A 57,526-nucleotide genomic window follows, 5' to 3' on the forward strand; every position below is an offset into this window, starting at 1 on the left:
TTTTTGGCCCTTTTAGGGGCCAATTTTGGGCTGAAAGTACCCGTGGCCCATTCGTGGGCCTTTTAGGGGCCATTTTTGGCCCATTTCGGGGCCAATTTTGGGCCAAAAAAAGAAGCAGCCCCAGCCAAGTTCTGGCCGGGACTGCTCTGCGTGTTAGCTTTGAATCAGGAACCTGTTGGCCTGGTAGCTGCCCTCCTTGGAGACCGCTGCCTCCCCGTCCAGGCTGTCCAGGTACTGCGCCCCGCCTTTGGACTTGGAAATGAAGATATGCAGCCGGGTCTGGGTGAAGCCCTGGGGACTGTAGTCCGCGTAATCCTGGCTGAGTACCAGCAGGATGCCCAGCTCTTCCGCCTTGCGCTTTGCCAGTTCTACCAGCGCCTGTGCCGCCTGTGTTTTGGCCTCCGGCCCTAGGCCGCTGATATATGGCCGTTCCAGGAATAGGGTCATCTGCTCGCGCTCCTGCTGGCCGGTTCCCCCAGCCTCCAGGTCCACAAAGGTCAGGCTGCCGCCCCCGGCGCTGGTCCTGCGGCACTTGGTCAGCCGCAGGAATACCCGGCCCACGATACGTCCGTCCAGGCGGGCATACAGCACCTTCTTATTGCTGTCAAAGGCCGAGAGCAGGCACTTTCTGTACATACCGTCCAAGTAGGACAGGCAGGTCCGCTGGGGCTGGCAGCCCAGGAGCATGGTGTCAAAGAAGCCGTCATGCTCCCCGGCCTCCATGCCGCCAACCGTCACAGCAAGATTCTCCGGCCACTGGCTCTTAACCCGGCTGGGGATATTCATGTCCAGCTCCCGCCGCAGGTCGCCCTCATGGTACTTCACTTCCCGCAGGCGGCCCATCAGCTCGGCCTTTACCACCCGCAGGTACGCTTCCTGGTGGGCTTCGTCCAAGCAGCGCATATACGCGCTGGCAATAGCCGCGCCGTCCTGACTCAAGAATCCGGCAATACTTTCTCTGTGCTGTTCTATGAAATCAGCAGTCAGGCCCATGGTCTGGGCCAATGAGCGCCAGTCACCGTCTACCTCCATAAGACGCGCCTTGAACCCGTCCATAGTCTGAAACTGCCCCAGGGCATCCAGGCTGCGCAGGGCAAGCAGGACGTCGCTGCGGCTCTCCATGCCCGGCAGCAGGTGCCGAACGCCGTCCAAGTGGACCAGCAGCCGCGCCGTGTCCGCCGGGGACAGGCCGTCAATATGGCTGAACAGTTCCTGCCTCCACACGCTTAGCGGCTTTTGGTCCAGCAGGGCGGCGAGAGCGTCTATTGAACCGGCGGCAATATCTCTAAGCGCCTCCCGCTTGCACACTTCCTTGAACACCCGCAGCCTATAGTCCTGGCTTTCCGATTTCAAGGCGTGATAAAAGTCCAAATAAGGCTTCCGGACGCCGTACAGCGCCCGCAGCTCGGGGAATGTGTAACGCCTGCCGGGGACAAGGTGCTGGATATCCAGCTTTGCCCTGCGCATCCAGGCACAGCAGGCCAGGTCTTTGGCAGAAAGTTGGTTGAGGTTGAAGTGCTCCCGGTAGAGCTGCCCTTGCAGTAGGAAGGAGTAAGCGGGCAGGTCAAGGAACGCCCCCGGGTTCCCATCTACCAGGCGGATGAAATGAGCCTTGCCGTTGGCCATGGCGTAGAGCAGGACGTCCTCCAGATGCTGGGGGAGGGCGGCGAGGTCCAGGTTCTTGAACTTTACGCCGGAAATCAGATTGACATAGCCGCTGTAGCTGCAAAGGGCCTTTTCCCAATCCATATCCCCATGCAGGGCCGTGCGCCGGACCATCTGGCCCAGGGCGTTCAGAGAGCAGCCGTCGTGCTGCCAATGGTCCAGAAACCGGGCGGCGGCAGCGGGAAGCAGCTTGTCCGTCAGGCGGGCCAACAGGCGGATGTGCTCCCCCGGAGCCTCCGCAAAGCGGGCATACTCCGGCATACCCAGGTTTTCTTTAATTTGCAGGTTGTGCAGAAGCCAGGGTATCTTCCGCAGGTCCGGGCAGCGTTCCAGCAGCTCCCACACCTCGCGAAACGGCGAACTGCGGAACAGGGTGCTGCCAGGCACGTAAGGCTCCAAAAGCTGGTCCTGCTGCTGGCGGGTAAGCTTCACGGGCACATCCCGGCATTGGCGCAGGCTGTTAATGACCGTGTCGCGCTGTTTATAGGGCAGCACCATGGAGGCAAAGTTTTCCAGGTAGACCAGCCGGGCGTTGGGTTCCAGGCCGTCATATACCAGACACTCTACCAGTTCTTTCAGGCCATAGCGGGTAACAGCAACTCCGTGTTCCTGGCAGGAGGCCAGCAGGCTGTCCAAGCGGTCAAGTTGCCCCTGCTCCAGCAGCGGCAGAAGCCGCGCCAGATACCGGGCAAAGTCCTGCCTTTGAATCAGTTCCCGCTGTATGTGCGGGCCCATGGCCGCGTCCCCGGGGAGTTCCCGCGCCACGCGGCCGCAGGCTTCCCCCAGCTGGGGAAGGCCATACTCTTTCAGCCAGTCCAGCGATAAGTGACGTTCGTTTAAGTCCAAAATGGCGGCGGCCCGCTCTTTTATCCGTTTCCCCAGGTCAGCAGGCCGGACACATTGCGCTGTCATTGTCATGCTCAAAATCCTCCTTTAATTTTTGAATCTGCTCCTGTACATCCGGCCACTCTATGGCATTGTTTTTCAAAAGCAGGGCGTAGACAGCCAGCAGGGCGGTCAGTTCCTCATGTTCCAGCTGGCCAGCAGCCAGCCGGCTGGGAAGCCCCTCGCGGGCGATGCGGCAGGCCAGAGATTGCTTACTGTGGTAGTTGCGGTAGCTCTCCAGAAATTTGAGAACGCCCTGCCAGTTTTCCGCGCTGGTATACCTATCCCGCATAGCTTGCAGTTCTTCCCGCTTTTTCCGCTCCTCTGCCTCCTGCTTCCTGGCGGCGATTGCAGCGCGGTCAGCCTGCTGTTCTTGCTCTGTCAGATACCGTGATTTGAGTTCCCGGACAACATAATCTGGGACCTGTACCCGGCTGATTGCCAGGTCGAATAGTTCCCGCTGTTCCGCCAGGGAGAGCAGCTCCGGCGCGAACCCGTCCCGCAGGATTTCCGACACAAGGCCGGCGTATTTTTCCGGCTCGTAGCAGAAGCAGTAGTCCTGCAGCCAGTCCAGCAGCTGCCGGTGGCCGTCTATGTCCAGAAAATCACGCTTCAGGTGCAGGGACTCCGAGCGGGAGTAATAGCTATAGTTAGGACGATATAGACTTTCCTTAAAATCCCTGTGCTCCCAGTTCCAGAAGCGCTTCAAGCCGGGCATACCGTACTCGGAGAAGAATTTCTCATAGAACCGGTATGCCTGCGCGGTGGATATGCCTTTCAGGTATCGCCGGATATTGCCCATAGCGTCCGGGCTTTTGACATTCCCCTCGCTGTCCAGGCTTTCCTGGAAGCAGGCCCATAGGTCAACGAGGCCGTTGTTCACCAGCAGGGAAAAACAGGAACTGTACGCTTCTCCGGTACAGGCGGTTTTGTAATCGCCGCCGGTGAGCTGGTCGTAGCGCGTTATCCGGGCTGTTAAGTCCTCCGGAGAAAGACCGCTGTGCAGGTCCCGCTCAAAAAGGCCCTTGTATTTGTCCTGGTCCATAGAACCTGCCAGGGAATCCCACTTGGAGTCCAGGATGTCGAAGCCGTCCAGGGCCGGGTGCCCTATCCCCGCCAATTTTGTGAACCAGGCGAAAGTGGCAGGCTCCTGGATTCGCGCCCCCTCTTTGAGAGCGTCTGCAAGGGTCCCGCAGCCATAGCACTTGATGCGGAACCGGCTGTACTTACGAAAGAGCCATTCAAGGGCCGGGTACACTTCCTCCGGGAGAGGGACAGGCTGGCCCAGAGCCGTCTGGAACAGCCCCACCACGATTTTCTCCGTCACCAGGGAGTCAGGGCCCAGCTTGCTCTCTGGGGCCAGCGCCGCCTGCATATTCAGGCAGGCGATTTCCAGGGGCGTGTAGCCGTGGGATTCCAGCACAATATAAGGCTTGCTCCCCGGCTTGACATTCGAGGCGGGCAGGGCACATATGGCCCGGAACAGGGCCGTGTCCTTGCCCCGCAGGGTCTTGACGTGGGGTGCGGCATGGGCAATCAGCCAGGCGAACAGGCGCATATTGCCTATGGCGGGCACAGTGCGTCCGCTCCCCAGCAAAACGGACAGCTGAGGGCGTAAGGCGCGCTCGGCCTGGGCGAAGTCCGGCAGGACGCTCATGGCGAAGAGCAGTTCCTCGGTCTTGGCGCACTGTGTACCCAGTAAAATCCTCTCCCAAAGGCCGGCGTCCTTTTCGTCCTCCAGCAGATAGCGGGCGGCGGTCAGGTAGATATCGCCCCGGAACCCCTCCCGCACTTTCCGCATGAAGTCCACCCGCTGGGGGCCGACGAACATTTCATCTGTCAGCAGGTCTTTCACATAGCCAAGGGCCAGGGCAATAGCCCGCAGGTCGGGGAGGGCCATGCCAAAGCGGGATTCGTAGCGTTCCAGCAGCTCGCCCAGGTAGAGGAAGCCGTACTTGTCCTGGAGGTCGCTGGCATTGGCGGTATTATCGTAAAACAGGCAGCGCTCTTTTACAAACTCCCTCTGGGCGTGGCTGGCCCCGGCTGTTTCCAGCACAAAGGCGATAATATCATTGAGCAGGCTGGTGTTGACCTCTCCCTCATAAATTTTCAGTTGCGTCATTCTGTCCTCCTTGTTGCAGCCGCAAACGCAGCCAGTCGTTATAGTCTTTCCCCTGCGGGGGCGGCAGGTCGTAGAGCGCGTACCGGCCCCGCAGACAGTCCATGATACATTCCGCAGCCCTGCGCCCTGGGGCGTCGTTGTCCAGGTGCAGGCCGATTTTCCGGATGCCTCTCTCGTCATGCAGAAACTGCCCGAGAGCGGGGGGCAGGCCGTTTCCCGATACCCCGCCCAAAGACAGCAGGTGGTCCCGCCGCCAGAATCTTCCGTCCAGCGTTTCCAGGGCGGCATAGGACAGCAGGTCGACAGCCCCCTCAAACACATGGAGCGCCGCGCTGTCCGCGGCCCGGACGCGGAACGCGAACCGCTTGTCGCTGCCCCTGGCCTCGCCCTTAAAGCTGGAGTTCACCCCTCTTAGGGCGGCATACCGGGGCTGCCCCCGGGCGTCAAAGCCTACGAACACGGCGTTGTGATAGGGCAGGCTCTCATAGAGCAGGCCAGTCCGCAGGCAGTAGTCAATTATGGCTTGGCCGATACCGCGTTTCAGCAGGTACGCGGCTGCACGTTCACTGGACGGGCTTGGGTTTGGCAAAGCTAACTTGCGCTCATGATTTCTGGGCGCAAAAAAAGACGGCATACCTGCCGCCTTTCCATGAAGCCGCTCCATAGCTGTCGTGAACGGCAGATTCTTAACCTTGATAAGATAGTCCAGCGCCGAGCAGCCGCCAAAGCCCTGGGAGAACCAGTACCACTTGCCGTTGCTGATACGCAGGGAATCGTGCTCTTTGGTGCAGAACACCCCCGGCGAGACCCGGCGCAGGTTGTCCGGCTCGTAACGCTGTAGATAGTCCAGCAGGCCGATTCCCCGGACATCCATAATCGCATCTTTGCCGTAGTACATCATGCCGGGATGGCGGCGGGGGCGGGCTGGATGAAGCCAGCCGCCAGCCATTGGTCGAAGTCCTTGCGGGATACCGGGACAGGCTCCTGTTCAGGCAAGTCGATAAAGCTGTACAGGATGGACTCCGCGTCGCTGCCCACAACGGCAAGCTCCCACCCGCCTTGCAGGGTGTAGCGCTTCTCTGGGACAGGCTGGAGTAACGCGGGCTTTGGAACGGCTGGGGCACGCTCTGCCTCGGCCGGCGCGGCCTGCATCCTCCGCACGGCTTTGGCAATCACGGACAGGCACATGGCGGCGGTTTCTGTCACGGCGCTGCCCAGAATCGTCAGGGTAGACGGAGTGTTGAAGTCCAGCAAGCCGTAAAAGTCCTCGCCGGTTAGATGGGGAGCAGGCTCAATCCCGCAGCGGGCCAGCAGCATATAGCCAACACTGTTCTCCATGACAGTACTGTATGCAGCCAGCAGGCTGTCCCCATCCAGCTCTTCCAACAGGCTGCCCGGCTTGTGGGCGGCCAGGTCGTCCAGGCGGTCGTCTACCGTGTACGCGGTGGCCTTCCGGGCAGCGGCAAGCAGGGTTTCGGCAAAGCCAGAGGCGTCCTCCAGCTTGCCGAGGTAAGACTCCAGAGCCTTACCTATCCCCTTTTGATTTTCCGGCCGGACGTGCCAGAGCGGGACCGGTCTGGACTCATCCGTTTCCCTGGTGTCGGCTATGTCGTAATAGTATACCAGCTTCTTCCCCCGGCCCTCCGGCACAGGGACGCCGTGGCAGCCTTTCTTAACAGGCCGCCCAAAAGCGTCCCATTCGCTGGATTTCATCAGGGCGGCAGCGTCCGGGCGCTGGGCATAGGCCAGCACCTGGGCCGGGAAGGGCAGCTTAAAGCTCCGGCTGGCAAAGGCCAGAAACTTCCGCCACTCCTGCACATCCAGCAGTTTTTTCATGGTCTGGCGGCTGAGGGCGCGGAGGGAGTCATAGGTCGCGGGCATAGCAGGGCCTCCTTTCTACATAATCTCGGATTTATACGCGGTGTAGCTGTACCCATCTTCCGGCACTTCCTCCACCCACAGCTTACAGGCGGCATCCCCGCCGAACCGCTCCCAGGCAAGCTCTTCCGCTGGCTCGGGGCCGTCTGCCATGACTACCCCGCACCTGCGGCCGATAGCGGCCCCTGTGCGCCGGGCGCAGACAGTCATGCAGAAGAAATAGGGTTTCCTGGCAGGCTCTTTCCCACCCAGCGCTTCATGGGCCCGGATAAGCAAGTCTCGTTTGGCGGCGGCAAGGCTGTCGAAGTAGTGGCCCCAGTAGTAATTGTCTCCGTCCCTGCACTCCCAGGTGGCAAACTGCTTCCCGTTGGCCTGCTCGCCCAACACGAACTCTACCTGGCCTATATGAATCGTGTCTGTAACCGTGTAGCCTGCGTTTACTCTCATGCAATGGCCTCCTTCTGCTCAATCTCTTCACGTTCCGGGCAGCGGCCCCCAGCCTCCGGCAGCTCATGGTATCGCCGGTGGCTGTATAGGTCGAATTTCTTGGTGAGCCTCGCCTGCTCCCCCCGGGCGAACAGCCACGCGGAATCCAGGGGCATAGACAGCATCGTGCCGGTGCTGCGGTTGGCCTTGAGGCCCATGTACCGGGCGGTCTCCACGTCCTGCCCGCCCAGGTACAGGCAATGGTCGCAGTTGTTGATGATGGTCATAGCCGCCGCGTGGCCGTACATACTCTCCAGCTGGGAAATGCTCTGCAAAATCACGCTGGCGGAGATATCTCGGGAACGGACAACGGACAGCATCTTGTCAAAGTCCGGGATGCGGGCGTTGGCGGCAAAATCGTCCAGGATGAAGCGTACCGGGACGTTCAGACGGTGGGCGGGATTGTGGTCCGCTTCATCGCAGAGGACGTGCAGGGCCTGGGTGTAAAACAGGTTTGCCAGCCGGTCCATGGAGCGGTCGGTATCGCTGACGCCGAGAAACACGGCGGTCTTTTCCCGGCCCAGCCGGGCAAGGCCGATTTTGTCCGGGTTGTGGAACATGGCCCTGGCCCCCGCATAGTCCAGCGGGGCCAGCTTTTCCGCCAGGAACATGAGCACGCAGGCGTTGGTACGGTCGGCCTTTTCGCCGTCCCGGCAAATAGAGTAGCGGCGCGCGGCGAAGGAGTCCGGGTCCAGGACGGCAAGCTCGTCCATCAGCTTCGAGAGCCTGCCCGTGCCAATCTCCCGGGAGAGGCGTACCACGGAGTCCATGGTGTGCTCCTCTTCCGGCAGGCTCTCCAGCACATAGCCAATGATGCTCTCCAGGTAAATCCGGGCGGAAAACTCCCAGAACGGGTCCCGGGGCGTCTCGATGGGGATAAGGGCGGCGGAGACAGCCATAATGTCCTGTTCGTTGTGGCGGTTGGTCTTGGGGTCCAGACGGATGTAGTCCAGGGGGTTGTAGCCGCTGGACGGGCCTCCGCAAAGGTCAAGGGAGAGCACCTTATAGCCATTTTGACGAAGTACGGCCTCGGTCTCGGCCCGCAGGCTGTTCTTGGTGTCAGCCACGATAAAGCTCTCGCTGCATTGCAGGATGTTGGGCAGCACGTACCCCCGGGTCTTGCCCGCTCCGCTGGGGCCGACAATCAGGTCGTTGTTGTTCAGCCCCGTGGCGTGGGAGTTATTGTCTGCGAGGCAGTCTTGGGACAGGATTCTATAGCTCATGGTTTCCACCTCACATTTCTTCCACGATGTAGTCAGCCAGGCCGAAGCCGACAGCCTCCTGGGCGTTGAAATAGGTATCTTTTGCGGTACAGGCGAAAATCTCATCCAGAGGGCGCCCGGTGTGCTTCGCCAGAATCCCGGCTGTGATTTGCCGGGTCTCCATCAGGTTCCTGCTCAAGCTGTCGATGGTTAGGGCGCTGCCATTTATACCTGTAGTCAGCGGGTCGTGAATCATGATTTTCCCGTGGGGTAAAATCCCCCGCTCTGTGCCGCTGGCAAACAGGATAGCGGCCATGCTGGCGGCAGTACCCACGCAGACGGTGCGGACGGGGCACTTGACAGCCCGCATCACGTCATAGAGCGCCAGCCCGCTGGCAACCTCGCCGCCCGGGCTGTTGATATAGACCGTGATGGGGGCCGCAGAGTCGGACTTCTGTAAGTATCTCAGCTGCAAAATGATGGAATAGGCCGACTCCTGGGTGATTTCGCCGACAAGTTCGATTTCCCGCTCTTTGAACAGTTCATCCTGCAAGCTGTGGGCTGTGGCGCCCTCGCTGGTTTCGGTCAGAATATTGGGCATGGTGTAAAATGGATTCATAGCAAAAACCTCCTTATATCATGGTGAATGGCAGGACCAGCAGGTAGTGGCGGATGCAGGCGGCCGCAGCGGCTTCCAGTTCCCCGGCCAGGTGCAGCGCCTCGCCGGTTTGGATTTTCCCCTCGTCCTCCGGCACATAATGAACGGCAATATTTTCATGGATGAAGCGGGAGAAATCCATAGGCTTGCCGCCGGTCATCCCATCCACGGCCAGGGCCATGGCCTGGGTGCGCAGGGCGAGTATGCGCCTCTTGAGATGGCTGCCGGGTGCTTTCAGGCGCTCGGACAGGGGGAGGCGCTGGTTACTGGCTGGGGCAGACGCAGGCCGGCAGTCGGCAAAGGCGCGGCCCAGCAGCGCGATGGCGTCCACGAACATACCCGAGCCGCTGCCGCCAGGGAACGGGGCCTCACACAGCTCCTGTATGGCCCGGGACATTTGCCGGTAGGTGATGACTGCCCCATCGTCTGGGTCCAGGCTGAGAATCCGCTGCATCTGCTCCCACTGTTTCCCCTCCGGGAAGAAGCCGTAGGCCGGGGCGCTGCCCCAGCTTTGGAGGATTTTAGGCAGTACGGTAGGGTCACTGCAACCCGTTTCCTCCAGGGTCTGTAGGCGGGTATCAAGGGATATGCGGCTCATGGCAGGTCACTCCTTTCAGGTGAAATTACGGCATGGCGGCTCCTGGCATCGGGACGATGCGGCTTTGGACAAAGGGGAGGATGATAACACCAGAGCCATGATATGCGGATTGGCTGTCGCATTGTCGCACCGTCGCAGCCTGCCAAAAAAACTTTTTCCCAATACTGTAACCCTACCTATTTTTCCTTACTTTTAAAAGTTTTCAAAAATAGGTGAGACAGTGCGACAAACTTCCAGCTTTCCTTTTCTGGCAATATGTTTCCATGTCCCACAACCTGTCGCACCATGGTCGCACGGTTGTCGTCCCTGCGACTGTCCTGCCCTGGGCAAATAAAACAGGAGGCAGGTCCAGTTGACCTGCCTCCCATCACTTTTCTGCTGTGCTTGTTACTCGTCCAGCATCTTCCGGTACTTTGGCCGGTCACTGGCTGGGACATTAAGCAAATCCATTGCCTTGTCCGCTGGAATATCAAGGTTCTCCATTAGAGCCTTGAGGTTGGCAAACAGTTTGCTTTCTTCCCCCTCCTGCCTGCCCTCCTGCCGGCCTTCCCACTTCATATCCTGCAATTTCATAGCCAGCGTCATATAAGTCCCCTCCATTTCTTCATCGGTTTTCACAGCCTCCACCGCCTGCTCTATTTGGGCCACATAGCCCGAGCGAACGTCCAGCGGCCTGCCTCTGTAGCCCGCGTCAATGTAGCGTAGGAAGTCCAGCACCTCAGCGCTGCTGTTGCCCTCTGTGAAGCTGGCGTTGAGGATGTAGGCATGGGAGCCGTCGTCGTAGGCAATATCCTCCGCGCCTTCTATCACGGACCTGCGCCTGTATACCGCCAGTCCGCGCTTGTAGTAATCGTCCGTGCAGATAAAGATAACAAAGCTCTGACGCAGCTCCCGGTAGCTTTCCGCTGATTTCAGGGTCCTGCGGTCAATGCTGCTCTGGTAATAGCGGATGCGCTTTTCCAGGCCATAGCTGGCCCCGGTCTGCATCTCCACGTCATACTGGGTGCGGCTCTCGTCCTCCAGGCACACGTCCAGACGCACGCCGTGAAGGGCCGCGCCGTCTGTCAGCTCTTTCTGCTTGTCTATCGCCGTGATGCTGCCAATCTTCTTGCCCAGCAGGGCCTCTAAAAAGGGCTTTGCGTTCTCCGGGCGGCGCATGACCTCCCCGAACATAAAGTCGTCCGCCAGCGTCAGCTCATGGAACGGCTTGATTGCCATGGGTATCACCTTCTTTACAAATAGTATATTCTTTTTTTCAGAGATTTGCAAGGGCTTTGGCTGTATCAGGCTGCATTTTCCTCCAGGTCGCCGGGCTCAACACGCCAAAGCTCGTCCGTCAGGTCCTTTAGTGTGCAGGCCACGCGGGGTTCTCTCCCCGGGGGTTCGGCAGGCAGGATTTCAATGCCCAGCGCCAGCACCTTTCGGTAGACATTCTCACAGCAGAAGTATCCGCCCCGGCTGTCGTTTCTCAAGTGGGACAGGAAGAAGTTATTGTGGTCCACCCCAGCGCGGCGGATGCCGAAAATCTCCACGGCATAGTAAGGCTCTGTGACAGGACGGGGTTCCAGCTGCTTGCGAACCATATCCCAGCTGATAATGAAATCGCTGGCGAAGCGCTCACAGAAGCGGCCCACGTCTTGGATAAGACGCGTGATAATGTTGGACAGGTTTAAATTGTCCAGGGTTCCGGTCTCAGTACAAAGTATGCGCTCACACTGCTCGAAGTTGCGGACGATAATCTGTGGGGTAGGTTGCAAAGGTTTTCCTCCTTTCATCAGGCCAGCAGGCTCTTGCCGGTGGGTTCCATAACGCGGTGGGGTATCTTCTTCACTTCCGTGTACTGGCCGGGGGCATAGTGCTCCAGCATGAAGACAAAGCCCTCCCGCAGCCGGTCGCAGGTCTTGTCAAAATCCTGGACCAGCTCCACCCGGCCGCGCAGGTCCTGCATATCCCAGCCGGCAAAGTCCTCGTACATGTCGATGGAGCGGCCGGGATAAAGTGAGTAAGTGCCGTCCTCGTTTGCCTCCGCCTCGTACAGCACCAGGTAGCCGCTGCTGCGGCCGTTGAAGCCGATATGGTAGCCGGTGCGCTGGTAAAAGTCCGAGACAGTACGGGCAAAGAATATGTCCCAATCGGGAGCCTCCACCTCGCCGCTAGCCACGTCATAGGCCAGGTCTTGCAGCTCGCTGGGGATATCCAGGTTCGGCACCTTGACGTCGTTGGCATAGGACGTGGAGCGGTTCCAGGAGTTCATGGTGTTATAGCGGTAGTGGCGGGCCAGGAAGCCGGTCATGGCTTCCCGGCTGCGTCGGTTGACTTTTTGATAGAACATGCTGCTCATCTCCTTTCGCTGGCCGGGGCCAGCGGCATTTCCCGCCACCCTTGGCATCGGGAGATGCAAAAAAGGAACCTGCCGCCTGGGCAGATTCCTCTTTTGGGGATGTGCTTAACTGAATTCTAAGGGTCAGCAGGATGCCACCGCAGCAGTCCGCCTGCATATTTCAGAATATGAACTTAATTCTGCTGTCCCTTGAATTGTCCCTTATCAGCCTCCATAAACATTATGGAGCACTATGGAAAGATAAGGGACGGGATGGTTCGGGCAGTTAGGAAATTCCTCGGAATTTCGCCGCTTTTTTACACTTCCACGAAACGCTATGGAAAGCTGTGGAACATGGTGAATTCTTCACTGTAAAAACGCGGAATTTCTCACGACCAGGCCCCTCAGGGTGCGCCTGGTGAAGGAATTACCATAATTTGTCAGAGAGAAGGTGTTTAGATATGAGTAATTGTCCTAACTGTGGATTTGAATACGTACCGGGTGCGGCAGTATGCCAGAGGTGCGGCGCGGCGCTGCCCCCGCCGAGGCAGGCTCCCCCTATGCCCCCGCCTCAGCCGCCCCAGTACAGGCCGTACCAGCCATACCAGCCTGCGGTGCCGCCCAGGGTCATGCTGCCGCCTCCCCAGGCGCCGCAGTTTATACGGCAGCAGAGGGAATTCTGCTGGATGGATGTGTTTACAGTGCTGGGCTTCGTGTCGTCGGTGGTGGGGTACTTCTTCGCAAGCGTCCTGCTGCTGCCACTGGGGCTTATCGCGTCCATAGTGGGCTTCCGCAGCGACAGGAACCGGGGGCTGGCTGTTGCGGGCATTGTTATCTCGGCAATCGGGCTGATGATAAAGGTCATGCTGATACTCGACCATGCGGCCCTGCTGCCCGATTGGTTTACAAACGGCATATGGTAGGCGGCATTATAGTCAGTGCCGGGCGGCGCTGATTATATGAAAAAAACTTTCAAAATTTAAACTTTTATCCCCTGTTATGCTTACATTTCCTTCAAAAATGTGTTATAATATTACTATATTAAATTACATTATGAGGGGGAGTAAGCGTGTATCAGGTAGGAGAACTGGTTTCGTATGGCAGCACAGGCGTGTGCAGGGTGAGTGAAATAATCAATCAGGCCTGCCCGGACGGAGAGGAGCGGCTGTACTATGTGATGGAGCCGCTTTATAAGGCCTGCGTAATCTCTGTGCCGGTGGACTCGGATAAGGTGTTTATCCGGCCCATCATCACCAGGGACCAGGCCAGGCGGATGATTGAGCTTATCCCCACGATGGACTGTCCGGCGTTCCACAGCCGGGTGGGCAGGGAGCTCAATGAGCACTATACCGCCCTGCTAAAGAGCTATGACTGCCGGGACTGGATGGAGATGACTATATCCATCCACGCGAAAAAGCGGACGCTTTTAAGCCAGAAGCGGAAGTTTGGGAGCGTGGACGAGCGGTATCTGAAGCAGGCGGAGGAGCTGCTGTTCGGGGAGCTCTCCGCGGCGCTGGAGATTTCCAGGGAGCAGGTGCGGGAGTACGTGGGGGCACAGATAGAAAATTTAGAAGCAAGCTGAAGGAGAGAAAAATTTATGCTACAGCAGGTTATGACCGAGCCCGGCAAGATAGAGTTCCGTGAGGTGCCCATACCTGAGGCGGGCCCGGGACAGGTATTGATAAAGATAATGGAGATAGGCGTGTGCGGGTCCGACATACATGTTTACCATGGGGAGCACCCCTTTACAAGCTACCCGGTGACCCAGGGACATGAGGTGTCCGGAGTTATAGAGAAGCTGGGGGAGGGCGTTGAGGGCCTGAAGATAGGCCAGAAGGTGACTATACAGCCCCAGGTGGTCTGCGGGGAGTGCTGGCCCTGCCGCAACGGCAAGTATAATCTTTGTGAGAGCCTGAAGGTCATGGGCTTCCAGACCACCGGCGTCGCCTCGGAGTTCTTCGCCGTGGACGCAAAGAAGGTGACTCCCCTGCCTGAGGAGATGAGCCTTGAGGAGGGTGCGATGATAGAGCCCCTGGCTGTGGCGGTGCATGCGGTGCGCCGGGCGGGGGACGTGGCAGGCAGGGATATCTGTGTGCTGGGGGCCGGGCCCATAGGCATACTGGTAGCCCAGGCGGCAAAGGGCATGGGCGCGGGCCGGGTGATGGTCACGGACGTGAGCGGGCTGCGCCTTGAGAAGGCCAGGGAGTGCGGGGCCGATATAGTGGTGAATACCAGGGAGAGGGACTTTGAGGAGGCCTTTGTGGAGTTCTTCGGGCCAGACAAGGCCGATATTATATATGACTGTGCCGGGAATGACATCACCATGGGGCAGGCCATAAAGCACGCCCGCAAGGGGAGCACTATAATCCTGGTGGCGGTCTTTGCGAAGATGGCAAATGTAGATTTGGCGGTGCTCAACGACCATGAGCTGGATTTGAACACCTCCATGATGTACAGGGGCGAGGACTATGAGAAGGCCATAGAGCTGGCTGCAAAGGGCAGGGTGAAGCTGATGCCGCTGCTCTCTAAGCGGTTCCCATTCAGGGAGTACCTGGAGGCCTATAAGTACATAGACGAGAACAGGGAGTCCACCATGAAGGTGCTTATAGACGTGCAGAAATGATAAGGGATATTTACAGCCGGGACGCGGCGTTTCAAAAATTGCAGGTGCTAAAGGGCAACAGGAACAAGCGCCACAGGTACGGGCAGTTCCTGGTGGAGGGAGTGCGGAATCTAAACCAGGCCGTAATAAACGGCTGGGAGATAAGCTCCTTCGTGTACTCCCGGGACAGGGAGCTGTCCCGCTGGGCCCTGGACATGCTGAGGGATATCAGAACAGAGGAAAACCTGCGGCTGAGCGGGGAGCTTATGGAGGAGCTCAGCGGCAAGGAGGACACCTCGGAGCTTATGGCGGTGGTTAATATGCGCAGGGGCGGGGCCGGGGAGATGAGGCTTCCGGAGGACCCGCTGCTGGTGCTGTTCGACAGGCCGTCAAATCGGGGGAACCTGGGGACCCTTCTGCGCTCCTGCGACGGGCTGGGGGCGGACGGGCTCATACTCACCGGGCATGGGGTCGATTTGTACGACCCTGAGGTGGTGACAGCCAGCATGGGCTCCTTCTTCCGGGTGCAGGCAGTACAGCTGGAGCTGAAGGAGGTCATGGAGTACATCGGGGCCCTTCGGGAGAGGTACCCGGGTTTCCGGACGGTGGGCACCACGGCACACAAACAGAGGCCGGTCTGGGGCGAGGACTTGACCGGGCCGGTGATGCTTATGCTTGGGAATGAGACGGAGGGGCTGAGCTATAGCTTCAGGCAGGGCTGTGACGTGCTCTGCACCATACCCATGGCAGAGGGCGGGTCGGCAAGCTCATTTAATGTGGCCTGTGCCGGAACTGTGCTGATGTATGAAGCGGTCAGGCAGAGGCGCCCCGGAGAGACTAAATAAAAGTATTGAAAAAAGCGGGCAGTCCCTAGGGACCGGCCCGCTTAATGTTTGTCCTCTATCGCCCTGCGGAAGGCCTCACGCATACCCCCGCTGCCCTTTGGGAGAAGGGCCTGACGCTCCAGGATATCCCTGATTTCACCGTTGGCCTGCTCCACCTCCAGTCGGAGCTCCTGGGCGGACATGCGCAGTGCGCCATGCCCGAGGATAATCAGCTGCTCGGCAAAATCGGCGCTGGCAACCAGGACGCGGCGGTGCTCTTTGGTGAGCTGGTAGCTGGCCTTTTCTATATAGGCGTCGGCAGTCTCGGCCTCTTTGGTGTAGACAATATGGATGTTATGGTATTTGGCAACAGACCCGGCTCCCCCGGGGACCTTATAGGCGTCAAAGACCAGAATAATGCGGTTTTGCCTGAAGCCCTGATAGTTGCAGAGGATGTCCGCAAGGGCTGTGCGGGCAGAGGAGAGGTCCAGCTTTGCAAGGGCGTTCAGCTCGTCCCAGGCGAAAATCATATTATAGCCGTCCACAAGTAGATACTCCGGGCCCTGAGGCGGGAGCTCTATGGGCCTGTACCGGTCCGGGCCCTCGCCTGAAGGGGGAGAGGGAGGGCGCTTGGGGCGGGGGGCAGGCTCAAAGGCCCGGGGCTTGATGGGGCCGTAGGTGCGCTCGAAGATGGCAAGCAGCTCCTTGTCGGCCTCAAGTGGCGCTAATGGGCGGGACTCCCGGGGAGAGGGGCCGGGCCCTCCGGGAGCCTCCACAAAAGGGATGCCGTCCTCATTGAGCTTCAGGGCGGGGAGGTGCATATAGCTGGACACCTTGTCCCAGGGGACAAGGAAGCTGGCCCCGTGGCCGCAGAATACCGAGCCCGGCGGGTCGTCCAAATCCTTGTCGGGGTCGTAGCCAAAGGAGCTTACTACGGCCTCCTGGTTCGGGCAGGGCTTATAGCCGGACAGGGCGCAGGATATGCGCCCGTGGCCCTTGGTATAGGCGGCAAGCTCGCTGGCATAGTCGCCAAAGGCCGCCACAGGCACGCTGGCCTCGATGACGGTATCATTGCCCACCGTCTGGGGTGCGCCGGCCTCGCCGCCCATGCGCTGGATGTCCCCGAGGGCGCGGCCGAAGCTCTCGGTGGGTATCTCAATATGCAGGGAGTACCAGGGCTCCAAAAGGATTGACTGGGCCTTCATTAGCCCCTGGCGCACGGCACGGTAGGTGGCCTGGCGGAAGTCGCCGCCCTCGGTGTGCTTTAAGTGGGCGCGGCCTGAAACAAGGGTAATGCGCACGTCCGTGAGGGCCGAGCCGGTGAGCACCCCCCGGTAGATCTTTTCCGCCAGGTGGGTGAGGATAAGGCGCTGCCAGCTGCCCGCGAAGTCGTCCTCGGAGCAGACGGTGCCCAGCTCCACGCCAGCACCGGCAGGCAGGGGCTCCAAAAGCAGGTGTACCTCGGCATAGTGGCGCAGGGGCTCGAAGTGCCCCACGCCCTCCACAGGCTTTGCGATGGTCTCCTTATAGACTACGCTGCCCTGGCTGAACTCAACGTCCAGGCCGAAGCGGTCCGAAATGACACGCTTTAGTATCTCGGCCTGAATTTTGCCCATCAGCCGCACGGTTATCTGGCCTAAAGACTGGTTCCACTCAAGGTGCAGCTGTGGGTCCTCCTCGGAGAGCTCCCGGAGCTTGGGTAGCACGGCGTTGGCCTCAGTGCCCTCGGGCAGGAGCATTCGGTAGGCGATGGCTGGCTCCAGGGCCGGTGGCGGGCCGGAGCTTTCAGCCCCGAGGGCCTGTCCCGGGAGGGTGGAGCTAAGGCCCACAAGGGCGCAGACGGTCCCGGCCTCTACGGAGCCCGGGGCGGTGAACTTCGCCCCGGAGTAGACCCTTATCTGGTCCACCTTCTCCTGGCCCCCGGGGAGGCTGAGGCTCGCCTTGACCTGGAGCGAGCCGCCGGTTATTTTCACGTGGGTGAGGCGTGTGCCCCGGTCGTCCCGGGTTATCTTATAGACCCTGGCGGCAAATTCCTCGCCCCACCTGGGGCGGGGGGCAAATTTTTCAAGGCCCTCAAGAAGCTCATCTACACCCCGGAGCTTGAGGGCGCTGCCGAAGAAGCAGGGAAAGCATTTGCGCTGTGAGATAAGGCGGCGGAGGGTGGCGGGGTCAAGGGAGCCGGTCTCCAGATATTCGGATAGGGCCCGTTCGTCCCCAAGGGCCGCGGACTCCCAGAAGCTCTCGCTGCCGTATCCGTCCATGTCCAGCATATCCGGGGAGAGGCTGCGCCGGAGCTTCTCAAGGAGACCGTCCCGGTCAACAGGCTGGTCCATCTTGTTGAGAAAGAGGAACACAGGGACGCCAGAGCGCTCCAAAAGCCGCCATAGGGTGAGGGTATGGCCCTGGGGGCCGTCCGGGGCGGAGACCACAAGGATGGCGCAGTCCAGGACCTGGAGGGTGCGCTCAGCCTCGGCGGCAAAGTCCACGTGACCCGGGGTGTCTAAAAGGGTGAGCTCCAGGCCGGGGAGGGTGAGGACGGCCTGCTTGAGGAATATGGTGATTCCCCGCTCGCGCTCAAGCTGGTCGTGGTCCAGGAAGGCGTCGGCGTGGTCTACGCGGCCGAGGGTGCGCAGGGCGCCGCCCCGGTAGAGGAGGGCTTCGGACAGGGTGGTTTTTCCGGCGTCAACATGGGCTAGTATACCGGCGGTGAGCTTGCGCATGGGGCTTGCGCTCCTTTCTGGGGGCTATTTTATATCGTACACGCTGCGGAGCCTCAGGCTTTGGAGGCTGCCGCGGAGAATCTTTATACGGCGCTCGCCGGGGAGCATGTCGAAATAGTTGTCGCTGAGTATCAGGTCTTCTGCGGCATTGCGTATCTCTACGCCCCTGGCGAAGGACTTGGAGGAGACTATAATTTCGCCGCCCTCAAGACGGCACTGAAGCTGGGGGTCCCGGAAGCTGTAGTATTTGGGCGGGACAAAAAGGGCCGTCCCGAAGCTGACAGGCACGCCCTTTTCATAGAGGGCATAGCTCACAAAGTCCCTGAAAATGTCTGCTTCAGGCAGGGGAACCCGGTCGAGCCGGGCGCTCTGCAGGGGGGGCACGGTGAGGGAGATAGTCTCCTCCCTTATGACGCGGCTGTGGCTGTTGCGCAGGGCCCACTTTATAAGCACCGTGCGGGGGGACAGGGTATCGTTGGTGACACAGAGGCGCACGCCTTTTTCCGTATCAGAGGGCCCGGCACCGGTATCCGGGCTTTGGGCGGGCATACCCGGCTCCTCACAGGAGAGCAGGAGGGGCTCAAAGAAGCGCCGGGCAAAGTAGTGCAGGGCTTTCCAGCGCCCGAAGCAGTCCATAGAGGAGCAGGAGATTTCAGGGCGGCTGTCGTTAAGCTGCCTGAACAGGGCCCCCATACAGCGGCCCCGGTGCTGCCGGTAGTGCTGGGCGGCAGAGCGGAGTATTTCGGCCTGTGCCAGCTGGGAGGCGTAGATAAGGATGTCGAAGGAGGTGGGGCAGAGGTAGTGCCGCTGGATATTTGCCATAATATGGGCCGTATGGCCCGGGGTTTCCGAGTGCTCCTCCATGGCCCGGGAGAATAGGTTGCGCTCCGATGGCTTAGTGAAGCTTTCCACTGTGGGCAGGCAGGGGCATGAGGGGGTGCCGAAGGCCGAGACGTATCGCCCGGGGCCGCTTCGGTCGGAACACTTTGGGTGGGCGTCGCCGCTGTTTAAGCTGTCCGGCTCATCGAAGCCGCCCCCTGAGGAGGGGCTTGAGGGCCAGTAAAAGGCGTCGTGGTCCAGCTCTCTAAGCTCGGTGGGTATAATGTACTCAAAGAGCCGGATATAGTCGGCCCTCTGCCGGGGCGTTGTTCCCCCTGCGGCGGCGGAGAGCTCCAGCCGGTTATTACCGCACCAGAGGACTATGGAGGGGTGGTGCTTAAGGCGGGTAACATTGTCCCGGACCTCCCTTCTGACATCAGCGGCAAGGCCCGGCGTGAGCTCATAGCCGGAGCCGGAGAATATAAAGTCCTGCCAGACCATCAGCCCCAGCTCGTCGCAGGCGTCGTAGAAGGAGTCGTCGGGGTAGCAGCCGCTGCCCCGGACCCTTATGCAGTTGAAGTTTGCAAGGGCGGCGTCCTCCAGCAGGCGGCGGGTGCTCTGAGGGGTGGGCCGGGACAGGATATTCTCCTTGGGGATATAGACCGCGCCCATGGCGAAGATTTTTACGCCGTTTATCTCATGGGCGAAGCTCTCGCCGTACTCGTCCTTATCTATGGACACTGAGGCTGTGCGCAGGCCGATTCTGCGCTCCCAGGAGTCCACGACCCTGTCCTCGATTTTTGCCTCGACGCGGACGGTGTAGAGTGGCTGCCCGCCATAGCCCCGGGGCCACCAGAGCTGGGGGTCCTCTATGGTGAGGAGCATGGGGAGGCTGGGGAACTTAGTCACAGTACCCCGGGGGTCTGTGAGGGAGGCGGCAAGCTCAAGATTGCCGGAGGAGACGGCGCTTACCCCAAGGCGGAGCTGTATGCTGCCGTCAAGGTGGGTCTGGGTTATGCTCACATCATTTATCCGCGCGCCCTCCTGGCCCAATAGTGTTACCGGCAGGGAGATATCAGGGCGGGGCTCCGGAATGCGCCCGGGATGAAGGGATATAAGCAGGGTGTTTATGCCCTTGTGCACAAGGCATGTCACTGTGAGCTCATGGGGGGCGGGTACATTCGGGTCCGTAAGCGGGGTGCCGTTAAGGGTGATACCGGCTATGCCCCCAGTGGAGCCAAATTGTAGGATAAGCTCCCCGCAGTCCAGCATACCCTCGTCCGGGGTGAAGCGGCGGGCATAGGTGATATTTTGGCCCCGGGCCCAGGGCCTGCCGCCGGGCATTTCCAGGGTCCAGCCCTCATACAGTTTCTGTTTCATCATACAGCTTTCCACTCCCCTCACTGAGCCAGGTGGAATAGAGGAACATTTCTCCAATCGCAAGGCCTGTGACCTCCCTCATGGCGTAAGCGTAAAGCTTTAGCTGCAGGATATACCGCCGCCAGAGCTCCTCCATGTCCTCCACCCGGTCTGTCTTAAAATCTATGATATTGAGCCTGCCGTTCTCTATAAATGTACAGTCCACCGAGCCCTGGAGCACCACGGGCTCGTCCCCAGCGGGAGTCCCGGGCTGGGCCATTCCGGCGGGTATCACGGCGGTGAAGCGCCGCTCCTTTTCCACCTGGGGGGAGGCCAGCACCCTTTGTCCCAGGGGGCTGCTGAAAAATGCCCGCACGCGCTTTACCTCCACTGCGCCTGCCTGCTCGGGGGTGAGGTAAAGCTGGTCCGACAGGCGCTGTATCTCGGCCTTAGGGTCCCTGGCGGCGGCGGGGAAGTCGGCGAACTGCATGAACTCGTGGAGGGCTATGCCCCGCTGGGCGGGTGTCATGCCCTGCTGTCCCGTCCAGGCGGGCCGGGAGAGGTTCAGCTCCCGGGAGCCCCCCTGCTGTGCAGCCAGCTTTGAGGCGGAGACCTTTGCGGGTACGTCCAGCACATCCGTATATGGGTACAAAAAGGCGGCCTGGGCCTTAAGGGCGGCGTAGAGCCTGGGGTCCGGCGCTGCCGCCTGCTCCTCTATGGGGGCCTCGGCGGCCTCTGCGGGCTCATATTCGGTGAGGGATATTTTCCAGGGCGCGCCGCCGCCGGAGCATAGCACGCCCTCCTCCATACCGGCAAGCTCCCGCAGCTCCCCGCCGTCCGGGTGGCGCAGGGCGCAGAGCATGAGCCACTGGGCGGCGCTCTTTGACCTGCGCACAGTGAAGGGGGACACCCTGGGCCCCCCCGCCTCCATAGCGGCCTTCTGCAGGCTCTGGGCCATGTCCGGGGCGGAGGAGACCATGATAAGCTTCTCCTGGGCCCGGGTCATGGCCACGTAGAGCACCCGCAGCTCCTCGGCGGCGTTGGAGCGGGCGGTCTCAAGGGCGATGGCCTCCCGGGCGGTGGTGGTGAACTTTGCCACGCCCCGGCGGTCCCGGAGCTTCACGCCCAGGCCCAGCTCCGGGTGCAGAAGGACCTCCTCGGCCTGGTCCCCGGCGAACTGCCTGCCGCAGCCGGCAACTATACACACAGGGAACTGCAGGCCCTTGGACTTGTGTATGCTCATAATGTTCACCGCGTCCCCGCCGCTGGGCTGGAGCTCGGCGGCCTGCAAATCCGTGCCGGAGTCCCGGAGCCGGTCCAGAAAGCGCACAAAGCCCGACAGCCCGTGGTACCCGGAGCCCTCATACTCCTGGGCGTACCTTTGCAGCAAATGCAGGTTGGCAAGCCTGCCTGAGCCCTCGTCCATGGCGAGCACCATGTCGGTATAGCCGGTGCGGGTGTAGAGCATGGTGAGAAAGCCGTCGGCTGGCATTGTGGCGGCAAGGCTCCGAAGGGCGGCAAGTTCCTCTATGGCCTTCCTGCAGCGGGGGTCACTCTCAGCCGCCCCTATAAGGGAGACGTATACAGAGGCGTCCTTATTCCCGGCCCTAAGCCTGGCGGCGTCGTCGGCAGAGAAGCCGTAAAGGGGGCTCATGAGCAGGGCCAGAAGGGGGATGTCCTGGTTGGGGTTGTCTATCACCCTCAGGAGGGAGAGCATGGTCTGTATCTCCGCGGCGGCGAAGAAGCCCCCGCTTACAGTGGCCCTTGCCGGTATCCCCAAGCGCTTTAACTCGCTGGCGTACACATGGGCGTACTTATTGGCGCTTCTCAGCAGAATACAGAAGTCCCCGAAGGCCGCGGGACGCTCCGTATCCCCTTCGCTGACGGTGAAGCCGCCGTCTATAAGTTCCCTTATTCTTTTGGCGATATATGAGGCCTCGGCGGTCTCGGCTGACGCATTGCCCCGGGAGATGAAGCAGGCTTCGGTCTCACAGCCGGGCTTGGGGCCAAAGTCCGCGCCGTAAACCAGGCGCTCCTCGCCGGTATAGTCGATATCCCCGGCGTCACGGCTCATAAGCTGGGAGAAGACGAAGTTTACGGCATCCGTGACCTCCTGCCGGGAGCGGAAGTTTCGGTCGAGGACGATATAGGCGGGGTAGCTGGGCCCGGTTCGGCTGTACTTTGCGAAGGCCCTGCGGCAGCGCAGGAATATTTCGGGCATGGCGCGCCTGAAGCCGTAAATGCTCTGCTTCACGTCGCCCACCATAAAGAGGTTTTTGCCCTCTCTGGACACCGACCGGAAGATACTGTCCTGGACCTCGTTTATATCCTGGTACTCGTCTATCATTATCTCGTCAAACCTGCCGCCAACCTCCAGGGCGGCGGGGGTGGGGGAGCCGTCCTCCCGGACAAAAAGGCGTATGGCGCAGTGCTCAAGGTCGCTGTAATCAAGAAAGCCTTTCTGCCGCTTCTTTTCCGAATAGCGGCCTGTAAAGGCCAGAGTCAGCTCCCCGAGGCTTTTCAGCAGGGGGCCGGCCTTTATGAGCTCCTCACGGCAGGAGGAACTTGGGGCGGACAGGCAGCGGCTGAGGCCGGAGAGTATCTTCTTGACCTCACCCCGCACCGCCTCAAGCCTTGGGACCAGCGGGTCGTCTCCTGCGCCCTTAGGCAGCCGCTTGCGCCTTGCAGGGGCCCAGCAGCTTTGGAGCTGTGAGGCAAGGTCCCAGCTGCCCTCCCGGGCGGCGCCGCACAGGGCAAGGCAGGCCTCCCGGTCCGCAGACAGTACAGGGGCGAAGCTCTCCTCCACAGCGCCGCTGCTCTGGCAGAGGAAGAGGGCCCGCTCCAGAAGGGCGGCGGCGTGTTCGGCGGCGCCGGCGGCATACTCCAGGATGACCCGCTCCCAGGGGGAGCTGTCCCCGGCGAAGTACATGTCTATTTTCTCGTTCAGCCACTTCTCCGGGAAGGGGTGGCTTTGCATAAAGCGGTAGAGGGTCAGCACCATGCCTGTAATCCGGCGGTCGTCCCGCTCGGCGGCGAAGGCGTCGGAGAGCCCCTGCACGGAGCCATTATCATAGGCGGCGGACAGGGCCTCCTCAAGGGACTCGTTCATGAGCTCCTGTTCCCGCTTGTCTGAGAGTATCTTGAAGTTGGGGGATATCTCTAAAAGGTGGAAGAACTCCCGCACCATCTCCGCGCAGAAGCTGTCCACCGTGCCGATATGGGCCTGGTGCAGGAGTATGCTCTGGCGGCGCAGGAGCCGGTTGCCCGGGTCCTCCCGGAGGAGCTCATAGAGCCGCCCTTCCAGCCTTGCCCGCATTTCAGCCGCCGCCGCCTTGGTGAAGGTGACTATCAGAAGGCGGTTGGCGGGAGTTGGGTCATGCTCGTCTATAAGCCGCTCAATGGCCCGCTGCACAAGCACGGCGGTCTTCCCCGAGCCCGCGGCGGCGGCAACGAGCACGGTCCCCTTTCTGGCCTCTATAGCGTCCCACTGGCTGTCAGTCCATTTCACTTGCTCACCCCCTGAATAAAAGCTTTATTATCCCTCGTCGTGCAGCACCTGCTCGCAGTACCGGCAGCGGTAGCGGTGCTGCTCCTCGTCGCAGAGGGTGAACACCTGGTCCACGTCCTCGACGCTTGTAATGCACCTGGGGTTTTTGCAGCTGACGATGTTCACAAGCTTCTTTGGGAGCTTCGGCTGCTTCTTCTCAACAAGCCTGCTGTCCCGGATTACGCAGACGGTGGCGTGGTCGTCGATAAAGCCCAGAACGTCCAGGTCTATGTCCGTCATGCCCTCTATCTTGATTATGTCCTTCTTGCCGAACTTGCTGCTGCGGGCGTTCCTGATTATTGCCACGCAGGTGTCCAGCTTCTGGAGCTCCAGAAGCTCATAGACCCGCATACCGCGCCCGGCGGTGATGTGGTCTATCACTATACCGTTTTCGATACTGTCGATGTTTAGCATGTGTTTTCCTCCTTTTTATGATTCGGCCAGCATCATGTTCATGCGCATATAAGCGTCATGGACCAGGGTTTCGGGGGACTTCTGGTTATCGGGGCCCCATATGGAGTAGGGGAGGCGGGAGATTTCCAGGTCCAGGGGGGTGCAGAACTCGGCGTGGGTGATGCTGCCGCGAAGGGCGCATAGTGTGTCGTAGTTTTCGGGAGAGAGGGACCAGGCGGTTTTATCTCCCATGGAGACGGGGTTATCATTCTGCATAAGGCCCTCCATCACAGGGATGGAGTTGCTCAGAGTGTGGTAGGCGTAGACGGTGGAGCGCTGGCACTCCTCACCCAGGAGGTAGTCCACGAGAAAGACGGCGGCCTGGGGGCTTCGGGTGTTGGCGTTCACGGCGGCGAAGCTGGTGATGGCGGCGCTGACGCCGCCGGCGCGGGAATAGAGGGGTACGAAAGTGAGCTCGTCGTCAGTGGTGAAGCCTTCAGGGAGGGCGAACTCGTCGTTGAAGTCCACGGAGAGCGCGGTGTCGAAGAAGGGGGGGAGAGAGTCGTTGGAGAGGGACTCCTGATTTGCCGCGGCTCTCTCTGTCATGAAGTCCAGGAGCTCCTCCTCGGTGAAGGTGAGCTCGTCCTTATCGGGGGCAGAGAGGGGCATGAGGGCGCAGCTCATGTAGTCGTAGTAGACGGAGGCGGCGGCTTTGAGCTCGGGGCCGCTTTCCAGCATTTCGTCCCAGGTCATGTCCTTAGTGGGGGTATGCTCGAAGTCGGACTTTTTGAAGACGGTCATGGGGACGGTATAGGCCATGGGGAGGATGTACTGGGTGTCCTTGTACTTGCCCGCGTCCATGACGACGGGGGTCAAATTATCCCATTGGGTGAACTGGAAATCGGGGATGTATTCATCAAGGGAGAGGAAGATATTGCGCTTCATGACACTGTGGGGGAAGTTAAACAGCGGGTACATCTCGCCGTCGCCAGCAGGGTCATTCGAGTCCTGCCTGTAATGCCAGCCGGTGGCGCAGACGAAGACGTCCGGACCCTTGCCGGCAAGTATCTCCGTGCGGAGGTTGGTGAGATAAGGCTCACGCTTGGAGGCGTCGTCGGGCGGGAACTCCAGCTCAAGCTTCGGGCCGCCCAGGTTTTTAATCACTGTCTCGAAGCTGTTGTGGAGCTTACGGCCGTTTTTAGTGGAGGCCTCCTCGTATTCGTTCAGGTACTCCCGAAGGGCAGGGGACAATATACAACTGCTGTACTCTATGTCGACGAAGACCCGCAGGGGCTCCTGCTCCCCGCTCTCCGAGACCTCCGGCGCCCCGCTTTCCCCGCCAACCGGGACCTTCGGAGCCTCGCTCTCCCCGCCTGGCCTGCACCCGGTGAGAACCAGCATAACCATACACATCAAAACAGCAAAAGCTTTTTTCATTTTCATACACCTCTTATGAAAAATTATGATTCCGCCAAAATCATGTTCATGCGCATATAGAACTCGTGCACCAGCTCCTCCAGCGGCTTTTCCTCGCCGTCAAAAAGCTCTGAATACAGGCTGAAAAGCTCCGCGTCAAGGGGCGTGTAGAACTCCGCGCCGGAAATATTGTCTCTGACCTTCACAAATTCTTTATAGAGGTTCTCCGGCATATAGACATACGAGTCACCGGCGTCGCTTACGCCCCAGCCCCGGCCGGATAGGAGCCCCTCCATGGTGGGGACGGCGCTGCCCGAGGTCATGTGGGCATAGAGCTTCGACTGCTGGCCCTCCTTGCTCATAAGGTAGTCGGCGATAAAGAACGCGTCGTCCGGGCGCTTTGTGTTAGCGTTTATGCCAATGAAGCTGGTGATTACTGCCGAGTATCCGCCGCTGCGGGAGTAGAGGGGTATCATAGTCAGCTCGTCTTCGGAGCTGATTCCCTCGTCGAACCAGTAATTGGGAATAAGACTGGACACGGAGCCCTCGGGCACCCTCTCTGACTTTAACCGCTCCCCGGCCTCCGCCCGGGCGGCTACGTACTCTAAAAGCTCCTCCTCGGTCAGGGCCAGCTTGTCGTGCTCATAGTCCGCAATGGGCCAGAGGGCCGCGCTCTGCAGTGAGGCATGGGAACTCGCCGCGGAAACCTGGGCCGCCGGGGGACCGGAGAGCATATCGCGCCAGCTGAGCCCCGGGTCAAGGGGGAAGTCCACGTCCCCGCTCTTAAAAATGCCGACCGGTACGGTGTAGGTCATGGGGAGCAGCAGCTGTCCCTTATCGGTGCGCCCTGCCTCCATAATGACCGGCGTGAGCTTGTCCCACTCCATGAACTGGGCCTTCTCGATATAGCTGTCCAGGGGCAGGAACATATTGCGTTTCATGGCCTGCTGGGGGAACTGGAACAGGGAGTACGTCCTGCACATCTCAGTCAGGGAGGGGTCGTCCCAATGGTTGCCGTAGCCGCTCAGGGTTATGAACAGGTCAGGCCCCTTGCCGGACATCATCTCCGTGCGCAGGGCAGTAAGGAAGATATCCCTCTCATTTCCGCATTTCGGGGCAAGCTCCAGCTCAATGTCCTCCGGGCCGCCCAGCTCCGTTATCACATCCTGGAACTTCTTATAACTTGTTGTTGTGCTGCCCTTCTTTTGCTCCACCTCATATTCGTCCAGGAGCTGCTCTATGGGCGTGAACACGTGGCTTCCAAACTCCACGTCTATAAATACCCGCAGGGGCTCGGTGGTCTCGGGGTCGGAGGGTACGTCCTTCTGATCCACTTTGCACCCGGCGAGGTAGAGTAAAAGAGCAGACATTATCAAAGCAATAAATTTTTTCATATTAGTTCACTTCCCCAAAACATCCGACTCAATCCCCAGCAGCGCCAGTATCAGCGCCATCCTGACAAACACGCCGCCTCTGGCCTGCTCGAAGTACATGGCCCTGGGGTCCTCGTCCACAAGCTGGTCTATCTCGTTGACCCTGGGGAGCGGGTGCATTATCACCAGGTCCTTTTTGGCACTTCTGAGTTTTTCGGGGGTGAGGATATATGAGTCCTTCAGGCGCACATAGTCCTCCTCGTTGAAGAAGCGCTCCCGCTGTACGCGGGTCATATAGAGCACGTCAAGCTCCGGCATGACCTCCTCGATTTTGCGGGCCTCGTTAAAGGCGTGGCCTGAGGGTTCGAGCACCTCCTTCACAATATATCCCGGCGTGCGCAGCTCCTCGGGGGAGATGAGCACAAAGCGCACGTTCTCATAGCGCACCAGGGACTTTATCAGGGAGTGCACAGTGCGGCCAAATTTCAGGTCGCCGCAGAGCCCGATGGTGAGGTTCCCTATCTCCCCCCGTTTTCTCCTGATGGTGAAAAGGTCTGTGAGGGTCTGGGTGGGGTGCTGGTGTCCGCCGTCGCCGGCGTTTACTACGGGTATTTTTGAGTACCGGGCGGCAACGAAGGGTGCCCCCTCCTTAAAGTGCCGCATGGCGGCGATATCGGCGTAGCCGGATATCATGCGTATGGTGTCCGCGACGCTCTCACCCTTTGAGGCGGAGCTGCTTCCCGCCGAGGAGAAGCCTAAAACCTGCCCCCCCAGGCGCAGCATGGCAGACTCGAAGCTGAGGCGCGTGCGGGTGCTGGGCTCGAAGAACAGGGTGGCAAGGATTTTGCCGTCGCAGCAGTGGGCATAGTCCCCGGGCCTTTGAAGTATACCGGCTGCAAGCTCCAAAAGCCTGCCGGTCTCCTCCATGTTAAAATCCAGTGGGTCTATAAGGTGACGCATATATTTACCGCCTTTCCTGGGTATATGGTGCATTTTGCAGAAACAGCCGCGGGCAACATAACCCGCGGCTGTGTTCATTATTAAATTATACCTGATTGGGGGGGATGTGTCAAGAAAAAAGGGAAGCGCCGGAGCGAAAACGAACTCTGTCCGGACGTTGACTATCCTGTCAAAACATGGTATCATATACCTGCTTGCCGAACCCTCTGGCAACAGAGAGGAGGTGATTGATATGGAGTGGCTCGACAGCTTCATCATCTCCGTCATAGCAGGTGTGGTAACGTACTACATATGCAAATGGCTCGACGAAGATGGGCCCGGCGACAAGTGAGCATAGGTTAAAGGGAACCCCCCGGAGTAGCAGTCCGGGGGGTTCTTTTTTGGTGAAGATATGGAGTGTCTCTTCTACGTCCATATTATAACACGCCATATATAAATTTGCAAGAGGCAATGTATAAAGTCAGTGGAAAATACCCCGCCCGCCCCCAGTAAAAAACTCGGATACATCCGTATCCGCCGGGGGAGGCCCTTTCTGCCGGGGCCGCAGGTCTGGCTTTGAGAGGGAGAACAGAAGCGCCAGGGCCCCGAAGGCAAACCCCGGCCAGAACCAGTCCTTTTTATAGCACTTATCGGACATTACCCGCTTCATGGTAAAGCCAAAAAGCACCCGCACCAAGAGTGCCAGCGGTATGCCCACAAGCAGGACCGTTATAAGGCTCGCCATATGAGACCCCCTTCCTTTAGAGAAATATACCACAACTTAAAGTTGTTGTCAACCAAGAGCTTACGCCTCTAATTAGGTATGAATAACAACCTTGCGTTGTTAGTATAATACATGGGGGTGACAGAAATGGTAAAGAATCTCCGCAGCCTCAGGATGAGCAGGGGCATCAGCCAGCAGGCCCTGGCTGACTATCTGAATATAAGCCAGCAGTCCATAAACAAGTATGAGCGCCAGAAAATCGAGCCTGACATCGGTACGCTGATGATTTTAGCCGACTACTTCAACACCACCGTGGACTATCTGATTGGCTATACCCCGTCGGACACCGCAGGCGCCCCGGAGCTCAGCCGGGAGGAGTGGGCTCTGTTGAGGGACTACCGGCGGTTGTCCCGGGATGAGAAGGACAGCATACAGCTTGTGATAAAAAACTACCTTAAAGAATAAGAGAAAGCGCCGCGGCAGACGGTGCTTTCTCTTTGCTCTCTCAATGCTTTCCGGTATAGCTGGACTTGACCCGGAGCCTGTTCAGCGCCCGGGCAAGGGTGCCCTGGGCCACCTGGTACTCCTGGATGGATTTCTTCTGGAGTATGGCTTCCCGGGCCTGGTCGGCCTCACGCTGGGCCCGGGCGGCGTCTATCTCCTCGGGCCTCTCGGCGGAGTCCACCAGCACCAGCACCTCGTTGTTCTCCACCTTCACCATTCCCGGGGACACAGCCGCAAGCTGCACGTCCCCGCCGGGGGCCTGGTATCGGAGGGTGCCGGGCTGGACGGCGGCTATTATGGGGCTGTGGTGGGCCAGAATACCAAGCTCGCCGTCGCTGGTGGGGACGGTGAGGCTTATGCAGGGGCCGTCGTAAAATGTGCGGTCTGCCGCCAAAATATGCACCTGAAACAGCTCCATCAGGCCTCACCCGCTTCCAGCTTTCTGGACTTCTCCACCACGTCCCGCCAGGTGCCCACGTTATAGAAGGCGGCCTCGGGGTACTGGTCCAGCTCGCCGTCCACCAGGGCGCCGAAGCTCTCAAGGGTGTCCTTCAGGGGGACGTAGATTCCCGGCAGGCCGGTGAATTTCTCGGCCACATGGGTGGGCTGGGCGAAGAAGCGCTGGAGCCTTCTTGCGCGGCCCACTATCCGGCGGTCCTCCTCGCTGAGCTCATCCATGCCCAAAATGGCGATTATGTCCTGGAGCTCGCTGTACTTCTCAAGAATCTCCTGGCATTTCCTTGCGATTCGGTAGTGCTCCTCGCCCACTATATCCGCCTCAAGTATTCGGGAGGTGGAGGCCAGGGGGTCCACGGCGGGGTAAATGCCCTGCTCGGATATCTTGCGGCTTAAAACGGTGGTGGCGTCAAGATGTGCGAAGGTGGTGGCTGTGGCAGGGTCGGTAAGGTCGTCGGCGGGAACGTACACTGCCTGTACCGATGTGACCGAGCCATCCTTTGTGGAGGTTATGCGCTCCTGCAGCTCGCCCATCTCGTTGGCAAGGGTCGGCTGGTAGCCCACCGCCGAGGGCATACGCCCGAGAAGGGTGGAGACCTCGCTGCCTGCCTGGACAAACCTGAAGATATTGTCTATAAACAAGAGCACGTCCTTATGCTCGGCGTCGCGGAAATGCTCAGCCATGGTGAGCCCGGAGAGGGCCACCCTCATGCGCACGCCCGGGGACTCGTTCATCTGCCCGAAGACCAGGGCGGTCTTGCTGCTGACGCCGCTCTCCTGCATTTCCCGCCACAGGTCGTTTCCCTCGCGGCTGCGCTCGCCCACGCCGGTGAAGATGGAGTAGCCGCCGTGCTCCATGGCTACGTTATGTATAAGCTCCTGTATGAGCACGGTCTTGCCGACGCCCGCGCCCCCGAAGAGGCCTATCTTGCCGCCCCTGGGGTAGGGCTCCAGCAGGTCTATGACCTTCAGGCCCGTCTCAAGTATCTCTACGGCAGGGCTCTGCTCCTCAAAGCTGGGGGCCTTCCTGTATATGCTTTTTACCGGGGTGCCCTCGGGCACGGGCCCTTTGCCGTCGATGGGCTCCCCCAGCACGTTGAACATGCGGCCCAGGGTAGCTGTGCCCACGGGGACCTCTATGGTCTTCCCGGGCACGGCTACCGCCAGGCCCCTTTGAAGCCCCTCGCTGGGGGAGAGCATGACGCAACGCACCGTGCTCCCGGACAGGTGCTGGGACACCTCCATCACCCTGATTTCACCCTTCAACTCTACGGTGAGCTTTTCCCGGAGTCTTGGGAGCGCACCGCTCACCAGCTCCACGTCCACCACCGGGCCGGATATCTGTACGATGATACCACGTTCCAGGTTATCCATTGGGTATCACTCTCCTTCCTTTCGTCTGCGTTGAGCCCTGGCCCCCGCAGAGATTTCGGTTATCTCCTGGGTTATGGCCGACTGGCGCACGCGGTTGTACTCTAAAGACAGCTCGCCCATGAGCTCCTCGGCGTTGCGGTTGGCGTTGTCCATGGCGGTCATGCGGGCGTTCTGCTCACAGCAAAAGCTGTCTATCAGCGCGGAGTATATAAAGCCCGACACATAGCTGCGCATGATATTGTGAAGCACGGCCTTTGCGTCCGGCAGGAACTCAAAGGGCTCGCTGACGGTCTTCTCGTGCTCGGCGGTGTCCACAAAGTAGGTCCGGTGGAAGGGCAGCAGCCTTGTGGACCGGGCGCGGAAGCTCATGCTGTTCTCCATGTCCGTATAGACCACGAATATCTTCTGCAGCTGTCCATGGTTAAAACCGTCCAGCAGAAGTGCGCTTATCTCCCTTGCCCGCATCATTGTGGGGTTCTGGGCGGTGTAGAGGAAGCTGTGCTCGATGGGGATATTGTGCTGGTCAAAGTACCTTCTGCCGTATTCCCCCACAACGAACAGCTTTGTGTCCGGGTGCTGCTCCAAAATGTGCAGCGCCTCCTTTATGGCGTTCTGGTTATAGGACCCGGCGAGCCCCTTGTCCGCCGTTATTACAAGGCAACCGTAGGTGCCGTCCAGGGCGGGCATACCCTCGTCGGGATAGAAGAAGTGGCTCTCCACATTCCGGACGTTTCGGAATATCCGCTTTATCTCACCCTGGAGGGCGTTGAAGTAGGGGCGGGTGTTCTCAAGCTCGGCACGGGCTTTGCGCAGCTTTGTGGAGGCTATGAGATACATGGCGTTGGTTATCTTCCTGGTCTCGGCCACGCTCTGCATATGGGTCTTTATCTCCCTGGTGCCGGGCATATTCAGTCACCGGCCTTTCCGGAGGCCGTATAGCCCGCAAGATACCTTTTGGAGAGGGCTATAAGCTCCTCCTTGTCCTCGGGGGGCAGCTTGCCGGTCATGTCCACCCTGCGGCAGAGGTCGGCGGCCTCCTCCTCAACGAAGGCCACAAGGCCTGCCCTGAATTTGTCTATTTTGTCAAGGGGTATGTCCTGCATGGTATGGGCCATGGCTGCGGTGAGGATTATGACCTGGTGATGGTGGGAGAAGGGTGAATACTGGTGCTGGCGCAGAAGCCGCATCAGCCCCTGGCCGTAGACAAGCTGGCGCTTGGTGGTCTCGTCCAAATCGCTTGAGAACTGGGTGAAGACCTCCATCTCCCTGTACTGGGCAAGCTCCAGGCGCAGGGTGCCCGCCGCGGCCTTCATGGCCTTTGTCTGGGCGTCGCCGCCCACGCGGGACACTGAAAGGCCCACGTTTACAGCGGGGCGCTGGCCCGCGAAGAACAAATCGCTCTCGAGGAATATCTGGCCGTCGGTAATTGAGATTATATTTGTGGGGATATAGGCCGAGACGTCGCCGGCCTGGGTCTCCACTATGGGCAGGGCGGTCATGCTGCCGCCGCCCAGTTCGTCCGACAGGTGGGCCGAGCGCTCCAACAGCCTTGAGTGCAGGTAGAAGACGTCGCCGGGGAAGGCCTCGCGCCCGGGGGAGCGGCCCAGAAGCAGGCTAAGCGCCCTATATGCTATGGCGTGCTTTGAGAGGTCGTCGTACACAATAAGCACATCCCGGCCCGAGTACATGAAATACTCGGCAAGGGCGCAGCCGGCGTAGGGGGCGATGTACTGCAGGGCGGCGCTGGCCCCGGCGGGGGCGCTGATAACGGTGGTGTAGCTGAGGGCCCCCCGGCGCAGCAGGTTCTCCGTAAGCTGGGCCACGGAGCTGGTCTTCTGGCCGATGGCCACATAAATGCACACAACGTCCTTGCCCTTCTGGTTCAGGATGGTGTCAAGGGCTATGGCGGTCTTGCCGGTCTGGCGGTCGCCGATTATCAGCTCCCGCTGGCCCCGGCCTATGGGGAACATGGAGTCGATACAGAGCAGCCCGGTCTCCATGGGGGTGTTCACCGGCTGGCGGTCGAGAATGCCGGGGGCCGGGTTTTCTATGGGCCTGTAGCCGTCGGCGTCTATATGGCCCTTTCCGTCAATGGGCACGCCCAGGGCGTCGACTACACGCCCGAGAAAGCCCTCGCCCACAGGCATACCGGCGGTTTTATGGGTGCGGCGGACCATGTCCCCGGCGGTGACCTCGCCGCTGTCCCCGAAGAGGACGCAGCTCAAGTCGTCCCTGCGAAGGTCCTGCACCATGCCCTTGACGCCGGAGGGGAAGGTGAGTATCTCCCCGTACCTGGCATGGGTCAGCCCGGTGATAGTGGCAACCTCGCTGTCAACGGTCTGCACCTCGCCCATCTCCTCGGGCTCGGCGCTGGGCCGCCAGCTTGAGACCGCCTCCTTCATCAGGGGGAGTATGTCGTTCTCGCCCTCACGCACACCCAGAAGGTGGTCCCGGAACTGCCGGAAGGTGCCCTGGGGGGTCCAGTCGTACACGTCCGAGCCCACCTGCATCCGAAAGCCCACCGGCACGCTCTCGTCCTTCTCCCAGGACACCGGCACCGTCCGCTGGTAGCGCTCCTTAAGATAGGCCCCGAACCGGTCAAGCTGCTCCCGGGTGGGCTCCTTGGCGCTGCGGAGCAGGGCGGAAAGATGGCTCCTACCGGCTCTCATGCTTACTTCCCCCCTCCGCAAGGTCCAGGAAACTGTCGAACGGGTCGTCGTCCTTATGGAAGGCCAGCTTTTCGGCGGCTTCTGAGGCAAGGCGCTTGAGCTCCCGCTGGGAGTCCCTAATGGCCTTCTCCCTGGCCTGGGCGGCCTGGGCGTGGGCCTCGACGACTATCTCCCTGGCCTGGGCCTGGGCAAGGGCTATCTGCTCCTCGGCGGATTTCTGGACCGCCGCCTGGGATTTCTGCCTTGCCTCCCTTATCTCCTCCTCGGCCCCCTCCAGCTTCTGCTGGTACTGGGCCTTGGCCTCCTCTGCCTTCTGAAGCTCCCTGTCCGCCTTGTCCTCCATGTCCTTATAGTGCTGCTCACGCTTGTGCATGAAATCCACAACGGGCTTATACAGCAGGAAGTAAAGCCCTCCGGCTAAAATAGCCAGGTTCATCCAGTGCAGCAGTATCTGCTGCCAGTCTATGTTCAGCGGCATATGTCACACCTGCCTTAAAGCACAAAGATAATGAGTATGACCACCAGAAGGGCGTATATAATGGCGGTCTCGATGAACACAAGGCCGAGCATGAGGGTGGTGCGGATTTTGCCCTCGGCCTCGGGCTGGCGGGAGATGCTCTCTGTGGACTTGGCTGTGGCAAGGCCCATGCCCACGGCGCCGCCTGCTGCCGCCACGCCTACGGCAATTCCGGCGGCAAGGGCCTTAAGTCCCAGTGCGCTGCCGGCGGCAGCCTCGGCGGACTCGGGGGCGGACGCTTCCTCTGCCATTGCGGGCATGGCGAAGACGGCGGCAAACATCATTATGACTGCCAGCGCCAGCAGGACGCGGCAGAGCTTCCTCTTGTTGCGAAGTAATTTGTTCATTTCAATTCCCTCCAGATAATAAATAGGTTTGCTGAAAGCTTACTCTTTGTGGAGCTGCTCGGAGACCTCGCCGTAGTACAGCGCCGTGAGCATTGTGAGCACGTAGGTCTGTATCACCGCGTGCAGAAGGGTGAAGAGCACGCCCACCACCACCGGCAGCACGAAGCTCAGGCTTACATAGTAGTACACAAGCTCCGTCACCAGAAGGCCGCTGAGCAGGGCCCCGAAGAGCCTGAAGCTCATGGATATGGGCAGGGAGAACTCCTTGAGGGTCTTGCCCACACCCTTCAGGCCGTTTTTGGCTATGCCGCCTGAGAGTATCACAAGGTATGACATAGTGCCAAGGCCTATTGCCGCGTTTACGTCCGACAGTGGGGCGGGCAGGGTTATGGGGTGCCCCTTTGTGGTGAGGGCCTGCAGGCCTAAAAGCTCAAACAGCGTCCCTATGGACACATAGGCCCCGGCTGTGAACAGGTAGACCCCTAGAAATTTGTTGAGATGGGGGCTATTGCTTTTTGCCATGTTGTGGAACAGCCCAACGGCCTCCTCAAGCACCAGCTGCAGCTTCCCCGGCCGGAGCTTGAAGCGCGGCACGGCGAAGACCCTCAGCAGCAGGGCGGCAAGGAGCAGCAGCCCTGTGACCGTGAAGGCCGAGATAAGCGCCGGGCTCACGGTCTTGCCGCCCAGGAACGCTATCCGGTTTTCACCGTGGAGCACCGCGTCGCGCATGGCCTCCTGGACGCTCTCCGCCCGGCCGTTTGTACCCGCCAGTATGGACGCTATCAGCAGCGCCACGATGACCAGTACCCAGACAGCCAGGCCCTTTTTGTGTTGTTTCATCGCGCACTTCCTTTCTTTAGGTTCAAAACTTAGAGCCATATACAGTAATTTTATCACGAGTAGGGAAAAAGTCAACCTTGCAGGGGCCGCGGCAAAGGCTGAAAAAGGTAGAATATTTTGCGCCATTTTATGGGAGATACTGGTCAGCTTGACAAGGGGCCTGAGCTGTGATACCATGTACACTATAGAAACAGGGATATAACCCCCCGGAATGGAGTAAAAACAATGGTATATTTTGCGGATATGCACACACATAGCACGGCCTCCGACGGACAGTACACCCCGGGGGAGCTTGTGGGCCTTGCTAAGGAAAAGGGCCTCACCCTTCTTGGCCTTACGGACCACGATACCCTGAACGGCATCCCTGAGGCGGTGGAGGCCGCCGGCAAAGCAGGGCTCCGGGTGCTGCCGGGGATAGAGATAGGCGCGAAGGAGTACCGCAGCCTGCACCTGCTGGGCTATGGCGTGAGACTGGACGACCCGGGGCTGAACGGCTTCTGTGAACAGATGAAGGTCGCCAGAGACGAGCGAAAGTACAGGATAATCGATTTTCTAAAGGAGAAGGGCGTGGATATAGACCTTGGCGAAGTGGAGGCCCTTGCGAAGGGCGGCGTGGTGGCAAGGCCCCATTTTGCAAGGGTCATGCTGGAGCACGGTTATATAAAGACAGACCGCGAGGCGTATGAAAAATATCTTGACACCGACGAATACAAGCGCATTGCAATCAGGCGCATGAGCGCCCGGGACTGCATTGAGACGCTGCATAGGGCGGGGGGGAAGGTCTCCTTTGCCCACCCCTATCAGGTGAAGCTGGACGACGGGGCCCTTGAAGGGCTGGTGCGGGACTTAAAGGGCTGGGGGCTGGACGCCATAGAGTGCTATTACACCAAGCACACCCCGGAAATGCAGGCATTCTACCTGTCCCTTGCCGGTAAATACGGCCTGCATGTCACCGGGGGCAGCGATTTCCACGGTGAGCTTGTAAAGCCCGACGTGCCCCTTGGCAGGCTGGAGCTGGAGTTGGACTGGCTGCTGGACGGTTAAAACAACGGAACAATGGGGGATGGGAAGATGGAGGCATTTACATCAGGCTTTGCGGGGCTTTTGGACGGCATAGTGGGCGTTGCGATACACTGCTTTGAGTTTATAGGCGTGATTATTATCGTGGCCGCGGGGGTAAAGGGGTTTATACAGTACGTGAGGAAGGACCCTTCGGTGAGGCTGCAGCTGGCCCAGGGGATGGCCCAGGGGCTGGAGTTCAAGCTGGGCAGCGAGATACTGCGCACGGTGGTGGTCAGAGAGCTCTCCGAGGTGGCCCTGGTGGCGGCGATTATAGCCGTGCGGGCGGCGCTTACCTTCCTTATCCACTGGGAGATACGCATAGAGGAGAGGACGAAGCTGGAGGCGGCAGGGGAGAAGCCGCCCCAAAAAGAGGGATAAGGCAAAAATTTCCCTTGCAATTTAAGGGATAACGTGCTACAATAGGCGAAGAATTGACTGTAAAGAGGTGAAAACTGCGATGAAAGAGAATATACATCCCGACTATCAGGAGACCACTATCACCTGTGCCTGCGGCAATGTGATACACACCCGCTCCACCAAGAAGGATATCAAGGTCGAAATATGTTCCAAGTGCCATCCGTTCTTCACGGGCAAGCAGAAGCTGGTGGACACCAGCGGGCGCGTGGACATGTTCAAGAAGCGCTACGGCTTGAAGTAAGCCCGGCCGGGGAAGATGAAGTCGCTTAACAATTTCCTGGACACAGAGGGCCGCCTGACAAAGTTTCCGGCAAAGCGCCCCATGCAGACACAGGCGCTGCACTACCTGGCGGAAAAGTTTGAGGCAGGCAGGGAATACGCCGAGAGGGAGGTAAACGCGCTGCTTTTGCAGTGGCACACCTTCGGGGACCCGGCGACCCTGCGGAGGGAGCTTTTTGACAGGCGTTTTCTGGACAGGGACCCATACGGACGCAGCTACAGGCTCAACGAGGGCTTTTTGAAAAGCCTTAGCGGCGCTGCGGCTGAAGATGGGCCGGAATGATGAGACGAGGGGACGGCGTGTAAAAGCGCCGTCTTTTTGTGGTACATGGGGAGAGGAGGGGCAGCCTTGGAGTACATCACCGTCCGGGCCGAGGGCTCGGACCAGTTCACAGAGAAAAAGTCCCGGTTCATCGGCTCCTGTAAGCCGGTGAAAACCGAGGAGGAGGCCCTGGAGTTTATAGCCGGGCTCAAAACGAAATACTGGGACGCAAACCATAATGTATATGCCTATATCCTCCGGGAGGGGAATATACAGCGCTTCTCCGACGACGGCGAGCCCCAGGGCACGGCGGGGATACCGGTAATCGACACAATGAAGAAGTCCGGGGTCACGGACGCCGTGATTGTGGCTACCAGGTACTTCGGCGGCATACTGCTTGGGGGAGGCGGGCTTATAAGGGCCTACTCCCATACGGCGAGCATAGCCCTGGGCGCGGCGGAGCGGGTACGCATGAAGCAGTGCCTGAAGCTGGGCATATCCTGCTCCTATGACAGCTACGGCAGGGTGCAGGCCATAGTGCCCGAGTGCGGGGGGATAGTAGACGGAACGGAGTTTACCGACAAGGTAACAATCTCCATGCACATGGAGCCGGAGCTCCTGGAGGGCCTTATGAGAAGGCTGGCCGACGCCACCGCGGGCCGGGCGGCGCTGGAGCAGGCCGGGGAAGAGTTCTATCCCCTGCCGGTGGAGTAGGGTTTTGAAAAAATTTTTCCGGGGGCAAAAGTATTTTTTTAGGAAAAAGCGTATATGTAGTCAGGGAATAAGTTTTGGAAAACACAGTGGGGAGGTACGCTTAATGACAGTGAGAGAGCAGACCGAGCAGCTGGAACACCGGACCCTGGCGCCCTGGGCGGCAAAGGCGGCTGAGTCACGGGGAAGGGCCCGAAAGGAGGAGGAGTGCCCCCTGCGCACAGCCTTCCAGCGGGACCGGGACAGGGTCATCCACTGCAAGGCCTTCCGAAGGCTCAAGACCAAGACCCAGGTGTTTCTCTCCCCCCAGGGGGACCACTACCGCACCCGGCTCACCCACACCCTGGAGGTCTCCCAGATAGCAAGGACCATCGCAAGGGCCCTGCGCCTTAATGAGGATTTGACAGAGGCCATAGCCCTGGCCCACGACCTGGGCCATACCCCCTTCGGGCACGCGGGGGAGAGGGCCCTGGGCAGCCTATCAGAGGGGAGCTTCAAGCACTACAGGCAGAGCCTGCGGGTGGTGGATAGGCTTGAGAAGGAGGGGCTGGGGCTTAACCTCTCCTGGGAGGTGCGAAACGGCATAGTCTGCCATACCGAGGGCACCCAGCCGGTCACCGCAGAGGGGCAGATAGTGCGCCTTGCGGACAGGATAGCCTACATAAACCATGACATAGACGACGCCATACGCGCCGGGGTCATGGAGGAGAGGGATATACCAAGGGACATCTCGGGGCAGCTTGGGGACAGCAAGACTAGGCGTATAACCTCGCTCATACACTCTGTTGTGGACAACAGCAGGGACGGCCTTATACAGATGGACCCCGGGGACTTTGAGGCGTATGAGGCCCTGCACGGCTTTATGTACCAGGCTGTGTACAAAAATGAGTACGCTAAAAGCGAGGAGCGCAAGGTGCCCCATATAATGGAGAGCTTATATAAGCATTTCCAATACCCGGAGCGCCTGCCGGAGTATATGAGGAGGATTGCACAGGAGGACGGCAGCAGCACCGCCGCCATGGACTATGTGGCGGGGATGAGCGACCTGTACGCCGTGAGGACCTATAGCGACCTGTTTATACCAAAGGCCTGGAAAGAGGCCTGACCCTTTAGAAAGGAGGACCCGCCCATGCCCTTCCCGCCGGAGTTCCTGCGCGAGCTGGAGGAACGCAGCCCCATTGAGGATATAGCCGGGAACTATGTCCGCCTGCGCAGGTCGGGCAAAAACCTTGTGGGCCTGTGCCCTTTCCACAGCGAGAAGACCCCCTCCTTCAACGTGTACCCGGGGAATAACTCCTATTACTGCTTCGGCTGCGGCAAGGGGGGCAGTGTGATAAACTTCGTTATGGAGGCGGAGCGCCTGGACTTTCTGGACGCGGTGAAGTGGCTGGCCCAGCGGGCGGGGGTGCAGGTGCCCGAGGACGGCGTTGACGACAGCATGTCGAAGCTCCGCATGAGGATAATGGAGATAAACAGGGAGTCCGGGAGATTCTTCTATAACACCCTCATCTCTCCTGAGGGCCGGGCGGGGCTTGAGTACCTGAGGGGCAGGGGGCTGGACCCGGGGACTATCAGGCACTTCGGTCTGGGGTACGCCCCGGAGAGCGGGTACGGCCTTGTGAACCACCTGAGAAAAAAGGGCTACAGGCCGGAGGAGCTCACCCAGTCGGACATGGCAAGGGTCTCCCAGAGGGGGAACCTGTACGACAGGTACAGGGGCCGGGTGATGTTCCCCATATTCGACCTGAGGGGGAATGTGGTGGCCTTCGGCGGCAGGATACTCACCGACGAGAAGCCCAAATACATCAACACCTCGGACACTCCGGTGTACCATAAGAGCAGCGGGCTCTTTGCCCTGAATTTTGCAAAGAATACCGGGAGCAGGCAGCTCATTTTAGCCGAGGGCTATATGGACGTGATAGCCCTGCACAGGGCGGGGTTTAAAAACGCCATAGCCTCCCTTGGAACATCGCTGACTGAGGAGCAGGCCCGGATTATAAAGCGCTACGCCGATGAAGCGGTGATATGCTACGACTCGGACCAGGCGGGCCGGAAGGCCACAGGAAGGGCCATACCCATACTCAAGGCGGCGGGCCTGCGGGTGAAGGTTGTGACGGTGCCCGGGGGGAAGGACCCTGACGAGTTCATGAAGAACTACGGCAAGGACGGCCCGGAGCGCTTCAGGCAGCTGCTGGAGAAGGGCGGCACGGACGTGGAGTACCGGCTGCAGCAGCTCAGGGAACAGTTCAGTCTGGAGACAGACGAGGGGAGGGTCCGCTACCTCAACGAGGCGGCAGGCACGGTGCTAGTGAGCATAAGCGACCCTATGGAGCAGGACGTATACGCCGGGCGGCTCTCTGAGGAGACCGGGGTGGACAAGAGGAGCATACTTGAGACGGTGGGCAGGCTCTCGGGCAGGGAGCGCAGGAAAGAGGAGAGGAAGCTCCGCAGGAGCCAGATGAACCTGAACCTGCCGGGCCCCGGGCAGCAGGGCCTCAGGAGAGAGGGCAGTATAAAGGCCGAAGTGGCCCAGAAGGGGCTGATAGCCTACCTTTTCATGCACCAGGAGGCGGCCGGGGCCATAGGCAAGCGCTGCCCCCCTGAAAAATTTATCACCCCGGAGTATCGCAGAGTATATAATGCCATATTGGGTAGAATGATACAAGATACGGTAACTATGTCAGGCATTGGCGAAATACTGACGGCACAGGAGGCCTCTGTGCTAAGCGGGATTCTGGCAAAGGCCCAGGACGCGCCCCCAAATGAGCGGGACGTAAGGGAGTACCTGAGGGTCCTGGAGGAGGCGGCCCGGAAGGAGGGCACCGAGGAGTGGAGCAAGACCGCAAGCCCGGATGCGGTGAAGGAATACCTTGAGGATTTGAGAAAAAAGAAGACGTGAGCCGTTATCGGGGAAAACAGAAAGGAATGGTATTGAAATGAGCGCACAGCCGGATAAGAAAACAGTCATCAGGGACCTGGTGGAGATAGGGAAGGCCAAGGGGCAGCTGAGCACCAAGGAGATACTGGACGCTTTGGGAGAGCTGGACTTTGACCCGGAGCAGATAGAGAAATTTTATGACACCCTGGAGAGCCAAGGGGTGGAGATAGTCGAGGACTTCGACGAAATGCAGCTGGACGAAAACGACCTTGTGAAGGCCGGGGAAGTCGAGCTGGAGGGCGGCGAGGGCATTACCATCGACGACCCTGTGAAGGTCTACCTGAAGGAGATAGGCCGGGTGCCCCTGCTCACCCCTGAGGAGGAGGTGGACCTTGCGGTGCGTATCACCAACGGGGACGAGGCCGCGAAGAAGCGCCTTTCCGAGGCAAACCTCCGGCTGGTGGTGAGCATAGCAAAGAGGTACCTGGGCCGTGGAATGCAGTTTCTGGACCTGATACAGGAGGGCAATCTGGGGCTTATAAAGGCCGTGGAGAAGTTCGACTATACAAAGGGCTTCAAGTTCTCCACCTATGCCACGTGGTGGATACGCCAGGCTATCACCCGCGCCATAGCGGACCAGGCCAGGACCATACGCATCCCTGTGCATATGGTGGAGACCATAAACAAGGTGAAAAAGGCAAACAACCAGCTTCTGCACGTGAACGGACGTGAGCCCAGCGCCGACGAGATAGCCGACGAGCTGGAAATGCCGGTGGATAAGGTGCGGGAGATTATGCGCGTGGCCCAGGAGCCTGTGTCCATGGAGACCCCAATCGGCGAGGAGGAGGACAGCCACCTGGGTGACTTCATTGAGGACGCGGACGCCCCCGCCCCCCAGGACGCGGCAAGCCTCACCCTGCTCAAGGAGACCCTTGGGAATGTACTGGACTCCCTGACCCCCAGGGAGGAGAAGGTGCTGCGCCTCAGGTTTGGCCTTGAGGACGGGCGCTCCAGGACCCTGGAGGAGGTGGGCAAGGAGTTCAATGTCACCAGGGAGCGTATCAGGCAGATAGAGGCGAAGGCCCTGCGCAAGCTCAGGCACCCCAGCCGCAGCAAGAAGCTGAAGGACTTTCTGGACTGAGATTTATTTTTGAAAGAAGGTAGGTATAGTGGGGAAAATAACCGTTTTTATAATGGCGCTGTTTCTGGTACTGCTTGCCGGGTGCAGGCCTTTGCAGGGGGAATTATCCCAGGCGGGGCCAAAGGATACGCCCGCGCCGGCTGCTGCCGAGAGCACTCCCGCGCCGGAGAGCGCCCCGGGGGCTGAGACGGACGGCGGGCAGAGGGATACAATGCTCACCGAGGAGCAGGCCAGGGAGAAGGCGCTGGCCCATGCCGGGCTTTCCGGCGGGGCGGTGACGTTCACCGGGGCCGGGCTGGACTTTGAGGACGGGCGGAAGGTGTATGAGCTGGAGTTCCGCACTGATACTTACGTTGAATATGAGTACGAGATAGACGCATATACAGGCGAAGTGATAAGCTATAAGAGCGAGGCGGCGGGGCAGGAGCAGTCAGGTGTCACCGCCGGGATAACCGCCGACGAGGCCGTGGAGCTGGCCCTTGGGAAGGTGCCGGGGGCGGCCCGGGAGGACATATGGGAGTTCGGCCGGGACGAAGACGGCGGGCGCACCGTGTATGAGGGCAAGATAGTTTACGGCGGGTTTGAGTATGAATTTGAGATAGACGCCGGCACCGGCACGTTTATAGAATGGGACCGGGAGGCGGCTGACTGAGAGGAGTTTTCGTATGGGAGCGTTTAGCGGACGGCTGAAGGGAAAGGCCATAGAGTTCCTTGGGGCATTTATAAGAAATATCATACTTGCTGAGATAGTTGTGTGGGCCGTGGGCAGCGACAGATACCTGACGGGGCTTGTGGCGGCCCTGGGGTACAGCATAGGCTGGACGGCAGTTGAGCTTATATGTTCCAGAAGAGATTGGCAGAAGGAAGACAGGAAATAATACACCCCCTTATAACGGAGAGTGACTAAGTGGTAATGACATTGGAGGCGGACTACGCCGTTCGGATAGTTGAATACCTGACCCGGAACCCGGGCAGATGGGACGCGAAGACCATCTCGGAGAAGATGCAGATACCCCTGAGGTTCTGCCTGAAGATTCTGAGGGGGCTGGTCGGCGCGGGGATGGTCTGCTCCTTTAAGGGCGTTAAGGGGGGCTACAGCCTGGCGCGGCCCGCAGGGGAGATAACCCTTTTGCAGGTTATAGAGAGCGTGGAGGGGCCGTATATGCTCAGCCGCTGCCAGAAGGAGGAGTACAGCTGCGGGCGGGAGCACTGCAAGCTGCACAGCATCTATGAGCGGGTGAGCGCCAGCGTAAGAAGGGAGCTTGATTCCTACACATTCGATGTGATATGTAAGGAGAGCTAAAGGCAAAAGTTTCGTCCACCTTTTCAAAGGTGGTGGGGGTCTTGGGGGCAACGCCCCCGAGCTTACTTCGTGAACTCGGCCGCCGGAGGCCATAAATGTCATGAGAAAAAGAAAGAGAAGTGACTATATTTTGCGAGTACGTGAACCGAAGCGGAGTGCATAGCGCGGCTATTGCAAATCCAAACGAGTTATAGAAAGTGAAGGTAGACAGTAAAAAATAAAATGCAATAGCCAGCCGCGTCCGGCAGGGACCCTGCCGCGGAAAGTTCTACTGAGAAGACGCTATGAGCTATGCAAAACGCGAGAGAAGAAACAGGGCAGAGGGCAAAGCCCGCGCTATACTGCGCCGCTGCGGCGGCTGCGGGAAGAAAAAGGAGTTCATATGCTCGGGTAAATTCCGGGTGAACGCCAACGGCAGAAGGCTTGACGTGTGGCTGATATACCGCTGCGAAAAATGCGGGCACACGCTAAACGTGCCCATATACGAGCGGGCAGCGCCGGGAAAGCTCCCGCCGGAGCTCTATGAGCGGTTCCTTGACAACGATTGGGAGCTGGCTATGGAGTATGCCGGGGACCGGGGATTTTTAAAGGGCCTGGGATATGAGCTGGCGTAAGCCGTGAACAAATAAAAAGCCCGCCTGGGGAAGACCCGGGCGGGTGCTTTATTTGCATTGGCTAAAGGGGCTTTTCGTAGAGGGAGAAGCGCGGAAGGCCAAACTCGGCAAGGCCGATGTCAACGCCCTGCTGTATGCAGGAGTAGCCTGACTTCTCATAGGCCTGGATAGCCGGTGAGTTGCCCTCCCATACATACAGGCGCATGAACCTTGCCCCCTGGGACCTGGCGTGGCCCTCGGCGGCCAAGAGGAGCGCGGAGCCTACTCCCCGGCGCTGGTGCTCGGGGTGGACAGCCAGGACGTGGATATACCATACGGCATCGTCAAAGGCCGGGGCTCCCGGGAAGCCGTCCTCGGCGCTGGGATTTTTTGTGAGCCCGACGGAACCGGCGGGCTCGCCGTCCTCAAGAGCCAGGAGCAGGGCGCCGCTGTAAAGGTACTCCCGGGCGCAGTCCTCGGTGGGGAAGCAGTCCCTGGCCCAGCCGGGGTTATAGGGCTTGCCCTGCAGGGCGTCGCAGACTGTGCCGTAGAGCCCGCCGACTGTATGAAGGTCGGCTTCGCCTGCTGTTCTCACTGTAATAGGCATAGGTACCGCCCCTTTCTTTAAATAAAAATACCCCAGAAACCTGGGGAGCGTGCCCTAAAAGCCAGGCTATACCAAAAAAATGAAAAAAAGATGCAAAAATTTCACAGGAGGGCTTGACAACTGGGAAGATGAGGTTTACAATAATATACTGTATCATCATCGGTAAAAATGTCCTCTTGTACCTGCAAACAGTATAGCACACCGGAAGTACAGGTGTCAAGAGGATAACGCGGAAAAACCGATTTTTTGTATATTTTTAAGGATAGGAGTGGCTGTGCCTAATGGTGAATGTAAAACCGGTCCAGCTGGGTAAAACCAAGCGGATGAGCTTTGGCAAGATAGAGGAAGTCTTGAAAATGCCCAACCTGATTGAAATCCAGAAAAATTCCTATGAGTGGTTTTTGAACGAGGGGCTCCGGGAGGTTTTTAGGGACGTCTCGGGCATTACTGACTTTAACAATAACCTGGTTCTGGATTTTGTGGACTACAAGCTGGACGATACGCCCAACTACAGCGTGACCGAGTGCAAGGAGAGGGACGCCACCTATTCCGCGGCCCTGCGGGTTACCGCGCGGCTGCTCAATAAGGAGACCGGGGAGATAAAGGTCTCCGAGGTCTTCATGGGCGATTTCCCCCTGATGACCCAGAGCGGCACCTTTGTTATAAACGGCGCAGAGAGGGTAATAGTCTCCCAGCTGGTGCGCTCCCCGGGCGTGTACTTTAAAATGGACTACGACCGCTCCGGCAAGGAGCTGTTCAGCTCCACCATCATCCCCAACAGGGGCGCCTGGCTGGAGTATGAGAACGACGTAAACGACGTGCTCTATGTGCGCATAGACAAGAACAGGAAAATACCAATTACGGTATTCGCCCGCTGCCTGGGGCTTGGCACTGACCAGCAGCTCCTGGACTTCTTCGGGGATGACGACCGTATCAGGGCGACTATGGAGAAGGACACCTGCCACTCGGTGGAGGAGGCCCTGTTTGAGATATACCGCAAGCTCCGCCCCAGCGAGCCGCCCACCATCGAGAGCGCCCAGGCCCATATAAATTCCCTGTTCTTCGACCCCAGGCGGTACGATATGAGCAGGGTGGGCCGCTATAAGTATAATAAGAAGCTGCGCCTTGAGGGGCGCCTGAACGGCCATACCCTGGCCCAGCCCATTGCGGACCCCTCCACCGGCGAGGTGCTGGCCGAGGCCGGCGTCACCGTGTCAAGGGAGCTTGCAAGGGAGCTGGACGACGCGGGTGTCACCCAGGCCGTGGTCGCCGTGGACGGCAGGGAGGTAAAGATAATCTCCAACGGCATGGTGGACATACAGAAGTATGTTTCCCTTGACAGGGAGACCCTGCTTTCCTGCGGCATAAACGAGCGTGTGAGCTTCCCGGTGCTCCGGGAGATACTGGACGAGTGCGGGGACGACGAGCGCAAGCTGAAGTCGGCGCTCAGGGCCCGCAAGCCGGAGCTCATACCCAATATCATCACTGTTGAGGACATCTTTGCAAGCATCAACTACATGAACTGCCTGGCCCAGGGCCTGGGGCTCACGGACGATATAGACCACCTGAGCAACAGGCGTATCCGCTGCGTGGGCGAGCTTCTGCAGAACCAGTTCAGGATAGGCTTCTCCCGCCTTGAGAGGGTGATAAGGGAGCGCATGACCCTTCAGGCCCAGGATTTGGAGCAGCTTACGCCCCACTCCCTTATCAACATCCGGCCTGTTGTAGCCGCCATAAAGGAGTTCTTCGGCTCCTCGCCCCTCTCACAGTTTATGGACCAGACAAACCCCCTGGCTGAGCTCACCCATAAGCGCAGGCTCTCGGCCCTTGGCCCCGGCGGTCTCTCAAGGGACAGGGCCAGCTTCGAGGTCCGTGACGTGCACTACACCCACTACGGGCGCATGTGCCCACTGGAGACCCCCGAAGGCCCCAACATCGGGCTTATATCCTATCTTGCGAGCTTTGCCAAGATTAACGAGTACGGCTTTATAGAGGCCCCATATCGCAAGGTGGACAAGGCCACCGGCAGGGTCACCTGCGAAGTGGAATATATGACCGCCGACGTGGAGGACAGCTACGTTGTGGCCCAGGCCAACGAGCCCCTGGACGACGAGGGGCATTTTGTGAACAGCCGCGTGGTCGGCAGGTACAGGGACGAGTTCGTGGATGTGGACGCCGCCAGGGCCGACTATATGGACATCACCCCCAGGATGGTGGTATCGGTAGCCACGGCCTGCATCCCCTTCCTTGAGCACGACGACGCAAACCGGGCCATGATGGGCTCCAACATGCAGCGCCAGGCGGTGCCCCTGCTGAGGACCGAGAGCCCCATTGTGGGCACCGGCATGGAGTATAAGGCAGGCGTTGACTCAGGGGTATGCGTGCTGGCTAAGCGGGGGGGCGTTGTAAAATCCGTCTCCGCTGACCTGGTGCGGGTGACCGCTGACAACGGAGATATTGACGACTATGAGATAATCAAGTTCATGCCCTCGAACCAGAGCACCTGTATAAACCAGGTGCCCATAGTGGACGTGGGCGAGAGGGTTGAGGAGGGCTCCGTTATAGCCGACGGCCCGGGCATAAAGAACGGGGAGATATCCCTTGGCAAGAACGCGCTTATCGGGTTTATGACCTGGGAGGGCTATAACTACGAGGACGCGGTGCTGCTCAACGAGAAGATAGTGCGCGACGACGTGTATACCTCCATACACATCGAGGAGTACGAGATGGAGGCCCGGGACACAAAGCTTGGGCCAGAGGAGATAACCAGGGATATACCAAACGCCAACAACGAGCTTCTAGGGGACCTTGACGACAGGGGCATTATCCGCATAGGCGCGGACGTGCACGCGGGGGATATTCTGGTGGGCAAGGTCACCCCCAAGGGGGAGACGGAGCTCACCGCCGAGGAGCGGCTGCTCAGGGCCATATTCGGCGAGAAGGCCAGAGAGGTGAGGGACACCTCCCTGAGGGTGCCACACGGCGAATACGGCGTTGTAGTTGACGTGAAGGTGTTCACCAGGGAGAACAGCCACGACGAGCTCTCCCCCGGCGTAAACAAGGTGGTGCGCTGCTATATCGCCCAGAAGCGCAAGATTTCCGTGGGCGACAAGATGGCGGGCCGCCACGGAAATAAGGGCGTTGTGTCAAGGATACTCCCTGAGGAGGAGATGCCCTTCCTGCCCGACGGCACCCCCCTGGACATTGTGCTCAACCCCCTGGGCGTGCCCTCACGAATGAACATCGGGCAGGTGCTGGAGGTCCACCTGGGCATGGCGGCCAACGCCCTGGGCTGGAAGATAATGACCCCGGTGTTCGACGGCGCCCAGGAGTCCGACATCCGCGAGTGCTTCAGGATGAGCGATATGAACGAGGACGGCAAGTTCTACCTGAGGGACGGGCGCACCGGAGAGTATTTCGACAACCCTGTGACCGTGGGCTTCATGTACTACCTGAAGCTACACCACCTGGTGGACGATAAGATACACGCCCGCAGCACCGGCCCCTACTCCCTGGTTACCCAGCAGCCTCTGGGCGGCAAGGCCCAGTTCGGAGGCCAGCGCTTCGGCGAGATGGAGGTCTGGGCCCTTGAGGCCTACGGCGCGGCCTATACCCTCCAGGAGATACTGACGGTGAAGTCCGACGACGTGGTGGGCCGTGTCAAGACATATGAGTCCATTGTGAAGGGCCAGAACATCCCAACCCCCGGCATTCCCGAGAGCTTTAAGGTGCTTATAAAGGAGCTGCAGTCCCTGGGCCTGGACATGAAGGTGCTGGACCAGGACGACCAGGAGATAGATTTGAAGCAGACCTTCGACGACGACGATATGGGCCTCACCCACGGCGGCAGCTTTGACGAGGAGAACGTGGCCGACGACCTGGACGGCTACTACCAGGAGGACGAGGACGGCAACTTTATCGACGACGATGAGGACGACGACGGCTTCGACGACGACCTTGACGACGACTTCGGGCTGGACGACGGCGACGAGGACGAGGATTTTTGATCTAACTGGAAAGGAAGAGGACGCATATGGAATTCAACACATTTGAGTCTATAAAGATAGGCCTGGCTTCCCCCGAGAAGATACGGGAGTGGTCCTACGGCGAGGTCAAAAAGCCCGAGACCATAAACTACCGCACCCTGAAGCCCGAGCGCGACGGCCTGTTCTGCGAGAGGATATTCGGGCCCACAAAGGACTGGGAGTGCCACTGCGGAAAGTATAAGCGCATCCGCTATAAGGGCAAGATATGCGACCGCTGCGGGGTTGAAGTGACCCGCAGCAAGGTTAGAAGGGAGCGCATGGGCCATATAGAGCTTGCGGCCCCGGTGTCACATATCTGGTACTTTAAGGGCATACCCAGCCGCATGGGGCTGATACTGGACGTCTCACCCAGGATTCTGGAGAAGGTGCTGTACTTTGCCCTGTATATAGTCACCGACCCCGGCGACGTGAGGGAGCTCACAAAAATGCAGACCCTCACAGAAAAGGAGTACAGGGATTTAAAGGAGAAATATGAGGACGACTTCAAGGCCTCTATGGGCGCCGAGGCCATAAAGGAGCTGCTTTCCGAGATAGACCCCGAAAAGCTCTCCGTCCAGCTTCGGGAGGAGCTGGAGGCCGCCAGCGGCCAGAAGCGTATGCGCATTTTAAAGCGCCTGGAGGTGGTGGAGTCCTTCAAGGCCTCGGGCAACCGGCCCGAGTGGATGGTACTGGACGTGGTGCCGGTGATACCCCCGGACATCCGCCCAATGGTGCAGCTGGACGGCGGGCGCTTTGCCACAAGCGATTTGAACGACCTGTACCGCAGGGTGATAAACAGGAATAACCGCCTTAAAAGGCTCCTGGAGCTGGGCGCGCCGGACATAATAGTGCGCAACGAGAAGCGTATGCTCCAGGAGGCCGTGGACGCCCTTATAGACAACGGCAGGCGGGGCAGGCCTGTTACCGGCCCCAATAACCGGCCCCTCAAGTCCCTTTCAGACATGCTCAAGGGCAAGCAGGGGCGATTCAGGCAGAACCTTCTGGGCAAGCGCGTGGACTACTCCGGGCGCTCGGTTATAGTGGTGGGCCCGGAGCTGAAGATGTACCAGTGCGGCCTGCCAAAGGAGATGGCACTGGAGCTCTTCAAGCCCTTTGTAATGAAGCGCCTGGTGGAGACCGGCGTTGTGAACAATATCAAGGCGGCGCGCAAGTCCGTGGAGCGGGCCAGGTCCGAGGTGTGGGACGCATTAGAGGTTGTAATCAAAAACCACCCGGTGCTCCTCAACCGCGCGCCGACCCTGCACCGCCTGGGCATACAGGCCTTCGAGCCGGTGCTGGTGGAGGGCCGGGCCCTTAAGCTGCACCCCCTGGTCTGCACGGCCTATAACGCCGACTTTGACGGCGACCAGATGGCGGTGCACGTGCCCCTGTCCGCCGAGGCCCAGGCAGAGGCCAGATTCCTTATGCTGGCGGCAAATAACCTTCTCAAGCCCTCTGACGGCAAGCCTGTGGCTGTGCCCACCCAGGACATGGTGCTGGGCTCCTACTACCTGACCCTTGAGAAGGACGGGGAGACCGGTGAGGGCAAGATATTCAGGAATATGGACGAGGCTATGATGGCCTACGACGCAAAGGTCATTGGCCTGCACGCCAAGATAAAGGTGCGTCGCACCGTTGACTTTAACGGCAGGCAGGTCTCGGGCCTCGTAGACACCACCATGGGCCGCATGATATTCAACCGCCCCATCCCCCAGGACCTGGGCTATGTGGACCGCTCCACCCCCGAGGGGGCCCTGCAGTTTGAGATAGACTTCCTGGTGGGCTCAAAGCAGCTTAAGGCCATAATCGAGCGCTGTATAAAGGTGCACGGCACGGAGCGCTCCGCCGAGGTGCTGGACGAGATAAAGGCCCAGGGCTATAAGTATTCCACCATCAGCGGCATTACCGTCGCCGTCTGCGACGCCACCATACCTACCGACAAGAAGGCGCTGGTGGACGCGGCCCAGGAGCAGGTGAACGAGATAGCCGACGAGTACAGCGAGGGCTACCTTTCCGAGAGGGAGCGCTATGAGGCTGTGCTGAAGGTCTGGGACAAGTGCACAAGGGACGTTGCGTCGGCGCTCCAGAGGGGCCTTGATAAGTATAACCCCATCTATATGATGGCAGACTCCGGTGCCCGAGGAAGCATTTCCAACCTGAACCAGCTGGCGGGAATGCGCGGCAATATCTCCAATACCGCCGGCAAGACCATCGAGATACCCATTCGCTCCAACTACCGTGAGGGCCTGAACGTGCTGGAATACTTCATCTCCTCCCGCGGAGCAAGAAAGGGCACTACGGACACCGCCCTGCGTACCGCCGACTCCGGGTACCTTACCCGCCGCCTGGTGGACGTCTCCCAGGAGGTTGTCATCCGTGAGGAGGACTGCGGCACCCATGAGGGCATAGAGGTCTTTGAGATAAAGTCCGGCCCCGAGTCCATCGAGCCCCTGAAGGAGCGGCTGGTGGGCAGGTACCTTGTGGAGGACTACTGCGACGAAAACGGCAATGTGCTGGTCTCCAAGGATAAGCTTATGGATGACCATGACGCCGACACCATAATAGACAGGGGCACCGAGCGCATTAAGATACGCACAGTGCTCAGCTGCCGGGCCCAGAACGGCGTGTGCAAGCGCTGCTACGGCGGCTCCCTTGCAAACGGCAAGCCGGTGCAGGTGGGCGAGGCCGTGGGCATTATCGCCGCCCAGTCCATCGGCGAGCCCGGCACCCAGCTTACCATGCGCACCTTCCATACAGGCGGCGTTGCCAGCGCCGAGGACATCACCCAGGGTCTTCCCCGCATAGACGAGCTCTTTGAGGGCCGCAAGCCCAAGCACGTGGCTATTATCAACGAGCTGGACGGCAGGGTGAGCTTTGAGGAGATAAAGCGCAACCATCATGTTGTTATAACCAACGACGAGACCGGCGATACCCGCTCCTACCTGATACCCTTCGGCTCAAGGGTCACCGTCAAGGAGGGGGAGTATATCAAGCGGGGCAGGCATATTACCGAGGGCTCCGTCAGCCCCCACGACGTGCTGGCTATCAGCGGCGTTGAGGAGGTACAGAACTACCTGATTCAGGAGGTGCAGCGCACCTACCGCATGCAGGGCGTGGACATCAACGACAAGCATATAGAGATAATCGTGCGCCAGATGCTCAGAAAGGTGCGCATAGACGACGCGGGGGATACCGGCCTTCTGGTGGCCTCCCTTGCAGACAAGAACGAGGTGCTCTCTGCAAACGAGGACATCCGCCGCAGGATAGCCCTTGGGGAGACAGGGCTGAGAGAGGCCACCTATACGCCCATACTCCTGGGTATCACCAAGGCCTCCCTTGCCACCGACTCCTTCCTGTCCGCCGCCTCCTTCCAGGAGACCACAAGGGTCCTTACGGACGCGGCTATAAAGGGCAAGGTGGACCCACTGGTGGGCCTCAAGGAGAACGTCATTATCGGCAAGCTGGTGCCAGCGGGCACAGGCCTGAAGATGTACGGCGATGTGGAGGTGGAGTCAGCCGCGGAGCCCAGGGAGGAGATATTCCCCGAGGACCTGGGAGGCCAGGGGGACGGCAGCCTCTTCCCGCCGGCGGGCGAGGCACAGGAGCCTGCCCCCGAGGTGAGCTGAGAAAAACCTTGACAAAGCACTGCCGCTGGTGCTATAATCAGCAGGATGGGCCAAAATGGCCCGGTTTTCACGGCGTTTTGCGGGTGCCGAAGGGCGCCCCGCTGATACGCATATAAAATATTTGAAGAAGGAGGTGCAGCTGAATGCCAACCTTTAACCAGCTGGTTAAAAACGGCAGGTCCGACGCCATTAAGAAGTCCAAGGCCCCCGCTCTCTTGAAGGGATGGAACTCCAAGAAGCGCTCGGCAATCGACCAGGACTCTCCCCAGAAGCGCGGCGTGTGCACGACGGTAACCACCCGTACACCCAAGAAGCCGAACTCCGCTCTGCGGAAGATAGCCCGTGTCAGGCTTTCCAACGGCATCGAGGTGCTCTGCTATATCCCCGGTGTGGGACATAACCTGCAGGAGCACAGCGTGGTGATGATTCGCGGCGGCCGTGTGCGCGACCTGCCTGGTGTGCGTTACCACATCATCCGCGGCGTTTTGGACACCCAGGGCGTGGCCAAGCGTATGCAGGCCCGCAGCAAGTACGGTGCGAAGCGTCCCAAGGCCGGCAAAAAGTAAGGGCCGGTTAGAAGCTTTTTAAGATTTTACTCTAAGCTATTGGCTTAATTTATATAGATTCATGCAGGTGCATACTTGAGGGGTCTTGGTAAATTGCCTTTTAGCTGACCGGAAGCAATAATATCAAAAGTATTATAAATTTTAGATATTATAATGCTTTCGAGTACCGATGAATTCATTTTATGAAGGAGGGAAGATTATGCCAAGAAGAGGCAATGTGGCAAAGCGCGACGTTTTGCCGGACCCTTTGTATAACTCCAAGCTGGTCACCCGTCTCATCAACAGCGTAATGCTGGACGGCAAGAAGGGCGTTGCACAGAAGATTGTGTACGGGGCCTTCGGGATTGTCCAGGAGAAGACCGGCAAGGAGCCTTTGGAGGTCTTCGAGCAGGCCATGGAGAACGTCATGCCGAGCCTCGAGTGTAAGTCCCGCCGTGTTGGCGGCTCCACCTATCAGGTTCCCATGGAGGTGCGCCCCGAGCGCAGGCAGACCTTAGGGCTGCGCTGGCTGACAGCCTTCGCCCGCACCCGCAACGAGCGCACCATGCGCGAGCGGCTGGCAGGCGAGATTCTGGACGCCATAAACGGCGCAGGCGGCGCTGCAAAGAAGCGCGACGACACCCACCGCATGGCGGAGGCCAACAGGGCTTTCGCACACTACCGCTGGTAAGCGGCAGTCCGCGGGAGCAGACTGCGGTAATAAGAAGGGCCGACGCCCGCGGAGCTTATCTGTGTGGATTACGGCCCGGAAAATCGCGCAAACCTATAGGATATAAGGAGGAAACAACGTATTTATGGCCAGGCAGGTACCACTGGAATTAACCAGGAACATCGGCATTATGGCTCATATCGATGCCGGTAAGACGACAACGACAGAGCGTATCCTGTTTTATACAGGTGTCAACTACAAGATAGGCGAGACCCACGAGGGTGCCGCCACCATGGACTGGATGGCCCAGGAGCAGGAGCGCGGCATCACTATCACCTCCGCCGCTACAACCTGCTTTTGGCCGGACCGCAACGGCAAACAGAACCGTATAAACATCATCGACACCCCCGGGCACGTGGACTTTACCGTTGAGGTACAGAGGTCCCTGCGTGTGCTGGACGGCTCGGTGACAGTGTTCTGCGCCAAGGGCGGCGTTGAGCCTCAGTCCGAGACAGTATGGCGCCAGGCGGACGAGTACAAGGTCCCCAGGATGGCGTATGTAAACAAGATGGACATTATGGGCGCGGACTTCTTCCGCGTGGTGCAGATGATGAAGGACAGGCTCAAGTGCAACGCCGTCCCCATCCAGCTGCCAATCGGCGCCGAGGACTCCTTCAAGGGCCTTATAGACCTTGTGAACATGAAGGCCTACGTCTACTACGACGACCTGGGCAAGGATATCCGCGAGGAGGAAATCCCCGAGGATATGAAGGAGCTGGCCGAGAAGTACCATGGCGAGATGATTGAGCACGTGGCCGAGCTGGACGACGCCCTTATGGAGAAGTACCTTGAGGGCGAGGAGCTCACTATCGAGGAGATAAAGACCTGCATCCGCAAGGCTACCCTTGCAAACCACATGGTGCCCGTCACCTGCGGTACTTCCTACCGCAATAAGGGCGTGCAGAAGCTTTTGGACGCTATAGTGGACTATATGCCCGCCCCCACCGACGTCCCCGCCATCAACGGCGTGAACCCCGACACAGAGGAGGAGGTCGTAAGGCATTCCTCCGACGAGGAGCCCTTCTCCGCCCTGGCTTTCAAGATAGCCACGGACCCCTACGTGGGCAAGCTCTGCTTCTTCCGCGTATACTCCGGCTCCGTTGAGGCCGGCGCCACCGTTTATAACTCCGTCAAGGACAATAACGAGCGCATGGGCCGCATAGTGCAGATGCACGCCAACGACCGCAAGGACATCGACCGCGTTTACGCCGGAGACATCGCCGCCGCTGTGGGTCTGAAGAATACCACCACCGGCGACACCCTCTGCGACGAGAAACACCCGGTCATCCTTGAGTCCATGGAGTTCCCCGACCCGGTTATCAGGGTCGCCATAGAGCCCAAGACCAAGGCAGGCCAGGAGAAGATGGGCATAGCCCTCTCAAAGCTTGCCGAGGAGGACCCGACCTTTAAGGCGTATACCGACGAGGAGACAGGCCAGACTATTATCGCGGGCATGGGTGAATTGCACCTGGAGATAATCGTTGACCGCCTGCTGCGCGAGTTCAAGGTGGAGGCCAACGTGGGCAAGCCCCAGGTTGCATATAAGGAGACCATCCGCAAGAACTCCGAGAGCGACACCAAGTACGCCCGCCAGTCCGGCGGTAAGGGCCAGTACGGTCACGTTAAGATTCGTATCGAGCCCAACCCCGCAGGGGGCTATGAGTTTGTCAACGCCGTTGTGGGCGGCTCAATACCCAAGGAGTATATCCCCGCTGTTGACCAGGGTATCCAGGGCGCAATGCTTGCAGGCGTGCTGGCCGGATACAACGTGGTGGATGTAAAGGTCACCCTGTACGACGGCTCCTATCACGAGGTCGACTCCTCTGAGATGGCCTTTAAGATAGCAGGCTCAATGGCCTTCAAGGAGGCCATGCGCAAGGCCGACCCGGTGCTCATGGAGCCCATTATGAAGGTGACGGTCATCACCCCCGAGGAGTATATGGGCGACGTTATAGGCGACCTGAACTCCAGGCGCGGCATGATTCTCGGCATGGACGCCCTTCCCGGTGCCCAGCAGGTAAACTCCGAGGTGCCGCTCTCCGAGATGTTCGGCTACGCCACAGACATGCGTTCCCGCACCCAGGGCCGCGGGCAGTATACCATGGAGCCCGCCCACTATGCCGAGGTGCCCAAGAACATCTCTGAGAAGATTATCAGCGACCGCGGCAAAAAGTCCGAATAAATCATAAATTATCCTTGCTTTTTTTGCCCAATGCTGGTAAAATGTAAAGCAAGATACGTCCAGAATATTTTATATTGCAAGGAGGCAATTTTCCAATGGCTAAGGCAAAATTTGAACGCAACAAACCCCATGTAAACATCGGCACCATCGGCCACGTTGACCATGGCAAGACCACCCTCACCGCCGCCATCACCAAGGTGCTGGCTATGAAGGGCGACGCCGACTTTATGGATTACGCCAACATCGACAAGGCTCCCGAGGAGCGCGAGCGCGGCATTACCATCAATACCGCCCACGTTGAGTATCAGACCGACGCGCGCCACTATGCCCACGTGGACTGCCCCGGCCACGCCGACTATGTTAAGAACATGATTACCGGTGCCGCTCAGATGGACGGTGCTATCCTGGTGGTCTCCGCTGCTGACGGCCCCATGCCCCAGACCCGCGAGCACATCCTGCTTGCCCGTCAGGTTGGCGTGCCCAGCATCGTGGTGTTCATGAACAAGGTCGACCAGGTTGACGACGAGGAGCTGCTGGAGCTGGTGGAGATGGAGGTCCGTGACCTTCTCAACGAGTACGAGTTCCCCGGCGACGACACCCCCATTATCAAGGGCTCCGCTCTGCAGGCCCTGGAGTGCGCCAGCAATGACCCCTCCGACCCCACCTACGCCCCCATCCTTGAGCTGATGAGCTCTGTTGACAGCTATATCCCCACTCCCGAGCGCAAGTCCGACCTGCCCTTCCTGATGCCCGTTGAGGACGTCATGACCATCACAGGCCGCGGCACCGTTGCCACCGGTCGTGTGGAGCGCGGTCAGCTGAAGCTCAGCGAGGAGGTCGAGCTGGTAGGCCTTACCGAGGAGACCCGCAAGGTGGTCGTCACCGGTATCGAGATGTTCCGCAAGACCCTGGATTACGCTGAGGCCGGCGACAACGTGGGCGTGCTGCTCCGCGGCGTACAGCGCAACGAGATTGAGCGCGGACAGGTTCTGTCCAAGCCCGGCTCCATCCATCCCCACACCAAGTTCAAGGGCCAGGTTTACGTTCTGACCAAGGACGAGGGCGGACGCCACACCCCCTTCTTCAACAACTACCGTCCCCAGTTCTATTTCCGCACCACCGACGTGACCGGCGTTATCTCCCTGCCCGAGGGCACCGAGATGTGCATGCCCGGCGACAATGTTGTGATGGACGTTGAGCTCATCACCCCCATCGCCATCGAGGAGGGCCTGCGCTTCGCTATCCGCGAGGGCGGCCGCACTGTTGGCTCCGGCGTTGTTACCGCCATCAATTCCTAATTTGTAACCTACGGAAGGCTCCTTTACGGGGCCTTCTTTTGTTATATCATGAGAGGGGAGCTTTGGATGAAAAAGGGGAAGCGAATAATTGCGGGGGCAGTCCTGACCCTTATCCTGCTGGCGGGGGCGTACAGGCTGTGGCCCCGCTCCTTTAAAAGTATAGCAGGTGGAGAGACCGGAGAGTTGGCAGAGGCTTCCTGCTTCCTGACTGTGAACAGCTTTGAATCAGGTATGTCCTTCTATGAATTGAAAACAGGGGACCATGCCCTGGCTGGGGGTCTGCTGGACATCCTTGAAAACTGCCGGTATCAGGGGGACTTCCGAAACCTTATCCCAGGCGGGCCGGACAGCCTGGGCTCCGGGAGGAACTATGACGGACGCCACCTGGAGATTGAGCTGCGCTTTGCAGGCCGGGAGGAGCCTTTCAGCCTGCACCTTGCGGACCGGGACAGCGGGCTTTGCGGGTATGGCATAGTGCACCCGACTAACGGCGATACATTTGCGGAGCTTGCGGAGTACGTACAGGAGCATGGCGTGCCCTGGACCGCCGGGCTAAATACCTTCACCTCGGCGGTCAGGAGCGGGATACGTGAAGGATATATGCTAAGGAAAATACACATATAGATAGGA

The 57,526-nt window shown here is 59.4% G+C and carries 51 protein-coding genes; 24 read left to right on the top strand and 27 right to left on the bottom strand.

All coding sequences use genetic code 11. The features are described from left to right. Positions 1–153: 153 nt before the first annotated feature. From D5270_RS07990 to D5270_RS08040, 11 genes are all read right to left on the bottom strand, one after another. Entirely contained in the window at positions 154–2,583 is a 2,430-nt protein-coding gene (locus tag D5270_RS07990) for a hypothetical protein (protein WP_160580066.1), read from the bottom strand. Beyond that, positions 2,549–4,672 carry a hypothetical protein gene (locus D5270_RS07995; protein ID WP_160580067.1) on the bottom strand — a complete coding sequence of 708 codons (2,124 nt, stop codon included), beginning with the start codon at positions 4,670–4,672 and terminating at the stop codon, positions 2,549–2,551. The genes D5270_RS07990 and D5270_RS07995 overlap by 35 nt, the downstream gene beginning before the upstream one ends. Beyond that, positions 4,650–5,621, bottom strand: coding sequence for a DUF3991 and TOPRIM domain-containing protein (locus D5270_RS08000; protein WP_243150282.1), 972 nt, complete (start codon positions 5,619–5,621; stop codon positions 4,650–4,652). Before D5270_RS08000 ends, D5270_RS07995 begins: the two co-directional genes overlap by 23 nt. Further along, positions 5,570–6,553 carry a hypothetical protein gene (locus D5270_RS08005; protein ID WP_160580068.1) on the bottom strand — a complete coding sequence of 328 codons (984 nt, stop codon included), beginning with the start codon at positions 6,551–6,553 and terminating at the stop codon, positions 5,570–5,572. The genes D5270_RS08000 and D5270_RS08005 overlap by 52 nt, the downstream gene beginning before the upstream one ends. Before the next feature lie 15 nt (positions 6,554–6,568). After that, positions 6,569–6,997 (bottom strand): hypothetical protein, encoded by a 429-nt coding sequence (locus tag D5270_RS08010; RefSeq protein ID WP_160580069.1) that lies wholly within the window; start codon positions 6,995–6,997, stop codon positions 6,569–6,571. Beyond that, the gene (locus tag D5270_RS08015; protein WP_166543613.1) at positions 6,994–8,259 is read right to left on the bottom strand and encodes a VirD4-like conjugal transfer protein, CD1115 family; all 1,266 of its coding nucleotides are present in this window, start codon (positions 8,257–8,259) and stop codon (positions 6,994–6,996) included. The genes D5270_RS08010 and D5270_RS08015 overlap by 4 nt, the downstream gene beginning before the upstream one ends. A gap of 10 nt (positions 8,260–8,269) precedes the next feature. Then, positions 8,270–8,857, bottom strand: coding sequence for a ClpP family protease (locus tag D5270_RS08020; protein ID WP_066541011.1), 588 nt, complete (start codon positions 8,855–8,857; stop codon positions 8,270–8,272). A 13-nt stretch (positions 8,858–8,870) separates the two neighbouring features. Beyond that, positions 8,871–9,494: a hypothetical protein gene (locus D5270_RS08025; protein ID WP_166543614.1), complete on the bottom strand. Its 624-nt coding sequence runs from the start codon at positions 9,492–9,494 to the stop codon at positions 8,871–8,873. Positions 9,495–9,881: 387 nt separating this feature from the next. After that, on the bottom strand, positions 9,882–10,712 hold the full coding sequence (locus D5270_RS08030; protein WP_088364426.1) for an Rpn family recombination-promoting nuclease/putative transposase: 831 nt from the start codon (positions 10,710–10,712) through the stop codon (positions 9,882–9,884). A 65-nt stretch (positions 10,713–10,777) separates the two neighbouring features. After that, positions 10,778–11,251: a hypothetical protein gene (locus tag D5270_RS08035; RefSeq protein WP_166543615.1), complete on the bottom strand. Its 474-nt coding sequence runs from the start codon at positions 11,249–11,251 to the stop codon at positions 10,778–10,780. Positions 11,252–11,268: 17 nt separating this feature from the next. Next, positions 11,269–11,826 (bottom strand): hypothetical protein, encoded by a 558-nt coding sequence (locus D5270_RS08040; RefSeq protein WP_166543616.1) that lies wholly within the window; start codon positions 11,824–11,826, stop codon positions 11,269–11,271. A 449-nt stretch (positions 11,827–12,275) separates the two neighbouring features. Here D5270_RS08040 and D5270_RS08045 point away from each other — a divergent pair, with 449 nt between their 5' ends. The 4 genes from D5270_RS08045 to D5270_RS08060 all read left to right on the top strand — a co-directional run bounded on the left by D5270_RS08045 (position 12,276) and on the right by D5270_RS08060 (position 15,261). Next, complete coding sequence (locus tag D5270_RS08045) at positions 12,276–12,737, top strand: zinc ribbon domain-containing protein (protein WP_161472986.1); 462 nt, start codon at positions 12,276–12,278, stop codon at positions 12,735–12,737. A gap of 146 nt (positions 12,738–12,883) precedes the next feature. Beyond that, positions 12,884–13,396, top strand: a complete 513-nt coding sequence (locus D5270_RS08050) for a CarD family transcriptional regulator (RefSeq protein WP_166543617.1) — start codon at positions 12,884–12,886, stop codon at positions 13,394–13,396. A 15-nt stretch (positions 13,397–13,411) separates the two neighbouring features. Continuing rightward, a complete protein-coding gene (locus D5270_RS08055; protein ID WP_166543618.1) occupies positions 13,412–14,437 on the top strand; it encodes a zinc-dependent alcohol dehydrogenase in 1,026 nt (341 codons plus the stop codon). Then, entirely contained in the window at positions 14,434–15,261 is an 828-nt protein-coding gene (locus tag D5270_RS08060) for a TrmH family RNA methyltransferase (protein ID WP_166543619.1), read from the top strand. The genes D5270_RS08055 and D5270_RS08060 overlap by 4 nt, the downstream gene beginning before the upstream one ends. A gap of 41 nt (positions 15,262–15,302) precedes the next feature. Here the strand turns inward: D5270_RS08060 and D5270_RS08065 are convergent, their stop codons facing one another. From D5270_RS08065 to D5270_RS08100, 8 genes are all read right to left on the bottom strand, one after another. Then, on the bottom strand, positions 15,303–17,960 hold the full coding sequence (locus D5270_RS08065) for a translation factor GTPase family protein (protein ID WP_166543620.1): 2,658 nt from the start codon (positions 17,958–17,960) through the stop codon (positions 15,303–15,305). A gap of 24 nt (positions 17,961–17,984) precedes the next feature. Further along, positions 17,985–20,162 carry a beta-mannosidase gene (locus tag D5270_RS08070; protein ID WP_166543621.1) on the bottom strand — a complete coding sequence of 726 codons (2,178 nt, stop codon included), beginning with the start codon at positions 20,160–20,162 and terminating at the stop codon, positions 17,985–17,987. Next, entirely contained in the window at positions 20,140–23,646 is a 3,507-nt protein-coding gene (addA, locus tag D5270_RS08075) for a helicase-exonuclease AddAB subunit AddA (RefSeq protein ID WP_166543622.1), read from the bottom strand. Before addA ends, D5270_RS08070 begins: the two co-directional genes overlap by 23 nt. A gap of 27 nt (positions 23,647–23,673) precedes the next feature. Further along, positions 23,674–24,099, bottom strand: coding sequence for an aspartate carbamoyltransferase regulatory subunit (locus D5270_RS08080; protein ID WP_166543623.1), 426 nt, complete (start codon positions 24,097–24,099; stop codon positions 23,674–23,676). Between the two features lie 15 nt (positions 24,100–24,114). Next, positions 24,115–25,485 (bottom strand): ABC transporter substrate-binding protein, encoded by a 1,371-nt coding sequence (locus D5270_RS08085; RefSeq protein WP_166543624.1) that lies wholly within the window; start codon positions 25,483–25,485, stop codon positions 24,115–24,117. Between the two features lie 53 nt (positions 25,486–25,538). After that, positions 25,539–26,888, bottom strand: a complete 1,350-nt coding sequence (locus tag D5270_RS08090; RefSeq protein ID WP_166543625.1) for a hypothetical protein — start codon at positions 26,886–26,888, stop codon at positions 25,539–25,541. A 6-nt stretch (positions 26,889–26,894) separates the two neighbouring features. Then, positions 26,895–27,827 carry an aspartate carbamoyltransferase gene (gene pyrB, locus D5270_RS08095; protein ID WP_166543626.1) on the bottom strand — a complete coding sequence of 311 codons (933 nt, stop codon included), beginning with the start codon at positions 27,825–27,827 and terminating at the stop codon, positions 26,895–26,897. 460 nt (positions 27,828–28,287) lie between these two features. After that, on the bottom strand, positions 28,288–28,551 hold the full coding sequence (locus tag D5270_RS08100) for a hypothetical protein (RefSeq protein ID WP_166543627.1): 264 nt from the start codon (positions 28,549–28,551) through the stop codon (positions 28,288–28,290). Positions 28,552–28,677: 126 nt separating this feature from the next. Between D5270_RS08100 and D5270_RS08105 the strand changes: the two genes are divergently transcribed. Continuing rightward, positions 28,678–28,995 (top strand): helix-turn-helix domain-containing protein, encoded by a 318-nt coding sequence (locus tag D5270_RS08105; RefSeq protein WP_161472975.1) that lies wholly within the window; start codon positions 28,678–28,680, stop codon positions 28,993–28,995. Between the two features lie 40 nt (positions 28,996–29,035). On the opposite strand, the gene atpC is transcribed toward D5270_RS08105, so the two are convergent. The 7 genes from atpC to D5270_RS08140 are packed head-to-tail and all read right to left on the bottom strand — an operon-like array spanning position 29,036 to position 35,237. Continuing rightward, entirely contained in the window at positions 29,036–29,452 is a 417-nt protein-coding gene (atpC, locus tag D5270_RS08110; protein WP_161472974.1) for an ATP synthase F1 subunit epsilon, read from the bottom strand. Then, positions 29,452–30,855, bottom strand: a complete 1,404-nt coding sequence (gene atpD / locus D5270_RS08115; protein WP_207709339.1) for a F0F1 ATP synthase subunit beta — start codon at positions 30,853–30,855, stop codon at positions 29,452–29,454. Before atpD ends, atpC begins: the two co-directional genes overlap by 1 nt. A 15-nt stretch (positions 30,856–30,870) precedes the next feature. Beyond that, positions 30,871–31,770 carry an ATP synthase F1 subunit gamma gene (atpG, locus tag D5270_RS08120; RefSeq protein ID WP_166543629.1) on the bottom strand — a complete coding sequence of 300 codons (900 nt, stop codon included), beginning with the start codon at positions 31,768–31,770 and terminating at the stop codon, positions 30,871–30,873. A gap of 2 nt (positions 31,771–31,772) precedes the next feature. Continuing rightward, entirely contained in the window at positions 31,773–33,533 is a 1,761-nt protein-coding gene (gene atpA / locus D5270_RS08125; protein WP_166543630.1) for a F0F1 ATP synthase subunit alpha, read from the bottom strand. Then, on the bottom strand, positions 33,520–34,011 hold the full coding sequence (locus D5270_RS08130; protein WP_166543631.1) for an ATP synthase F0 subunit B: 492 nt from the start codon (positions 34,009–34,011) through the stop codon (positions 33,520–33,522). The genes atpA and D5270_RS08130 overlap by 14 nt, the downstream gene beginning before the upstream one ends. Before the next feature lie 14 nt (positions 34,012–34,025). After that, entirely contained in the window at positions 34,026–34,397 is a 372-nt protein-coding gene (locus D5270_RS08135) for an ATP synthase F0 subunit C (RefSeq protein ID WP_166543632.1), read from the bottom strand. Positions 34,398–34,436: 39 nt separating this feature from the next. Then, positions 34,437–35,237, bottom strand: a complete 801-nt coding sequence (locus D5270_RS08140) for a F0F1 ATP synthase subunit A (protein WP_166543633.1) — start codon at positions 35,235–35,237, stop codon at positions 34,437–34,439. 243 nt (positions 35,238–35,480) lie between these two features. Here D5270_RS08140 and D5270_RS08145 point away from each other — a divergent pair, with 243 nt between their 5' ends. From D5270_RS08145 to D5270_RS08200, 12 genes are all read left to right on the top strand, one after another. Further along, on the top strand, positions 35,481–36,281 hold the full coding sequence (locus D5270_RS08145; RefSeq protein WP_243150284.1) for a PHP domain-containing protein: 801 nt from the start codon (positions 35,481–35,483) through the stop codon (positions 36,279–36,281). Between the two features lie 27 nt (positions 36,282–36,308). After that, positions 36,309–36,677, top strand: a complete 369-nt coding sequence (locus D5270_RS08150; RefSeq protein ID WP_166543635.1) for a DUF1622 domain-containing protein — start codon at positions 36,309–36,311, stop codon at positions 36,675–36,677. A gap of 79 nt (positions 36,678–36,756) precedes the next feature. Further along, entirely contained in the window at positions 36,757–36,957 is a 201-nt protein-coding gene (gene rpmE / locus D5270_RS08155) for a 50S ribosomal protein L31 (RefSeq protein WP_120426462.1), read from the top strand. Between the two features lie 15 nt (positions 36,958–36,972). Continuing rightward, positions 36,973–37,278 (top strand): DUF2087 domain-containing protein, encoded by a 306-nt coding sequence (locus tag D5270_RS08160; RefSeq protein WP_166543636.1) that lies wholly within the window; start codon positions 36,973–36,975, stop codon positions 37,276–37,278. A 66-nt stretch (positions 37,279–37,344) separates the two neighbouring features. Further along, entirely contained in the window at positions 37,345–37,971 is a 627-nt protein-coding gene (locus D5270_RS08165) for an IMPACT family protein (protein WP_243150285.1), read from the top strand. Between the two features lie 103 nt (positions 37,972–38,074). Continuing rightward, positions 38,075–39,073 (top strand): deoxyguanosinetriphosphate triphosphohydrolase, encoded by a 999-nt coding sequence (locus tag D5270_RS08170; protein ID WP_166543638.1) that lies wholly within the window; start codon positions 38,075–38,077, stop codon positions 39,071–39,073. A 24-nt stretch (positions 39,074–39,097) separates the two neighbouring features. Then, positions 39,098–40,867: a DNA primase gene (gene dnaG / locus D5270_RS08175; protein ID WP_166543639.1), complete on the top strand. Its 1,770-nt coding sequence runs from the start codon at positions 39,098–39,100 to the stop codon at positions 40,865–40,867. A 37-nt stretch (positions 40,868–40,904) separates the two neighbouring features. Then, positions 40,905–41,987 (top strand): RNA polymerase sigma factor RpoD, encoded by a 1,083-nt coding sequence (gene rpoD, locus D5270_RS08180; protein ID WP_161472963.1) that lies wholly within the window; start codon positions 40,905–40,907, stop codon positions 41,985–41,987. A gap of 52 nt (positions 41,988–42,039) precedes the next feature. Next, the gene (locus D5270_RS08185; RefSeq protein ID WP_166543640.1) at positions 42,040–42,639 is read left to right on the top strand and encodes a PepSY domain-containing protein; all 600 of its coding nucleotides are present in this window, start codon (positions 42,040–42,042) and stop codon (positions 42,637–42,639) included. A 13-nt stretch (positions 42,640–42,652) separates the two neighbouring features. Next, positions 42,653–42,865: a hypothetical protein gene (locus D5270_RS08190; RefSeq protein WP_166543641.1), complete on the top strand. Its 213-nt coding sequence runs from the start codon at positions 42,653–42,655 to the stop codon at positions 42,863–42,865. 35 nt (positions 42,866–42,900) lie between these two features. After that, the gene (locus D5270_RS08195; protein WP_207709340.1) at positions 42,901–43,290 is read left to right on the top strand and encodes an RrF2 family transcriptional regulator; all 390 of its coding nucleotides are present in this window, start codon (positions 42,901–42,903) and stop codon (positions 43,288–43,290) included. Positions 43,291–43,574: 284 nt separating this feature from the next. After that, on the top strand, positions 43,575–43,904 hold the full coding sequence (locus D5270_RS08200; RefSeq protein WP_166543643.1) for a DUF1062 domain-containing protein: 330 nt from the start codon (positions 43,575–43,577) through the stop codon (positions 43,902–43,904). A gap of 61 nt (positions 43,905–43,965) precedes the next feature. Here the strand turns inward: D5270_RS08200 and D5270_RS08205 are convergent, their stop codons facing one another. Beyond that, the gene (locus D5270_RS08205) at positions 43,966–44,490 is read right to left on the bottom strand and encodes a GNAT family N-acetyltransferase (RefSeq protein ID WP_166543644.1); all 525 of its coding nucleotides are present in this window, start codon (positions 44,488–44,490) and stop codon (positions 43,966–43,968) included. Between the two features lie 281 nt (positions 44,491–44,771). Here D5270_RS08205 and rpoB point away from each other — a divergent pair, with 281 nt between their 5' ends. The 7 genes from rpoB (at position 44,772) to D5270_RS08240 (ending at position 57,520) form a co-directional block, all read left to right on the top strand. Next, the gene (gene rpoB, locus D5270_RS08210) at positions 44,772–48,497 is read left to right on the top strand and encodes a DNA-directed RNA polymerase subunit beta (protein ID WP_166543645.1); all 3,726 of its coding nucleotides are present in this window, start codon (positions 44,772–44,774) and stop codon (positions 48,495–48,497) included. Positions 48,498–48,523: 26 nt separating this feature from the next. Then, positions 48,524–52,141 (top strand): DNA-directed RNA polymerase subunit beta', encoded by a 3,618-nt coding sequence (gene rpoC, locus D5270_RS08215; RefSeq protein WP_166543646.1) that lies wholly within the window; start codon positions 48,524–48,526, stop codon positions 52,139–52,141. Positions 52,142–52,284: 143 nt separating this feature from the next. Continuing rightward, positions 52,285–52,707, top strand: a complete 423-nt coding sequence (gene rpsL, locus D5270_RS08220; RefSeq protein WP_161472957.1) for a 30S ribosomal protein S12 — start codon at positions 52,285–52,287, stop codon at positions 52,705–52,707. A gap of 199 nt (positions 52,708–52,906) precedes the next feature. After that, complete coding sequence (rpsG, locus tag D5270_RS08225; protein WP_161472956.1) at positions 52,907–53,377, top strand: 30S ribosomal protein S7; 471 nt, start codon at positions 52,907–52,909, stop codon at positions 53,375–53,377. Between the two features lie 124 nt (positions 53,378–53,501). Continuing rightward, the gene (gene fusA / locus D5270_RS08230) at positions 53,502–55,598 is read left to right on the top strand and encodes an elongation factor G (RefSeq protein ID WP_166543647.1); all 2,097 of its coding nucleotides are present in this window, start codon (positions 53,502–53,504) and stop codon (positions 55,596–55,598) included. 95 nt (positions 55,599–55,693) lie between these two features. Beyond that, a complete protein-coding gene (tuf, locus tag D5270_RS08235) occupies positions 55,694–56,896 on the top strand; it encodes an elongation factor Tu (RefSeq protein ID WP_166543648.1) in 1,203 nt (400 codons plus the stop codon). A gap of 66 nt (positions 56,897–56,962) precedes the next feature. Continuing rightward, positions 56,963–57,520 (top strand): hypothetical protein, encoded by a 558-nt coding sequence (locus D5270_RS08240; RefSeq protein WP_166543649.1) that lies wholly within the window; start codon positions 56,963–56,965, stop codon positions 57,518–57,520. Positions 57,521–57,526: the final 6 nt, after the last annotated feature.

This window comes from Acutalibacter sp. 1XD8-36 (genome assembly GCF_009917525.1).
GTDB lineage: Bacteria > Bacillota > Clostridia > Oscillospirales > Acutalibacteraceae > Acutalibacter.

Excerpts from the sequence above, each read along its gene's own strand:
- D5270_RS08240 (WP_166543649.1), top strand. The coding sequence starts at position 56,963 with ATGAAAAAGGGGAAGCGAATAATTGCGGGGGCAGTCCTGACCCTTATC.
- atpA (WP_166543630.1), bottom strand. The coding sequence starts at position 33,533 with ATGAGAGCCGGTAGGAGCCATCTTTCCGCCCTGCTCCGCAGCGCCAAG.
- D5270_RS08090 (WP_166543625.1), bottom strand. The coding sequence starts at position 26,888 with ATGAAAAAATTTATTGCTTTGATAATGTCTGCTCTTTTACTCTACCTC.
- D5270_RS08040 (WP_166543616.1), bottom strand. The coding sequence starts at position 11,826 with ATGTTCTATCAAAAAGTCAACCGACGCAGCCGGGAAGCCATGACCGGC.
- D5270_RS07990 (WP_160580066.1), bottom strand. The coding sequence starts at position 2,583 with ATGACAATGACAGCGCAATGTGTCCGGCCTGCTGACCTGGGGAAACGG.
- D5270_RS08145 (WP_243150284.1), top strand. The coding sequence starts at position 35,481 with ATGCACACACATAGCACGGCCTCCGACGGACAGTACACCCCGGGGGAG.
- D5270_RS08185 (WP_166543640.1), top strand. The coding sequence starts at position 42,040 with ATGGCGCTGTTTCTGGTACTGCTTGCCGGGTGCAGGCCTTTGCAGGGG.
- D5270_RS08160 (WP_166543636.1), top strand. The coding sequence starts at position 36,973 with ATGAAGTCGCTTAACAATTTCCTGGACACAGAGGGCCGCCTGACAAAG.
- dnaG (WP_166543639.1), top strand. The coding sequence starts at position 39,098 with ATGCCCTTCCCGCCGGAGTTCCTGCGCGAGCTGGAGGAACGCAGCCCC.
- D5270_RS08085 (WP_166543624.1), bottom strand. The coding sequence starts at position 25,485 with ATGGTTATGCTGGTTCTCACCGGGTGCAGGCCAGGCGGGGAGAGCGAG.
- D5270_RS08200 (WP_166543643.1), top strand. The coding sequence starts at position 43,575 with ATGAGCTATGCAAAACGCGAGAGAAGAAACAGGGCAGAGGGCAAAGCC.
- rpoD (WP_161472963.1), top strand. The coding sequence starts at position 40,905 with ATGAGCGCACAGCCGGATAAGAAAACAGTCATCAGGGACCTGGTGGAG.
- D5270_RS08000 (WP_243150282.1), bottom strand. The coding sequence starts at position 5,621 with ATGGCTGGCGGCTGGCTTCATCCAGCCCGCCCCCGCCGCCATCCCGGC.
- D5270_RS08150 (WP_166543635.1), top strand. The coding sequence starts at position 36,309 with ATGGAGGCATTTACATCAGGCTTTGCGGGGCTTTTGGACGGCATAGTG.
- D5270_RS08170 (WP_166543638.1), top strand. The coding sequence starts at position 38,075 with ATGACAGTGAGAGAGCAGACCGAGCAGCTGGAACACCGGACCCTGGCG.
- D5270_RS08020 (WP_066541011.1), bottom strand. The coding sequence starts at position 8,857 with ATGAATCCATTTTACACCATGCCCAATATTCTGACCGAAACCAGCGAG.
- D5270_RS08195 (WP_207709340.1), top strand. The coding sequence starts at position 42,901 with ATGACATTGGAGGCGGACTACGCCGTTCGGATAGTTGAATACCTGACC.
- rpoC (WP_166543646.1), top strand. The coding sequence starts at position 48,524 with ATGGAATTCAACACATTTGAGTCTATAAAGATAGGCCTGGCTTCCCCC.
- D5270_RS08130 (WP_166543631.1), bottom strand. The coding sequence starts at position 34,011 with ATGCCGCTGAACATAGACTGGCAGCAGATACTGCTGCACTGGATGAAC.
- rpoB (WP_166543645.1), top strand. The coding sequence starts at position 44,772 with ATGGTGAATGTAAAACCGGTCCAGCTGGGTAAAACCAAGCGGATGAGC.
- D5270_RS08015 (WP_166543613.1), bottom strand. The coding sequence starts at position 8,259 with ATGAGCTATAGAATCCTGTCCCAAGACTGCCTCGCAGACAATAACTCC.
- pyrB (WP_166543626.1), bottom strand. The coding sequence starts at position 27,827 with ATGCGTCACCTTATAGACCCACTGGATTTTAACATGGAGGAGACCGGC.
- atpG (WP_166543629.1), bottom strand. The coding sequence starts at position 31,770 with ATGCCCGGCACCAGGGAGATAAAGACCCATATGCAGAGCGTGGCCGAG.
- D5270_RS08140 (WP_166543633.1), bottom strand. The coding sequence starts at position 35,237 with ATGAAACAACACAAAAAGGGCCTGGCTGTCTGGGTACTGGTCATCGTG.
- atpC (WP_161472974.1), bottom strand. The coding sequence starts at position 29,452 with ATGGAGCTGTTTCAGGTGCATATTTTGGCGGCAGACCGCACATTTTAC.
- tuf (WP_166543648.1), top strand. The coding sequence starts at position 55,694 with ATGGCTAAGGCAAAATTTGAACGCAACAAACCCCATGTAAACATCGGC.
- D5270_RS08055 (WP_166543618.1), top strand. The coding sequence starts at position 13,412 with ATGCTACAGCAGGTTATGACCGAGCCCGGCAAGATAGAGTTCCGTGAG.
- D5270_RS08190 (WP_166543641.1), top strand. The coding sequence starts at position 42,653 with ATGGGAGCGTTTAGCGGACGGCTGAAGGGAAAGGCCATAGAGTTCCTT.
- rpsG (WP_161472956.1), top strand. The coding sequence starts at position 52,907 with ATGCCAAGAAGAGGCAATGTGGCAAAGCGCGACGTTTTGCCGGACCCT.
- rpsL (WP_161472957.1), top strand. The coding sequence starts at position 52,285 with ATGCCAACCTTTAACCAGCTGGTTAAAAACGGCAGGTCCGACGCCATT.
- D5270_RS08080 (WP_166543623.1), bottom strand. The coding sequence starts at position 24,099 with ATGCTAAACATCGACAGTATCGAAAACGGTATAGTGATAGACCACATC.
- D5270_RS08070 (WP_166543621.1), bottom strand. The coding sequence starts at position 20,162 with ATGATGAAACAGAAACTGTATGAGGGCTGGACCCTGGAAATGCCCGGC.
- D5270_RS08045 (WP_161472986.1), top strand. The coding sequence starts at position 12,276 with ATGAGTAATTGTCCTAACTGTGGATTTGAATACGTACCGGGTGCGGCA.
- rpmE (WP_120426462.1), top strand. The coding sequence starts at position 36,757 with ATGAAAGAGAATATACATCCCGACTATCAGGAGACCACTATCACCTGT.
- D5270_RS08100 (WP_166543627.1), bottom strand. The coding sequence starts at position 28,551 with ATGGCGAGCCTTATAACGGTCCTGCTTGTGGGCATACCGCTGGCACTC.
- D5270_RS08105 (WP_161472975.1), top strand. The coding sequence starts at position 28,678 with ATGGTAAAGAATCTCCGCAGCCTCAGGATGAGCAGGGGCATCAGCCAG.
- D5270_RS08065 (WP_166543620.1), bottom strand. The coding sequence starts at position 17,960 with ATGCGCAAGCTCACCGCCGGTATACTAGCCCATGTTGACGCCGGAAAA.
- fusA (WP_166543647.1), top strand. The coding sequence starts at position 53,502 with ATGGCCAGGCAGGTACCACTGGAATTAACCAGGAACATCGGCATTATG.
- D5270_RS08135 (WP_166543632.1), bottom strand. The coding sequence starts at position 34,397 with ATGAACAAATTACTTCGCAACAAGAGGAAGCTCTGCCGCGTCCTGCTG.
- D5270_RS08060 (WP_166543619.1), top strand. The coding sequence starts at position 14,434 with ATGATAAGGGATATTTACAGCCGGGACGCGGCGTTTCAAAAATTGCAG.
- D5270_RS08005 (WP_160580068.1), bottom strand. The coding sequence starts at position 6,553 with ATGCCCGCGACCTATGACTCCCTCCGCGCCCTCAGCCGCCAGACCATG.
- D5270_RS08025 (WP_166543614.1), bottom strand. The coding sequence starts at position 9,494 with ATGAGCCGCATATCCCTTGATACCCGCCTACAGACCCTGGAGGAAACG.
- D5270_RS07995 (WP_160580067.1), bottom strand. The coding sequence starts at position 4,672 with ATGACGCAACTGAAAATTTATGAGGGAGAGGTCAACACCAGCCTGCTC.
- D5270_RS08205 (WP_166543644.1), bottom strand. The coding sequence starts at position 44,490 with ATGCCTATTACAGTGAGAACAGCAGGCGAAGCCGACCTTCATACAGTC.
- D5270_RS08010 (WP_160580069.1), bottom strand. The coding sequence starts at position 6,997 with ATGAGAGTAAACGCAGGCTACACGGTTACAGACACGATTCATATAGGC.
- D5270_RS08030 (WP_088364426.1), bottom strand. The coding sequence starts at position 10,712 with ATGGCAATCAAGCCGTTCCATGAGCTGACGCTGGCGGACGACTTTATG.